The sequence below is a fragment of the Niallia taxi genome, assembly GCF_004005475.1.
Classification (GTDB): domain Bacteria; phylum Bacillota; class Bacilli; order Bacillales; family Cytobacillaceae; genus Niallia; species Niallia taxi.
Genome location: NZ_RZTZ01000014.1, coordinates 1 through 57,671, shown reverse-complemented (window position 1 = coordinate 57,671; position 57,671 = coordinate 1). Strand labels below are relative to the sequence as shown.

59 protein-coding genes, 2 pseudogenes and 1 riboswitch (1 of these 62 running past the window's edge) are annotated in these 57,671 nt (G+C 37.2%); of the genes and pseudogenes, 43 read left to right on the top strand and 18 right to left on the bottom strand.

All coding sequences use genetic code 11. The features are described from left to right. From EM808_RS23170 to EM808_RS23140, 7 genes are all read left to right on the top strand, one after another. On the top strand, window positions 1-599 hold the 3' portion of the coding sequence (locus EM808_RS23170; protein WP_127741273.1) for a HAMP domain-containing histidine kinase. The gene continues 766 nt to the left of window position 1, outside the view; 599 of the gene's 1,365 nt are visible here — the last part of the coding sequence; its start codon lies off the left edge, out of view; its stop codon occupies window positions 597-599. After that, complete coding sequence (locus tag EM808_RS23165; RefSeq protein ID WP_127741271.1) at window positions 596-1,300, top strand: PepSY domain-containing protein; 705 nt, start codon at window positions 596-598, stop codon at window positions 1,298-1,300. Before EM808_RS23170 ends, EM808_RS23165 begins: the two co-directional genes overlap by 4 nt. 100 nt (window positions 1,301-1,400) lie before the next feature. Next, the gene (locus EM808_RS23160; RefSeq protein ID WP_127741269.1) at window positions 1,401-1,958 is read left to right on the top strand and encodes a PepSY domain-containing protein; all 558 of its coding nucleotides are present in this window, start codon (window positions 1,401-1,403) and stop codon (window positions 1,956-1,958) included. Window positions 1,959-2,614: 656 nt separating this feature from the next. Next, window positions 2,615-3,133, top strand: coding sequence for a TlpA disulfide reductase family protein (locus EM808_RS23155; RefSeq protein ID WP_127741267.1), 519 nt, complete (start codon window positions 2,615-2,617; stop codon window positions 3,131-3,133). 184 nt (window positions 3,134-3,317) lie between these two features. Beyond that, window positions 3,318-3,449: an FbpB family small basic protein gene (locus tag EM808_RS23150; protein WP_127741265.1), complete on the top strand. Its 132-nt coding sequence runs from the start codon at window positions 3,318-3,320 to the stop codon at window positions 3,447-3,449. A 73-nt stretch (window positions 3,450-3,522) separates the two neighbouring features. Beyond that, window positions 3,523-3,666, top strand: a complete 144-nt coding sequence (locus tag EM808_RS23145; RefSeq protein WP_127741263.1) for an acid-soluble spore protein N — start codon at window positions 3,523-3,525, stop codon at window positions 3,664-3,666. A gap of 146 nt (window positions 3,667-3,812) precedes the next feature. Then, the gene (locus tag EM808_RS23140; protein WP_127741261.1) at window positions 3,813-6,143 is read left to right on the top strand and encodes an AAA family ATPase; all 2,331 of its coding nucleotides are present in this window, start codon (window positions 3,813-3,815) and stop codon (window positions 6,141-6,143) included. Window positions 6,144-6,405: 262 nt separating this feature from the next. On the opposite strand, the gene EM808_RS28760 is transcribed toward EM808_RS23140, so the two are convergent. After that, on the bottom strand, window positions 6,406-6,549 hold the full coding sequence (locus EM808_RS28760; RefSeq protein ID WP_164849757.1) for a hypothetical protein: 144 nt from the start codon (window positions 6,547-6,549) through the stop codon (window positions 6,406-6,408). 125 nt (window positions 6,550-6,674) lie between these two features. On the opposite strand from EM808_RS28760, the gene EM808_RS28755 reads away from it, so the two are divergent. From EM808_RS28755 to EM808_RS23125, 5 genes are all read left to right on the top strand, one after another. Next, window positions 6,675-6,812: a hypothetical protein gene (locus EM808_RS28755; protein WP_164849756.1), complete on the top strand. Its 138-nt coding sequence runs from the start codon at window positions 6,675-6,677 to the stop codon at window positions 6,810-6,812. Window positions 6,813-6,920: 108 nt separating this feature from the next. Further along, window positions 6,921-7,640: a hypothetical protein gene (locus EM808_RS23135; protein ID WP_127741259.1), complete on the top strand. Its 720-nt coding sequence runs from the start codon at window positions 6,921-6,923 to the stop codon at window positions 7,638-7,640. Between the two features lie 102 nt (window positions 7,641-7,742). Next, entirely contained in the window at window positions 7,743-7,913 is a 171-nt protein-coding gene (locus tag EM808_RS28750; protein ID WP_164849755.1) for a hypothetical protein, read from the top strand. Between the two features lie 95 nt (window positions 7,914-8,008). Beyond that, window positions 8,009-8,431: an acyl-CoA thioesterase gene (locus EM808_RS23130; protein ID WP_127741257.1), complete on the top strand. Its 423-nt coding sequence runs from the start codon at window positions 8,009-8,011 to the stop codon at window positions 8,429-8,431. Between the two features lie 27 nt (window positions 8,432-8,458). Continuing rightward, the gene (locus EM808_RS23125) at window positions 8,459-8,749 is read left to right on the top strand and encodes a hypothetical protein (RefSeq protein WP_127741255.1); all 291 of its coding nucleotides are present in this window, start codon (window positions 8,459-8,461) and stop codon (window positions 8,747-8,749) included. Window positions 8,750-8,765: 16 nt separating this feature from the next. Here the strand turns inward: EM808_RS23125 and EM808_RS23120 are convergent, their stop codons facing one another. The 4 genes from EM808_RS23120 to plsY form a co-directional block, all read right to left on the bottom strand. Beyond that, on the bottom strand, window positions 8,766-9,065 hold the full coding sequence (locus EM808_RS23120) for a HesB/YadR/YfhF family protein (protein WP_127741253.1): 300 nt from the start codon (window positions 9,063-9,065) through the stop codon (window positions 8,766-8,768). Between the two features lie 91 nt (window positions 9,066-9,156). Beyond that, the gene (locus EM808_RS23115; protein WP_127741251.1) at window positions 9,157-10,314 is read right to left on the bottom strand and encodes a CapA family protein; all 1,158 of its coding nucleotides are present in this window, start codon (window positions 10,312-10,314) and stop codon (window positions 9,157-9,159) included. A 132-nt stretch (window positions 10,315-10,446) separates the two neighbouring features. Then, window positions 10,447-11,121 carry a two-component system sensor histidine kinase NtrB gene (locus EM808_RS23110; protein ID WP_127741249.1) on the bottom strand — a complete coding sequence of 225 codons (675 nt, stop codon included), beginning with the start codon at window positions 11,119-11,121 and terminating at the stop codon, window positions 10,447-10,449. Between the two features lie 114 nt (window positions 11,122-11,235). Then, window positions 11,236-11,838, bottom strand: a complete 603-nt coding sequence (plsY, locus tag EM808_RS23105; protein ID WP_127741247.1) for a glycerol-3-phosphate 1-O-acyltransferase PlsY — start codon at window positions 11,836-11,838, stop codon at window positions 11,236-11,238. A gap of 158 nt (window positions 11,839-11,996) precedes the next feature. On the opposite strand from plsY, the gene EM808_RS23100 reads away from it, so the two are divergent. From EM808_RS23100 to EM808_RS23070, 7 genes are all read left to right on the top strand, one after another. Further along, window positions 11,997-13,427 (top strand): phospholipase D-like domain-containing protein, encoded by a 1,431-nt coding sequence (locus EM808_RS23100; RefSeq protein WP_127741245.1) that lies wholly within the window; start codon window positions 11,997-11,999, stop codon window positions 13,425-13,427. A gap of 125 nt (window positions 13,428-13,552) precedes the next feature. Then, the gene (locus EM808_RS23095) at window positions 13,553-14,704 is read left to right on the top strand and encodes an acyl-CoA dehydrogenase family protein (RefSeq protein ID WP_205685892.1); all 1,152 of its coding nucleotides are present in this window, start codon (window positions 13,553-13,555) and stop codon (window positions 14,702-14,704) included. A 486-nt stretch (window positions 14,705-15,190) separates the two neighbouring features. Further along, on the top strand, window positions 15,191-16,057 hold the full coding sequence (locus tag EM808_RS23090) for a carbon-nitrogen hydrolase family protein (protein WP_127741243.1): 867 nt from the start codon (window positions 15,191-15,193) through the stop codon (window positions 16,055-16,057). Between the two features lies 1 nt (window position 16,058). Further along, window positions 16,059-16,724 (top strand): GNAT family N-acetyltransferase, encoded by a 666-nt coding sequence (locus EM808_RS23085; RefSeq protein WP_127741241.1) that lies wholly within the window; start codon window positions 16,059-16,061, stop codon window positions 16,722-16,724. A gap of 164 nt (window positions 16,725-16,888) precedes the next feature. Then, window positions 16,889-17,713, top strand: a complete 825-nt coding sequence (locus EM808_RS23080; protein WP_127741239.1) for an aldo/keto reductase — start codon at window positions 16,889-16,891, stop codon at window positions 17,711-17,713. Between the two features lie 199 nt (window positions 17,714-17,912). Further along, complete coding sequence (locus EM808_RS23075; protein ID WP_127741237.1) at window positions 17,913-18,614, top strand: SGNH/GDSL hydrolase family protein; 702 nt, start codon at window positions 17,913-17,915, stop codon at window positions 18,612-18,614. Between the two features lie 140 nt (window positions 18,615-18,754). Next, window positions 18,755-19,336, top strand: a complete 582-nt coding sequence (locus EM808_RS23070) for a hypothetical protein (protein ID WP_127741235.1) — start codon at window positions 18,755-18,757, stop codon at window positions 19,334-19,336. Between the two features lie 375 nt (window positions 19,337-19,711). Here the strand turns inward: EM808_RS23070 and metC are convergent, their stop codons facing one another. The 3 genes from metC to EM808_RS23055 form a co-directional block, all read right to left on the bottom strand. Further along, complete coding sequence (gene metC, locus EM808_RS23065) at window positions 19,712-20,881, bottom strand: cystathionine beta-lyase (RefSeq protein ID WP_127741233.1); 1,170 nt, start codon at window positions 20,879-20,881, stop codon at window positions 19,712-19,714. Beyond that, window positions 20,878-21,987 carry a methionine biosynthesis PLP-dependent protein gene (locus EM808_RS23060; protein ID WP_127741231.1) on the bottom strand — a complete coding sequence of 370 codons (1,110 nt, stop codon included), beginning with the start codon at window positions 21,985-21,987 and terminating at the stop codon, window positions 20,878-20,880. The genes metC and EM808_RS23060 overlap by 4 nt, the downstream gene beginning before the upstream one ends. 178 nt (window positions 21,988-22,165) lie before the next feature. Continuing rightward, window positions 22,166-22,281, bottom strand: a riboswitch (SAM riboswitch). A gap of 92 nt (window positions 22,282-22,373) precedes the next feature. Continuing rightward, a complete protein-coding gene (locus tag EM808_RS23055; protein WP_127741229.1) occupies window positions 22,374-22,556 on the bottom strand; it encodes an H-type small acid-soluble spore protein in 183 nt (60 codons plus the stop codon). 236 nt (window positions 22,557-22,792) lie between these two features. On the opposite strand from EM808_RS23055, the gene EM808_RS29590 reads away from it, so the two are divergent. From EM808_RS29590 to odhB, 5 genes are all read left to right on the top strand, one after another. Further along, complete coding sequence (locus tag EM808_RS29590) at window positions 22,793-22,918, top strand: hypothetical protein (RefSeq protein ID WP_259347241.1); 126 nt, start codon at window positions 22,793-22,795, stop codon at window positions 22,916-22,918. A gap of 128 nt (window positions 22,919-23,046) precedes the next feature. Next, a complete protein-coding gene (locus EM808_RS23050) occupies window positions 23,047-23,739 on the top strand; it encodes a response regulator transcription factor (protein WP_127741227.1) in 693 nt (230 codons plus the stop codon). Further along, window positions 23,736-25,148: a HAMP domain-containing sensor histidine kinase gene (locus EM808_RS23045; RefSeq protein ID WP_127741225.1), complete on the top strand. Its 1,413-nt coding sequence runs from the start codon at window positions 23,736-23,738 to the stop codon at window positions 25,146-25,148. Before EM808_RS23050 ends, EM808_RS23045 begins: the two co-directional genes overlap by 4 nt. Window positions 25,149-25,504: 356 nt before the next feature. Continuing rightward, window positions 25,505-28,327, top strand: a complete 2,823-nt coding sequence (locus tag EM808_RS23040; protein WP_127741223.1) for a 2-oxoglutarate dehydrogenase E1 component — start codon at window positions 25,505-25,507, stop codon at window positions 28,325-28,327. Window positions 28,328-28,342: 15 nt separating this feature from the next. Beyond that, a complete protein-coding gene (gene odhB / locus EM808_RS23035) occupies window positions 28,343-29,599 on the top strand; it encodes a 2-oxoglutarate dehydrogenase complex dihydrolipoyllysine-residue succinyltransferase (RefSeq protein WP_127741221.1) in 1,257 nt (418 codons plus the stop codon). A gap of 41 nt (window positions 29,600-29,640) precedes the next feature. Here the strand turns inward: odhB and sda are convergent, their stop codons facing one another. After that, a complete protein-coding gene (sda, locus tag EM808_RS23030) occupies window positions 29,641-29,778 on the bottom strand; it encodes a sporulation histidine kinase inhibitor Sda (protein WP_127741219.1) in 138 nt (45 codons plus the stop codon). Between the two features lie 68 nt (window positions 29,779-29,846). On the opposite strand from sda, the gene EM808_RS29845 reads away from it, so the two are divergent. The 6 genes from EM808_RS29845 (at window position 29,847) to crcB (ending at window position 31,755) form a co-directional block, all read left to right on the top strand. Next, window positions 29,847-29,966, top strand: a complete 120-nt coding sequence (locus EM808_RS29845) for a YjbQ family protein (protein WP_127741217.1) — start codon at window positions 29,847-29,849, stop codon at window positions 29,964-29,966. A 27-nt stretch (window positions 29,967-29,993) separates the two neighbouring features. After that, complete coding sequence (locus EM808_RS23020) at window positions 29,994-30,401, top strand: gamma-glutamylcyclotransferase family protein (RefSeq protein WP_235856699.1); 408 nt, start codon at window positions 29,994-29,996, stop codon at window positions 30,399-30,401. Window positions 30,402-30,473: 72 nt separating this feature from the next. Then, the gene (locus tag EM808_RS23015; protein WP_127741213.1) at window positions 30,474-30,677 is read left to right on the top strand and encodes a hypothetical protein; all 204 of its coding nucleotides are present in this window, start codon (window positions 30,474-30,476) and stop codon (window positions 30,675-30,677) included. Window positions 30,678-30,752: 75 nt separating this feature from the next. Then, window positions 30,753-30,956 (top strand): DUF6501 family protein, encoded by a 204-nt coding sequence (locus EM808_RS23010; protein WP_127741211.1) that lies wholly within the window; start codon window positions 30,753-30,755, stop codon window positions 30,954-30,956. Window positions 30,957-31,019: 63 nt separating this feature from the next. Then, the gene (locus EM808_RS23005; RefSeq protein WP_164849753.1) at window positions 31,020-31,400 is read left to right on the top strand and encodes a fluoride efflux transporter FluC; all 381 of its coding nucleotides are present in this window, start codon (window positions 31,020-31,022) and stop codon (window positions 31,398-31,400) included. Then, the gene (gene crcB / locus EM808_RS23000) at window positions 31,393-31,755 is read left to right on the top strand and encodes a fluoride efflux transporter CrcB (RefSeq protein WP_127741207.1); all 363 of its coding nucleotides are present in this window, start codon (window positions 31,393-31,395) and stop codon (window positions 31,753-31,755) included. Before EM808_RS23005 ends, crcB begins: the two co-directional genes overlap by 8 nt. A 40-nt stretch (window positions 31,756-31,795) precedes the next feature. Here crcB and yidC read toward each other — a convergent pair whose 3' ends face one another. Both yidC and EM808_RS22990 read right to left on the bottom strand, forming a co-directional pair. Beyond that, window positions 31,796-32,599, bottom strand: coding sequence for a membrane protein insertase YidC (gene yidC, locus EM808_RS22995; RefSeq protein WP_127741205.1), 804 nt, complete (start codon window positions 32,597-32,599; stop codon window positions 31,796-31,798). A gap of 33 nt (window positions 32,600-32,632) precedes the next feature. Further along, entirely contained in the window at window positions 32,633-32,923 is a 291-nt protein-coding gene (locus tag EM808_RS22990) for a hypothetical protein (RefSeq protein ID WP_127741203.1), read from the bottom strand. Between the two features lie 360 nt (window positions 32,924-33,283). On the opposite strand from EM808_RS22990, the gene EM808_RS22985 reads away from it, so the two are divergent. Genes EM808_RS22985 through nadE form a run of 3 tightly spaced genes read left to right on the top strand, consistent with a single transcriptional unit; the run spans window position 33,284 to window position 36,156 of the window. Further along, a complete protein-coding gene (locus tag EM808_RS22985; protein WP_127741201.1) occupies window positions 33,284-33,829 on the top strand; it encodes a cysteine hydrolase family protein in 546 nt (181 codons plus the stop codon). A 32-nt stretch (window positions 33,830-33,861) separates the two neighbouring features. Further along, window positions 33,862-35,325, top strand: a complete 1,464-nt coding sequence (locus EM808_RS22980; RefSeq protein WP_127741199.1) for a nicotinate phosphoribosyltransferase — start codon at window positions 33,862-33,864, stop codon at window positions 35,323-35,325. 12 nt (window positions 35,326-35,337) lie between these two features. Further along, on the top strand, window positions 35,338-36,156 hold the full coding sequence (gene nadE, locus EM808_RS22975; RefSeq protein WP_127741197.1) for an ammonia-dependent NAD(+) synthetase: 819 nt from the start codon (window positions 35,338-35,340) through the stop codon (window positions 36,154-36,156). Window positions 36,157-36,764: 608 nt separating this feature from the next. On the opposite strand, the gene pflA is transcribed toward nadE, so the two are convergent. Both pflA and pflB read right to left on the bottom strand, forming a co-directional pair. Further along, on the bottom strand, window positions 36,765-37,499 hold the full coding sequence (pflA, locus tag EM808_RS22970; protein ID WP_127741195.1) for a pyruvate formate-lyase-activating protein: 735 nt from the start codon (window positions 37,497-37,499) through the stop codon (window positions 36,765-36,767). Window positions 37,500-37,618: 119 nt separating this feature from the next. Then, window positions 37,619-39,859 (bottom strand): formate C-acetyltransferase, encoded by a 2,241-nt coding sequence (gene pflB / locus EM808_RS22965; protein ID WP_127741193.1) that lies wholly within the window; start codon window positions 39,857-39,859, stop codon window positions 37,619-37,621. A gap of 511 nt (window positions 39,860-40,370) precedes the next feature. On the opposite strand from pflB, the gene mprF reads away from it, so the two are divergent. The 3 genes and pseudogenes from mprF to EM808_RS22945 all read left to right on the top strand — a co-directional run bounded on the left by mprF (window position 40,371) and on the right by EM808_RS22945 (window position 46,105). After that, the gene (gene mprF, locus EM808_RS22960; protein WP_127741191.1) at window positions 40,371-42,905 is read left to right on the top strand and encodes a bifunctional lysylphosphatidylglycerol flippase/synthetase MprF; all 2,535 of its coding nucleotides are present in this window, start codon (window positions 40,371-40,373) and stop codon (window positions 42,903-42,905) included. A 109-nt stretch (window positions 42,906-43,014) separates the two neighbouring features. Beyond that, window positions 43,015-44,631, top strand: a pseudogene (locus tag EM808_RS29690) (MutS-related protein). Between the two features lie 304 nt (window positions 44,632-44,935). Further along, window positions 44,936-46,105, top strand: coding sequence for a D-alanyl-D-alanine carboxypeptidase family protein (locus EM808_RS22945; RefSeq protein ID WP_235856696.1), 1,170 nt, complete (start codon window positions 44,936-44,938; stop codon window positions 46,103-46,105). 443 nt (window positions 46,106-46,548) lie between these two features. On the opposite strand, the gene EM808_RS22940 is transcribed toward EM808_RS22945, so the two are convergent. Further along, window positions 46,549-47,256, bottom strand: a complete 708-nt coding sequence (locus EM808_RS22940) for a restriction endonuclease (protein WP_127741185.1) — start codon at window positions 47,254-47,256, stop codon at window positions 46,549-46,551. A 156-nt stretch (window positions 47,257-47,412) separates the two neighbouring features. Further along, on the bottom strand, window positions 47,413-49,032 hold the full coding sequence (locus EM808_RS22935; protein ID WP_127741183.1) for an ABC-F family ATP-binding cassette domain-containing protein: 1,620 nt from the start codon (window positions 49,030-49,032) through the stop codon (window positions 47,413-47,415). 332 nt (window positions 49,033-49,364) lie between these two features. Between EM808_RS22935 and EM808_RS28745 the strand changes: the two genes are divergently transcribed. After that, the gene (locus tag EM808_RS28745; protein ID WP_164849752.1) at window positions 49,365-49,502 is read left to right on the top strand and encodes a hypothetical protein; all 138 of its coding nucleotides are present in this window, start codon (window positions 49,365-49,367) and stop codon (window positions 49,500-49,502) included. A 182-nt stretch (window positions 49,503-49,684) separates the two neighbouring features. On the opposite strand, the gene EM808_RS22930 is transcribed toward EM808_RS28745, so the two are convergent. Beyond that, window positions 49,685-50,416: a ZIP family metal transporter gene (locus EM808_RS22930; protein ID WP_127741181.1), complete on the bottom strand. Its 732-nt coding sequence runs from the start codon at window positions 50,414-50,416 to the stop codon at window positions 49,685-49,687. Between the two features lie 96 nt (window positions 50,417-50,512). Between EM808_RS22930 and EM808_RS22925 the strand changes: the two genes are divergently transcribed. The 4 genes and pseudogenes from EM808_RS22925 to EM808_RS29840 form a co-directional block, all read left to right on the top strand. After that, entirely contained in the window at window positions 50,513-51,697 is a 1,185-nt protein-coding gene (locus tag EM808_RS22925; RefSeq protein WP_127741179.1) for an MFS transporter, read from the top strand. Window positions 51,698-51,866: 169 nt separating this feature from the next. Next, window positions 51,867-52,136 carry a hypothetical protein gene (locus EM808_RS22920; RefSeq protein WP_127741177.1) on the top strand — a complete coding sequence of 90 codons (270 nt, stop codon included), beginning with the start codon at window positions 51,867-51,869 and terminating at the stop codon, window positions 52,134-52,136. 165 nt (window positions 52,137-52,301) lie between these two features. Further along, window positions 52,302-52,409 carry a YjcZ family sporulation protein gene (locus tag EM808_RS22915; RefSeq protein WP_127741175.1) on the top strand — a complete coding sequence of 36 codons (108 nt, stop codon included), beginning with the start codon at window positions 52,302-52,304 and terminating at the stop codon, window positions 52,407-52,409. 106 nt (window positions 52,410-52,515) lie between these two features. Beyond that, window positions 52,516-52,599, top strand: a pseudogene (locus tag EM808_RS29840) (YjcZ family sporulation protein); the annotation flags it as partial. A 99-nt stretch (window positions 52,600-52,698) separates the two neighbouring features. On the opposite strand, the gene EM808_RS22905 reads toward EM808_RS29840, so the two are convergent. Further along, a complete protein-coding gene (locus EM808_RS22905; RefSeq protein ID WP_127741171.1) occupies window positions 52,699-53,538 on the bottom strand; it encodes a P-loop NTPase family protein in 840 nt (279 codons plus the stop codon). A 246-nt stretch (window positions 53,539-53,784) separates the two neighbouring features. On the opposite strand from EM808_RS22905, the gene recQ reads away from it, so the two are divergent. Further along, entirely contained in the window at window positions 53,785-55,932 is a 2,148-nt protein-coding gene (recQ, locus tag EM808_RS22900) for a DNA helicase RecQ (RefSeq protein WP_127741169.1), read from the top strand. 33 nt (window positions 55,933-55,965) lie between these two features. Here recQ and EM808_RS22895 read toward each other — a convergent pair whose 3' ends face one another. Beyond that, on the bottom strand, window positions 55,966-57,156 hold the full coding sequence (locus EM808_RS22895) for an alanyl-tRNA editing protein (RefSeq protein ID WP_127741167.1): 1,191 nt from the start codon (window positions 57,154-57,156) through the stop codon (window positions 55,966-55,968). A gap of 187 nt (window positions 57,157-57,343) precedes the next feature. On the opposite strand from EM808_RS22895, the gene EM808_RS22890 reads away from it, so the two are divergent. Continuing rightward, window positions 57,344-57,529, top strand: a complete 186-nt coding sequence (locus EM808_RS22890) for a cold-inducible protein YdjO-related protein (protein WP_127741165.1) — start codon at window positions 57,344-57,346, stop codon at window positions 57,527-57,529. Window positions 57,530-57,671: the final 142 nt, after the last annotated feature.

Below are 57,671 nucleotides of genomic sequence, written 5' to 3'. Positions count from 1 at the left end.
TGAAGCGCTGGGGCAAAAATAAACCGGATGCATTAGAGGAAGGAATCGATGCAATCCTGTCAGAAGCAGTGCGAATGAAGGAAATGACAAATGATATGCTTGAATTGGCAAAGGCAGATGATCTCCTTGAGCTGCAAATGGAGGAAATAAATTTACGGGAGCTCTGCTGTCAGACGGCAAAGGATATGGAAATGGCGACTGGCCGTAAGGTTGAAGTTGATGTCGCTAGTAAAGAAGTGTTCATTACCGCTGACAGACAAAAAATGAAGCAGCTTCTGCTTATATTTATTGATAATGCATTTAAATACGGAGCGGATCATGTAAACATAACTGCTTATATAAACGCTAAAACAGTATTTTTGCAGGTAACCGATAATGGCTTTGGCATTGCCGATGATCACAAGGAATTTATATTTGATCGGTTTTTTCGGACTGATAAGGCGAGAAATCGAGAGACTGGCGGAGCTGGCCTTGGGCTTGCTATCGCAAAGCAAATAGTTGATGCACATAATGGGAAAATTGCAGTGCAAAGTGTTCTTGGTGAAGGCTCCACATTTATTTGCTCTTTCCCTGCAGATTTAAAGGCGGTGAGTAAATGATTGTAAACAAAAAACTGTTAATCACCGCCGCCTGTATATTGCTGTTTGTCCTACTAGCTGTCGGCGTTATTGCTGTCTATTTAAAAAATACTGATTCGATTACAGAAACAGAAGCGAAGGAATTTGCTGTGACTACTTATGGTGGAACAATAAACAGTATTTCAGAAAAGAAAGCGGAGGAAGGTGACATTTTTAATATTGTGTTTGAAAACAATACTGGCACATATCAAATGGAACTAATAAAGAAGACAGGCAAAATTTTATCACTTTCTTTGCAATCGTTAAAAAATAATGCTGCTATTAGCGGTCTTATGCAGGAAAACGAAGCGACCGCTCTTATTAAGGAACAAATAAACGGTGACTTATTAACAATAGAGGAAACTGTACAAAATAAAATACCTTATTACTCTTTTATCATTAAAACAGACTCTAGTGAACAGGCTTATTTGTTAAACCGGCAAACAGGAGATATTACCAAAGAAGCTTTAGGAAACAGTTCAGAATACATTTCTCAAGAAAAAGCCAAGGAAATTGCCTTAAAAGAAATACCGGGCAAAGTTGCGGAGATAGAGCTGGAAGAGGATGATGATTTTGGACTCGTCTATGAGCTTGAAATAGATACAGATCATAATAAAGAGGTAAAAATGTATATCAATGCCTATTCAGGTGTTATTGAATCTATAAACTGGGAGGAAGATTAATACACTCATTAGAATTTCTCATCAATTTCTCATATTTCTGCTCATATCTTATCATTTTCTCAGGATATGATGAAATTATAGAAAAGAAGGAGGAATTCACATGAATTTTATTAATAAAGCTTGGAATAAATTAAAGCAATCAAAATGGTTAACATACGGTATTGGTGCTGCGGTCATTGGTTTTGGCGGGGCAGCAGCATATGACTTAGTTGACGACAGAGATGTATATGCAAATGGCGGTATTGTTAAGAGCATTACACAAGCAGAACCAACTGTATCAAAGCAGGAAGCAGCTGATATTGCCGGTAAGGAAAGAAACACGATGGTGGAAGAAGTAGAGCAAGAATACACTCATAATGGAGACTCCGTTTACCAAGTAGAATTTGCTGACGATCAAGAGGATATTTATGTTGACGCAGAAAAAGGCACTGTAATAACAAAGGATATGCTGGCTGAAAAAATAAAAATAACAGAAGAAAAAGCTAAAGAAATAGCTTTAAAAGAAGCAAGTGGAGTAATAACTGAATTCGATCTAGATGAAGAGAATGCCCAATTTGTATATGAGCTTGAAGTAACCTCACAAAATGGCATAGAAACGGAAATGACCATATCAGCAGAAACAGGCAAAATCTTAACAAAAGAACAGGACAGATTTTAAGTGGAGCAGCCTTTATAAGGCTGCTTTTTAATTTTTATAACATTAAATGAGGCTGGGATAAAAGTATGTGAATATGTATAAAAACCGAACTATTTAATCATTCTATGATTAAATAGTTTGGTTTTCGTGTTTACTAGTTTTAATACAATGATTAGAAATTCTAGTGGAATGGAGCGGAGGGCACTCGACTCCTGCGGGAAATAGAGGAAAGGATGAGACCCCGCAGGCGAAGACGAGGAGGCTCATCTTCCTCCCCGCGGAAAGCGAGTGACTGTAGCGCAATGAAACGAACTAATTTTAAACCCCTATTCTATTTAGTCACGTGCTTCCTTTTTCAAATTTAGATGTAATTTTATTATTCGTGTTTAGAAAGGTTATCTTTTGTTTTGCCCCAGCCTCTTTTAATTTTTAAAACTTTAAATATGACAATATTCGCAACATTAAGTCAAGTGTATATATTTTTGTCTAGAAAAAGGTTAAAGTAAAGGAAGCAGGAACAAGGTTTAAGCTGATTCATTACTAGCATGCGTATTAAATAAGGTGTTTCTCTGCACTATTAATTCTACGCATTCAAAAACACTTCCAGAAAAAAACATTGTAAATAAAGTGAAATAGGAAAACTTAAAAATAATGATGATTAATTGAGGTGAACTCATATGAAAAAAACAACATTACTTTTAAGTATCCTGATTAGTTTCAGCATTATGTTTTTAGATATACCACAAACAGCTGCTAATAAGCTTGAAGCTAATATTGGCATTAATGTTGGTAACATAGCACCAGATTTTACATTGAAGAATCTGCAAGGAAAGGATGTACGCCTATCCAGTTTAAGAGGGAAAAAAGTAATCATTAATTTTTGGGCAACATGGTGTCCGCCATGTAAGCAGGAAATACCTGAAATAGAAAAGTTCTATCAAGAGAACAAGGGGACTGTTGAGGTATTGGCAGTAAATATTGATGGCGGCAAACCGCAAGCTGTTGCTGTTTTTACAAAGAAGATGAATGTTTCTTTTCCTGTCCTTTTGGATAATCCAGATGGCATTAATGAAGCATATAAAGTAATGACAATTCCAACCACTTTTTTTATTGATGAAAATGGTATTATTAGGAACAAATACTTCACTGTTATGTCATTAAATGTAATGAAAAAGTTAATAGAAAGTAAAGATTGATTGTAAGCGCTTTACAATTATAAGGACATCCCTTATAATGAAGGCGGAACAAAACAGCATATACGTCCATTATTTTCAGAAAAAAAAGATTTTTCTAACTTTTAAAAGAATTTCAGCAAATAAGTAATAATTTCTTGAAATTTTGGGAATTATGGAAATATAAAAGGATAAAGGAGATAAAATAATGAGAAAACCTCGTAAACGTTCCTTCCAGGAGCTAGTAACTGAAAATAAATTGCAATTGCTAAAGGACAGGGAAGCAATTGAAAAAATAGAGGAACGAATTGAAAAGAAGCATCTTAAAAAAGCAAGATAACCATTAGAGAAAATTTTGCCACACATCACCTCTTCCTTCCATGTGCAAACTTATAAGGAAGGAGGGGATAATGATGAGCAATCCAAAAAAAGACAGCAAGCACTTTGTACCTAGCCATATCGGAACAAAATCGAGAGGATTTGGCGGTAATAAAGGCAAAAAAATGCAAGATACATCAGGTCAGCATGCACAAGTAATTCAAACAAAAGGTGAATAAAAAAGGGCTTCCGCATTGTAGCGGAAGCTTTTCTTTGTTTCTGAACCTTGTGAAAAACAAGTTAAAATGATTAACGGATAAATGAAGATTATGGTACTATAAGAAGATGTAAATTAAACTTATATGTAAGTGAAGTGAAGAAGTAAATGGAGAAAAAAGTCGAAAATACTGTCAGTCAAACAATCGCTACTCTGGAAGAGGAATTTAAAAATACGGGAATCATTAAAAGTGAAAAAACGGTTTTATCTGTCATTCAAACATTAGACGAAACAGAGACGCCTGAAATGATTTCTAGATTATTGACAATTGCGGCGATTTCCAGATTAAACACAAATGAAAGGGATACAATTGCCAGTGCTTGGCTCAAAAAAGCGAAGGAATTGGATCCGCACAATAAGGAAGCGAATAAATACCTTTCCCAAAACGATTGGAAAAATTATGAAGATCTTTTAGAGATGTTGAACTTTCCTGCGATACGAGAAACGGATAACAGAACAGCGAAAAGAAAGATAGCTGAGCAATATATTAACAATTGCCGAATGTTTTTAAACATGGTAGATGATGAAAAGGACGAGATTATCTCAAACAGCACTGCTGCAGTGACATTTAATAATAAGCTGGCTGAAGATAAATATAAAGAAATCATCTCCTTACTTGACGAAGTTACACAAAAAACTTCGCAGCTACTTCAGTCTTCTGAGGAATATGAAGAATCAATCAGTGGTGTATTTCATACATCCATTTATTATGACAGTGTCAAAAAGCTGATTGAAGAACTGAATGAATTGAAAACTGCTTGGCTCGCCATTTTTGTAGAGGAAGAGTCAGATGAAATGAAGGAAGAAACTATTTCCGCACTTGAACAGCTTCAGCAAATGATTGGACTGGAAAAGGTTAAAAATCGCGTAAAGGACTTCTACCAGTTCCTGAAATATCAGAATTCAAGAAAGAAGTTAGGCTTTACTATCCAGGATGAATTAAGTCTAAATATGATTTTCACCGGAAACCCAGGGACAGGAAAAACTACATTGGCACGGTTAATGGCTAAAATATATTATGAGTTAGGTGTCCTTCCAAGTCAGGAGGTAGTGGAAACAGACCGCTCTCAGCTTGTGGGAGGTTATATGGGCCAAACGGAGGAAAATGTCCGTAATGTTGTGAAGCAATCACTTGGCGGGGTGTTATTTATTGATGAAGCGTATAGCTTAAATCGCGATGGCCAAGGAAGTGATTATGGACAAACAGCAATTGATACATTGGTTTCTTTAATGACAAGCTCTGAATTTGGCGGGAAATTTGCTGTGATCCTAGCAGGCTATCCAGAGGAAATGAGACAGTTTTTAGATGGAAATCATGGTCTTAGCAGCCGTTTTCCAACATCCAATTTGATTCATTTACCTAATTACACGGCAGAAGAGTTAGTAGAGATTGGGGAAAAAATTGCCAATGACAATGATTATGTTATTAGTGAGGAAGGCAAGCAACAATTAGAGCTGCGTCTTGAAAAAGAGCAGGTCGATGAAAGCTTTGGTAATGCGAGAGCGGTTAAAAACATTGTACTAGATGCGATATTTAACAAAGGCTCTCAAGCACATTCAAACAAGCAATTCTTGACATACACTTTGCTTGAAGGTAATGATTTTGCAGCAGCAGAGGAAGAGTCATCTGAAAATCCAGCAGATGAGCTTGATGCAATGATTGGGTTAACGAAGGTAAAAGACGAAATGAACAAGATTATTTCCTTTGTTAAAGTACAGCAACTTAGAAGAACAAATTCTAAAAAGAATTTACCAATACAGCTTCATGCTGTCTTTACCGGCAACCCAGGGACAGGAAAGACAACTGTAGCAAAATTATATGCGCAGTTTTTAAAGGATTGCGGAATTTTAAAAAGAGGGCATCTTGTTGTTGCAAGCAGAGCTGATTTTATCGCTGGATTTGTCGGACAAACTGCGATTAAGACGAAAAAGAAAATTAGAGAAGCACTTGGCGGCGTTTTGTTTATTGATGAGGCCTATTCATTACTATCTGGATCTAACCAGGATTTCGGCAAAGAAGCAATCGATACACTTGTTATGGAAATGACAAGACATAATGAAAATCTAGTCGTTGTTTTAGCGGGTTATCCTGATGAAACAAAAGCATTGCTCGCAAGCAACCCTGGGCTAACCTCTCGTTTTAAGAAATTTATTCATTTTGAGGATTATAATAAGGATGAATTAATCGAAATAATGGAGTCATATGCAGCTAAATTCGATTATCATCTTGATAAAGCTGCGAAGTTTGCTTTGCAGACGAGATTAACAACATTCCAAACGAATGGTAATGGACGGTTTGCGACAAATTTAGTAGATGAATCTGTGCAAATGCAAGCATTACGCATTATGGAAGCAACAGATGACCAAATTGATTATTCATTGCTTACAGAAGAAGATGTGATGCAAGCTTTGAACTTTTTCACTAACCAGCAATCATAAATTAGTGAGGCGGCTTATATTAAGCCGCTTTTTTGTATATAAAAAAGGACTATCCATAATAGGATAGTCAAAATCAGCAGTTTTTATCTCAGGTGTGTAGTTTATGTGAAAAACTGCAGACTTCATTGTACTTTTATTCTGGGGGAAATACAAAGGTAATTAAAACCATCTCTTAAAAGGATGGATTTTTAGTAGAAAACTAAACTTACGGGACTAAGTTATGGAGGGAGGATAAGGGCTTCAAACTTTATAGAGAAAAAGTTTATTTTTGCTCCAATAAATCACCAAAAAAAAGAATTTCATCCACAATTATGCTTTTCATTTCATGATCCTGACATTTTTTGCATTCTGTAACTAATAAATATATATGGTTTATAAATAGGAGCATTTCCTCATCATTAATCATTCCAAAAACTCCTTTTGAATAATATGTACTAAAAAGAGAGAAGTACCATATAATAAATTGTTTTTTATTTCCATTAAGTGGGTAATTATAATTATAACAAATCCAATGACTAGGAGTAAAGTATTATGGGACTGATTGAAAAGCTACAGAAGAAAATAATTGAAACAGATTGGACAGTGTTAATTGAGGAGGAAGAAATGGAGGTACAAGAAGGGGCAGACGATAAACAAAATGATAATAAAGACGACCTTGCTAGCTCCTAAAGTCAAAACATCTCCAGAAATCTTTTTTGTGTTTTCTTATATCTAGTATAAATGATAAAATATGGAATATGCTATTTTAGTTTATACGTAGAGAAGGAGAATTCAGAATTGATAGAAAGATTGACAGCATTGCTTATCTGTGCCTGTTTATTAGGAGCATGCACAAGTGAAACAGAAGAAAAAGAATCAACTAATATAAACGTTTCAGAAATGGAGCACAGCATACTAACTGATGATGAAGTGAAGGAAATCGCAGAGAGATCTTATCAGCTGCTGCAATTGGCAAATAAATATGCTGAGCAAAATCAAGGCTTGAATACAAAGCCGTTTTTGCAGGAGTTACAGCCTTATTTCACGAAGGATTTTATAAAAAATCTTGAGATATCATTATTTACAGTTCCAATTGGGGGAGATTTCCCTGCAGATTTTAACTATAAGCAGCATTTTGTCATTAAACAGCAAACAAGTGATAGGGTGACGGTAGAAACCGCACAAGCATCCTATCTTAACACAGCACTGTTTATTACAGTAGAAGCTAAAAAAGAAAATGGTAATTGGAAGATAGATAACTATCATTATGAGAAGCCTGCAAATTTTACCGATAAAGACAAGCAACATACCTTAATTACGAAAGAAACAGCCGAGATTATAGTGAAGGAATATTTGCATGGAGATGAGAAAGAGATAGATTCAATTACTGCTGGTAAGGGGAATACATACTACATTAATGCGTTTGTAAAGATGAATACTCGACAAAAGATTGGCACTTCCATAAAAATGGATAGTACCTCTGGAGAAATACAGAGTTTAATGCAAGTAAATTCATAATAATTATTCTTTAAAAGATGGGCAGACTGACAGCTCTGTTTCCGATATAATATGCTTAATAAACATATACATGTATACATGATTAGTTATATGGAGGGGAATATGACTGATTTAGAGATAGAATATGAAATGCTTCAATGGGAGTTAAAAAAACTAGCTATAAAAATGGAGAATACACCAATCCTGGCAAAAGGGTATAAGGAAATGCTGCGAAAAGAGATCGATTTAACGAAAATGCTGCAGGACCTTATGAATAGAATGATTAATGAATAGGACAATTCGTGCTAACAGCCGGTTTTCTTGATTAGTTGTTAGCTTAGTCATAAAATGAAGGAGAAGGAATTAAAGTAAAGGAAGTGCAGGAAGCATTGGAATATGTACATAAACTAGAGCTTAAAATTGATTATGCTGATACGGACATGATGGCGGTAGTGTATCATGCTAATTACTTGAAGTTTTTTGAACGCGGGAGAACAGCATTGATTGAGGATATTGGCTACAGCTATGTTGCAATGGAGGAAGAGGGCTATTTTGCGCCTGTTTATGATGTGCAGGCAACGTATAAAAAGCCATTGCGGTATGGCGACAAAGCCTATGTTAAAACATGGGTTGATGCTAATGATGGTATCAAGACAGTATATGGCTACCGAATTGAAAACGGAGATGGTGACCTTTGTGTTGAGGGCTCGACGACCCATATAATTGTCAGTAAGGAAAATTTCAGGCCTAAATCATTCAAAAAAACATTTCCTGAATGGTTTCAAAAGTATGAAGAACTTAAAAGAAAATAAACCTTTATAAGGAGAGATAGAAAAAATATGGCATTTGGCATCAAACGAAAAGAATTAGCTCAGTGGAAAAAACAAATTGATGATGGACAAATTGCCTTTTTGACACATTATTGGCTAGATGACCGTTTCCCAGACTGTAAGACTGTCACAAAGGTTGGCTGTGCTGATTTACATAAGCTTGAGCAATGGGGCGCCAAATATGGTCTGAAGAAAGAATGGATTCATACCAGGAAGGATGGATACTCTCACTTTGATCTTCTCGGACAAACACAAACGTCCATACTTGAGAAGGAAGGGATAGATATTCATCTCCAATAAGAAAAGCAGGCTGTTATTAAGCCTGCTTTTCTGTGTAATGATATTCCGGTTCCTGTGCTGCATCATTAAAGTCAGCTAACAAATCATTATCATCAAAATACCAAAGATCCTTTTCCTCGATATAATAACGAATTCCATCCTTCTCCGTACTAACACCTGAATTTACAGGTTTTTCGTTAGAAATGCCAAGAGAGAAGCCTTGTTGCACAGTACTGCAGCCTCCGTATCTTGCGAAAAATCGGACATAGTCACCTTCGTTAAGAAGCAGTTCGTTTTTATACCATTCTGACGCTTTATCACTTATTACTATTTTCATTTCAGCACCTCTTTTATGAGATTAAATTAATCCTCACTATTATTATAAAGGATAAATCGTGAGGATGCACATAATTAAACTATCCTAACTCTTACTTTGGATGCACACCTTTTAACATATGTGTCATAATTTCCTGATAGTTTTGCTTGCTGTCAGGCAGTCCAAGCTTGCCAGCATCCTCTAACGGAACCATTTTGTAGCCCTTGTCATTTTTACTGTACACATACGTTGGATAAAAGGAGGGTACTTCCATTTTTTTTGTGGTTTTTCCTCCAAGCTCTGTTTTACTTACTTTAACTGTTACCATCCCGCCAATATCACGATAATCGTCAGCCTGTCCTGACAAAAAGTTTCCAAGTGAATATACAACTAAGGATTTTTCACCATTTTTGTCATATAACCATTCCATTGGCTGCAACACATGAGGATGTCCACCGAAAATAATGTCGACACCTTCATCAACAAGGAATTGGGCAAGATTTTTCTGTTCTTGATTTGGATTGCGCTCATATTCAATGCCCCAGTGAATCCCCATTACGATAAAGTCAGCTTGCTTTTTCGCTATTGCTATCTCTTTTTTCATTTTTTCCTTATCGATGAGATTAACGATATATGCTTCATTTTTAGGAACAGAAATACCATTTAATCCATAGGTGTAGGAAAGATAAGCAATTTTAATGCCGTTAGATTCAAGGACACGAAGCTTTTGCTGGTCTTCTTCACTTGCAAATGTCCCAACATAAGGAAGGTTAATTTTGTTTAAGTATTCTAGTGACTGCTTTTGAGCGCTGACGCCTCTATCTAAAGAATGATTATTAGCTGTTGTCACGATATCAACGCCAGCATCAACTAGCGCATCTGCGACTTCATGTGGGCTGTTGAAAGATGGATAGCTTGATAATCCGATTTTTTCACCTGCTACAATCGTTTCTTGATTTGCCAATAGAACGTCAGGCTTTTCAAGTGCTTCTTTAACTTCTGCAAGCATTGGTTTAAAGTCAAAGCCGTCATCAACTTTTGCCTCATTATATACCCGATCATGAATCAAGATATCCCCGACAGCCCCAAGTGTTGCTTCACGGCCAATAGATTTAGTGCCAACATCATTTTGCTTCATTGGCAGATTGCTGCTCGTATACCCCTCTTTTTTATTGTCAGCATTGTCAGGATTAAGCTTGTAAAAAGCAAAGGCTGCAATGGAAGCGCCAATAAAAGCAAGCAAAATATAAAGCTGAACGTTTTTTTTCATTATTTTTCCTGCCTTTAACTGAGTCATCCTAATAATTTATAGTTTGCTACTATAGGATAACAAAAAAACAGGACTGATTTCGACTAATTTCGCAAAATGGAAAAATAATGAAATTTTTGAAAAGTAAAATTATTAATAGCCTAGAGGTAGCTTGACAATAAATTCTGTTCCTTCACCTAGGATGGAATGGACTTTAATACAGCCTTGAGCTTCCTCAATAATTGACTTACAGATGCTTAAACCGATTCCAGTGCCATGCTTTTTTGTTGTGAAAAAAGGAGTGAACAGCTTATCTAATGCTTCTGCACTGATACCACAGCCATTATCCTTAATAGAGATTATCCCGAAGTTATCATCCTTGGACACAGTAATGGTTATTGAGCCGTTTTCTGAACATGCTTCCACAGCGTTTTTGAGGAGGTTTACGAGCACTTGTGAAAGCTGTATTTTTGGCAATAAGGCCTTGAAGGAGGACATAAAGTTTGCTTGAAGCTGGATGCCTTTCACTTGAATTGCTTGTTCATACGAAAGCATTGCTTTGTTTACAGCAGCCTTGATGTCAATTGTTTCTAAAGTTTGATAGGAAAGGGGAGTGTTGTCATAAACCATGTTATTAAGGAGCTGATTTGCCCTGTCTAATTCTTCAATGGCTACTTCAGAATAAAGCGTTCTTTTTGGTGCAGGTAAATCTGGGTTTGCAAGAAGCTGAAGGAGGCCGCGCACTGCAGTTATTGGGTTTTTAATTTCATGTGCAAAACCAACTGCTGTTTTTTCCGGGTATTGTAGTTTTTCTTGATTCTCTATCATTTATTTCAACCGTCCTTTATTTGAATTACTGTTTGTTAGTAACTTTATGACGAAATAAATCTAGATATGTCAAAAAAACAAAAAAAACCATCAGATTTGATGGTTTTTCACTTCTTACAGCCAAGTTATCTTAGGTTCTGTTTTGTTTAATATACGTTTAATATTAGCACGATGTCTGTATACGACGAAAATAGTCAGAATGGCGAGAATGGCAATTAACAGCTTGTCGTCCCAGAGGATGATAGAGTATACCAAACCAGCAAATCCTGCAATCATGGAAGATAGAGAAACGTATTTAGACAAATATAAACTTAAGAAAAAGACGACCATAATAATCAAAAACATTAATGGCTCATGTCCTAAAAGGATACCTGCAGATGTTGCAACAGCTTTTCCACCTTTAAAGCCTGCGAATATTGGATACATATGGCCGATTACGGCAACAACACCAAAGATAAGCGGGTTAACATTAACTTGAATATCAGTAAAAAGGCTAAGTAATAGGGGAAGGCAAGTTGCCAAAGTTCCTTTTAAAATGTCTGAGAATGTCACGACAAATCCGGCTTTTTTCCCTAAAACTCTAAATGAGTTTGTGCCACCGAGATTTCCGCTTCCATGCTCTCTTATATCGATTTTATAAAAAGCCTTCCCAATAATTAAACCGGAAGGAATGGATCCTATCAGGTAGGCTAAAATAATTAAAATGGCAATGATCAATGCTAACTCTCCTTCGTTCTATGTATATGGTTATTGTACCACGTATTTGTAAATTCTCACTCTTTTTTCATAAAAAATCTTAGTGAACCTTGTTTATGGCAATAGTTTTCAGGGTATAAACCTTTGATATAATTTTGGAACAGCCTGGGGGATAGGAAATGAGAAAAAAAAGAAAGAAACTAATTATAAGTATATTTATTGTGTTTTTCTCTATTTACATAAGCGTTCTTTTGTATCATACACTTAAACCATTACCGCAAGGAATTTCTTATGAAGGACCAATACATCGTGTCGAGGATAAAGACATTGAATTTCTGGAGGATACAACCTATAAGGATGAAGATGGCAACCAAAAGCTCCATCAGGAAATTCTTGCACGTATGCTTAAAGAAATAGATGAGGCAGAGCGATTTATTGTAATAGATATGTTTCTATTTAACAGTGATACAAATGATGACCAAACATATCCGAAAATCGCTAAAGCAGTGACAGACAAGCTCGTTGAGAAAAAACAAAAAAATCCGGCGATGAAGCTGATTTTTATAACGGATCCTGTCAATACAACCTATCATTCCTATCCAACACCAGAGCTTACTAGACTAAAAAATAGTGGGGCAAAGGTTGTGGAAACAAATATGGAAGGCTTCCGGGACTCCAACCCACTTTATTCAACACTTTGGCGTATGTCATTTAAATGGTTTGGTCACGGAGATAACGGTCATATACCGAATATGCTTGCTGATAGTGCACCAGATGTAACAGTTAGGTCATATTTGGATTTACTGAATGTAAAAGCGAACCATCGTAAGGTGCTAATTACAGAAAACACAGCTATCGTTTCGACAGGAAATATGCATGATGCAAGTGGATACCATTCTAATATTGCCTATGTTGTGAAGGGAAATTTAATAAATGATTTACTCGAAACAGAGGAAAGTGTTTATCGACTGATGGACAAGACATCATTCCCTGCAGTCAAACCTACCGAGGAGAAAGGGGATATTCAATTACAGCTTCTTACAGAAGGGAAAATTGCCAAACAGGTGATAAACGGAATTCACAGCACAAAAAAAGGCGATACCATTTGGATCGGAATGTTATATTTGGCAGATCGCCCTGTAATGGATGAATTGATAGACGCCGCTGCTCGAAAGGTACAAATAAACTTAATCCTTGATCCAAACCAAAATTCATTTGGTAATAAGAAGGCTGGTCTTCCCAATATACCGACTGCGGCAGAGTTAATGAAAAAAGGAAATGAGCAGATTGCAATACGTTGGTATAACACAGGTAAGGAGCAGTACCACTCAAAACTGATGCTGATTGAAAGCGAGAAATACAATATTATTATTGCAGGCTCTGCCAACTATACAAGAAGAAATCTTCATGACTTGAATTTAGAAACAAATCTCAAAATAGCTGCTTCTTCTGATTCGCAAATAATGAAGGAAACAAAAAGCTATTTTGAAAAATTGTGGACAAATAAAGATGGGGAATATACAAAAGATTACAGCACAGAGTCTGAACTTCCTGCATTCCGTTATTTACTATACCGCCTTCAGCGTATCCTATGGTTTACTACTTATTAACTGCCCGGTTCTTGAATGGGCAGTTTCATATACAAGTAAGTAGGAGTCCTTTATAATTGGAGGAAGATAGTTAGCCGGAAAGGTTAATACATAATACAGAAACTTAGTGTGGGAGCTGAAAAAGCATGGTTGCGAATTTTTCACAAATGAACAATCTTTCTGAAAGGCTTATGGCAATGGGGAAATTGGCAAAGGGCTTTTCAGAAAGAGCACGGGAAGTAGATGAAAATGGATCTTTCCCATATGAAAACATAAAGGAATTACAGGAATTCGGCTATACAGCTTTAACTATTCCAGCAGCATATGATGGGAAGGAAATATCTATCTATGAAATGGTAAGACTGCAGGAGGCAATTGCCATAGGCGATGGATCAACTGCGTTGTCCATTGGCTGGCATATGGGTGTTGTCCGCAATATGTTCGAAAACAAGTGGGATGCTGCACTGCTTGACGAGTTGTATACAAATATCAAAAACGGCGCCCTTGTAAACAGTGCCGCAACAGAACCGCAAACAGGGAGCCCTACAAGAGGAGGAAGACCGCAAACCACAGCTGAAAAAAAGGGAGATTCCTGGGTGATTAATGGGAGGAAATCCTTTACGTCCATGTCACCGATGCTGGATTATTTTGTTGTTAGTGCTTCCATTAAAGATACAGATGAGGTAGGGAATTTTCTGATTAAACGAAATAATCCAGGCTTGAAAATTAAAGAAACTTGGGACAGTATCGCTTTGCGAGGAACTGGAAGCCATGATGTGTTTTTTGAGGAAGCAGTTATCGAAGGCAAATATATGGTGGAAAAGCTAGGCGGTCCAAGAAAGGTCAACCCGTGGCTGCTTCACATTCCTGCGTGCTATCTTGGAATCGCCGGAGCGGCACAAAAGGAAGCAATAAGATTTGCGAAGAGCCACTCACCAAACAGCATTACAGGTACGATAAGTGAACTTCCGGCCGTAAGGACAAAAATCGGTGAAATCGAATTGAAAATGTTTACCGCAAAGCATTTCCTTTACTCTGTTAGTCAAAAATGGGATGCAGCAAAAGAGGATGAGCAGCACTTATTAGTACCAGAGCTAAGTGCTGCCAAACATTTTGTCACAAACACGGCAATAGAGGTAGTCGATTTGGCTATGCGTATTGTTGGTGCAAGAAGCCTTTCTGCAAGCAGTCCATTGCAGCGCTATTACAGAGATGTAAGGGCAGGATTGCATAATCCACCAATGGATGACATGACAATATCCCAATTAGCAGACAAAGCGTTGAAGGAAAATGAATAATTAATAAAAAGTCCAAAAGCTATGCTTTTGGACATAAAAAATGAAACAAGATCAGGCGGCATGGTTCTCTGGTCTTTTTTTTCTGCGTATGGACATAATTTGTTGTTTCAGCATTAACTCCCATTTACCTGGTCCATTTAAATAGCGCTTCACACTAAAAACGATCGTTTCCTCTAATAAAATCAGAAAAACCAATCCTACAAACAAGTAAATGATAGTAAGCCCTCCTTGTTATCACATAAGTTTTGTTATTTTTTAAATTATCTGTAATATATATCCATTATATCATGGATCTGTATAATTTTATTGAATATATGCTGTCTGTAGCTAAGGATTTTCCTTCTTTATGTAACAAATAATAAAAAATGAACTAAAATATAAAAAACTGATACAAATCTATTGAAAACCAACAAAAAATGACGCATAATCAATTCTTGTAACTTTCTAATTTAGATAAAAAATTTATTTGCTAAAGGGAGATGGAAGATGAAAATAAGAGTTTCTGCCGTGCAGTATAAACTGCAAAACATTAAGTCATTTGAAGAATTTGCTAAGCAGTGTGAGCATTACGTCCGAACGGCACAGGAATTTGGAGCAGAGTTTGTTTTATTTCCTGAATTTTTTACAACACAGCTGTTGTCAATGGGAGATGGACAAAATCCGTTAACAATTAATGAGTTGCCTGGATTTACAGAACAGTATCAAACTCTGTTCCGCACATTCGCTGTTCAAACTGGAATGCACATAATCGGTGGAACTCACGTTATCCGCAGGGATGACAAATTATTTAATGTCGCCCATTTATTTTATCCTGATGGAAGAATAGAGGAGCAAGCAAAGCTTCATATTACACCGACAGAGGTCGAGGAATGGAATATGGAGAAGGGCGATAGCTTCCGGATTTTTGAAACCGATAAAGGCAAAATTGCGATTTTGACCTGTTATGATATAGAATTCCCTGAAATTGTGCGGATGGCAAAGGCAAAAGGGGCAGATGTTATATTTTGTCCGTCCTGTACAGATGACCGCCATGGCTTCCATCGTGTTCGCTACACATGCCATGCAAGAGCAATTGAAAACCAAGTGTATGTAGTTGTGACAGGTACGGTTGGCTCCTTGACGAATGTTGATTTTATGCGTGCCAATTTCGGTCAGGCTGCGATTATTACTCCGAATGACATCCCGTTTCCACCAAAAGGAATCATGGCAGAGGGCGAGCTAAATGATGATATGATAATTACCTCTGATCTCGATCTTTCACTTCTTTATGAGGTGAGAGCAAAGGGCTCTGTCACAACTTGGAGAGACAGACGAACAGATATTTATACAGATTGGGAAACAATAGAAGGCTGATATGTACTATAGCAGCAATTTTTATATATTTGACGATAAAAAACCTAGAGAATGCAAAGTCCGTAATTACCAAAAAGAGGACTTTGCAGAGTTAATAAACATTCAAGCTGAATGCTTTCCTCCTCCATTTCCAACAGAGCTTTGGTGGTCAAAGGACCAGCTGGAAAACCATGTGACCATTTTTCCAGAAGGGGCGATTTGTGTAGAAGTTGAAGGGAAATTAGCAGGCTCGCTCACTTATCTTTGTATAGCCTATAACGAAGAGGAACATGAACATACATGGAGTGAAATCACAGCTGACGGATATATAACAACACATAGTAAGGATGGGAACGCACTTTATGTTGTTGATAATAGTATTCGCCCTGCATATCGCTCGCTCGGATTAGGAAAAATTATGATGCAAGCCATGTACCAGATTGTCATTGATAAGAAGCTAGATCGCCTTATAGGTGGCGGCAGAATGCCTGGATACCGTAAATACGCTGACGAGCTTTCCCCAGAAGAATATGTTAGTCAAGTTGTAGCTGGAGAAAAAAAGGATCCTGTTATTACTTTTTTAATGAGCTGTGGCAGAATGCCTGTATGTGTTCTGAATGACTATTTAGAAGATGAAGATTCCTTGAATCATGCTGTGCTGATGGAATGGAAAAACCCGTTTAAATAAATGCAGTTTAATCCCTTGTATAGGAAAGTATACAGGGGATTTATTATGGAAATAAATAAGCGGAATGATAATTTGCTAAGTATTTTTTTCGTAAAGCAAAATACTTTATTCCCATTTGTTAATGTGAGAGAATAGCAACATACATAATAAGGAGGGAATTGTTCATGAATCTACAGTCAACAGTCAAACTAAATAATGGTGTGGAAATGCCTAAATTCGGTTTAGGTGTTTTTAAAGTGCAGGAAGGTCAAGAAGTAATTGATTCTGTTAAAGCAGCCATTAAAGCTGGCTACATAAGCATTGATACAGCAGCCGTTTATAAGAATGAAGAAGGTGTTGGCCAAGGTATAAAAGAGTCGGGTGTCGACAGAGAGAAGCTTTTCATTACTACAAAAGTTTGGAATGCAGATCAAGGGTATGATTCCACTTTGGCGGCATTTGAGACAAGCATTCAAAAGCTTGGTCTTGACTATATTGACCTGTATTTGATTCACTGGCCGGTTAGCGGAAAATATAAAGAAACTTGGAAGGCTCTTGAGAAGCTATACAAAGATGGAAAAGTAAAAGCAATTGGTGTCAGCAATTTCCATAAGCATCATCTTGAGGATTTGCTGTCAGAAGCGGAAATTGTTCCAACGGTAAACCAAATTGAGCTTCATCCATTGCTTAGTCAAGAAGAGCTTCGTAATTTCTGTAAGGAAAAAGGCATTGTCGTAGAGGCTTGGTCTCCATTAGCACAAGGAAAGCTGCTTGATAACCCTGTTCTTACTGAAATTGCCGCAAAATACAATAAATCAACGGCACAAATCATCTTAAGATGGGATCTTCAAAATGACATTGTTACAATTCCAAAGTCAATTAAAGAACATCGTATCATTGAAAATGCAGATATCTTCGATTTTGAGCTTACTGCAGAGGATTTAGAAAAAATCAATGGACTGAACAAAAATGAGCGTGTAGGTGCAGATCCAGATAACTTTAACTTCTAATGAAAAAACAAGGAGGTCAAAGCATATAGCTTCGACCCCTTGTTTTTTATTTTTGAAATTGATTATAAAAACTAATTTTCCAAAAATTAGGCAAATGCATTTAGCTCCATATGCAGGAAATGGATATAATAAACAGTATAATGTTGAATCAAGCCTCAAGCAAAAGGCAGCAGGGATGGACAGAAAGCAGGGGTGAATAATGAAAATCATCTGTTTTGGCGACAGTCTGACTAGAGGTGTTTCCTTTGTTAAAGGAAGACCGCGAATACTAAAGGATAACTACCCAACTATCCTAAGTAAATTATTTACGGGGAATACTTTCTCTGTGGAGGGTGTAGAGGTACTGAATAAAGGTGTTTTTAATGATAACTCCGACCTTTTAATGAAACGCCTCGATAAGGATGTGCTAATGGAAGAGCCGGACTATGTTTTGATCAGTGTGGGAGGTAATGATTGTAACTTTGTTTGGGACGAGGTTGCTGAGTTTCCTGAAGTAGAGCATACGCCGATTGTACCAATAGCCAAGTATACGGATAACGTCAAAACAATTGTAGAGAAAGTACGAGAACGAAATATCATACCAGTAATATTAACATTACCACCATTAGCACCAGTTCAGTACTACCAGTTTCTTGCAGACAAGTATGGAAATTCGATTAGTCATTGGATTAGTTTGTGTGGAGGTATTGAACATTGGCATGGTCTTTATAACAGACAGCTTCAAAGAATTGCGGACCAGCTGAATGTTTTAACAATTGACGTCAGGTCATGTCTGAGACAAGCAGGCAATATTCATGACTTTATAAGTGATGACGGCATCCATTTGAACGCTTCCGGCTATGAAAAAATGGGGACAGCAGTGTTTCAGGAATTGAACAAGCTTATTGTACCTTATGCCTAAAACAGTAGGAGGATCTGTTAAGCAGAGCTTAAAGTAAATGTTAGCAAAAATAGTTGGCATATAGCTTTCTTTTGTTATACTAGAAGGAGAGTTCTTTTGAAAAAAGCATGAAGTCATAAAAATCTAGCGAGGAAAAAGTAATGGGCAATATGTATGAAAGAATCATTGAGGTTTTGGAGGAAAATGGTCCAATACCAATCAACACTATTTATGAAAAGATGGTGTCTTCAGCTAAAAATTCAGCAGTAACTGATAAGGAAATACAGCTTTCTTCTGTTAAGTCAGTAATTAGCCGTAAAAAGGACTTGTTTTCTGTCCATAATAATATAGTTTCGATTAACCCTGAAAAAGAAATCAGCCAAATTACATTGGATGTAAAAAGAGGAAATCGTTCCTACAGGCTTAAAATTGATTTTCTTTTTGAAATTTATCATTTACAGTCTTGGAGCTTTTTCTCAGATAATCAAGGGTTTACGCCTAAGAAGATACTTTTTCCTTATTTCTCCTACACAGATATGAAAAAAGACCTTTATAAATTAAAAATCTGGGACTGGGAAAGTGATGAAGGGGTATATGGGAGAGAAAGTCTTTATACCATACAGCTTAAAACGACGAACAGCAGTTATGTACACAGCTATACGGAGATGAAGGCAAAAGAGTGGAAGAAAATAACGAAGGTTATATCTCGATATTTAGACATAGACGCATTATTCATAGATTGAAACGACGATCTCCTTATCTGTCAGGAGGTCGTTTTTGTTTATAAGTAAATAGAGATGGTAGCCATAAGCCGTTTTTAAAGAATTTAAGTCACTTAAATTTGCCTCTATGCTACGAAATTCACTTTTCCTGTCAGACTGCTGTGGCTCCTTAAATGTTGTATGCAAATGACCTTTTATCATTGTTCATGGTATGTTCAGAAATAAAACAATTACATGAACAGAATTGCCTAATTGGAAATTTCCATCACAAATAAGGAGAAGGAAAGCCAACCATGCGTAATGGCTGTTATTCTGTGAGATTTCACAGCAAGGATTTCTTTTTGTTTAGTCTGTAAATAAAAAAAATTCAGGACATTTAAGCCCTGAATTTTTTCATTAAATATAATGAAGCTCAGCCGTTTTCTTTAATGCCGCTTCAAAGTCTGCAATTAAATCTTGAGGATTTTCCAAGCCAACAGACAGACGAAGAAGTGCATCACTGATGCCTCTTTCTTGGCGGGCAATTGGATCCATCGCTGCATGAGACATTTTCGCCGGATAAGAAAGAATAGATTCAACAGCTCCTAAGCTAACTGCAAATACAGGCAGCTCTACATTTTTTACAAACGTACGCATCGCTTCCTCACTATGCAGCTCGAAGGAAAATACAGCTCCAGGGCTTGTTGCCTGCTCCTGCTGAATATCGAATTGCGGGTGATCACTGAAGCCTGGATAATACACCTTTTTAATTGCCGGATGATTATTGAGATATGTAGCAATTTCTGCAGCAGCCTCACTGGAATGCTTCATACGTACACTCAATGTTTTTAAGCCTCTCATTAACAGCCAGCAATCCTGCACTCCAAGCACGGCACCAAAGGAATTTTGAATATAACCGAGCTGTTTCGCAAGCTCTTCATCCTTAACGACAGCAAGACCGGCGATCACGTCACTGTGGCCTGACAAGAACTTTGTGGCACTGTGTAGGACAATATCAGCACCGATTGACAAGGGCTTTTGCAGGGCCGGTGTCAAGAATGTATTATCGACAAATGTCCAAGCATCATTTTGTTTCGCTAAGTCGCTGACTGCTTTAATATCCGTTACCTTCATGAGCGGGTTGGAAGGAGTTTCAATATAGAATACCTTCGTATTTGGCTTAACAGCAGCTTCGACTGCAGCAAGATCTGTCATGTCAACAAATGTATGCTCGATGCCGAAACGGTTAAGCACTGTCGTTACCATACGGTATGTGCCACCATATACATCCTCTGATATTAAGACGTGATCCCCTTGAGAAAGGAGAAGGAAGGCGCTGGAGATAGCCGCCATTCCTGAAGCAAATGCAAAACCTTTAAAACCATCCTCTAAATCTGCAATGATTTCCTCAAGAGCCTCCCTTGTCGGGTTTTGACTTCTTGCATAGTCATATTTTCCAAAGCTATCAATCTCTTGCTGATGGAAAGTAGAGGCATGCTGGATTGGCACACTTACTGCACCTGTTGCCGGATCGAATTTATATTTGTTGTGAAGCAACTTCGTTTCAAAGGAATATTGTTCGCTCATTTTGTTACCTCCTTGGCAATCGTAAAGGCTTTATCCAAGTCTTTAATTAAATCATCAACATTTTCAATACCGACTGAAAAACGAAGCAGACGGTTGCATACACCAGTTTCGAGTCGGATTTTCTCCGGAATATCTGCATGTGTTTGGGTAGCAGGGTATGTTATGAAGCTTTCCACACCGCCCAAGCTTTCTGCAAATGATATTAATGTAAGATTTTGTAGGAATGGATTAACCCATGCTTCATCTTGTACTCTAAAAGAGATCATTCCGCCTCTGCCTGGATACAATACATCGAGGACTGCATCATGACCTTTAAGGAAGGATTGAAGTGCTTTCGCATTTTCTTCATGCTTCTCCATTCTAAGTGCTAATGTTTTCATTCCGCGCATTAACAGCCAAGAATCAAATGGGCTCAACACAGCGCCAGCAGCATTATGATGCAGAGCAAGCTCCTGACAGATTTCTTCGCCTTTTGCGACAATCAGACCTGCAAGAACATCATTGTGGCCGCCAAGATATTTTGTGGCACTATGTATGACGATGTCTGCTCCAAGCCTAATTGGCTGTTGGATAAGAGGAGTATAAAACGTGTTATCAACGATCAACAGAATATCATGCTGCTTTGCAAGCTTTGCAGCCTTTTCGATATCTGCTGTTTCCATAAGAGGGTTAGTAGGTGTTTCTATGAAAATAGCTTTCGTATTTTCCGTAATTGCTGCAGCAATATCCTCCATGCTAGATGTATTTACATAACAACATCGAAGGCCCCACTTTTTAAAGCCTTGTTCAAGCAAACGGTATGTGCCGCCGTAAAGGTCTTTAGATATTATCCATTCATCTCCGCTTTGAAATAAAGAAAGGATTGTTTGAATAGCTGCCATGCCTGAACTGCAAGCGAAACCGCGGTCGCCTTCCTCGAGGTCAGCAATCGCCTTTTCTAAAACCTCTCTTGTTGGGTTTCCTGTACGAGTATAATCATATCCAGTGGATTCGCCTATTCCAGTATGTCTATAAGCCGTTGAAAAATAAACCGGCGGGTTAACCGTTCCTGTTGCTTTTTCACTTCTGTTGCCTATTTGGGCTAATTTAGTCTCTACATCATACATATTGATACACTCCTTCTTGTTCCTGACTATTCAAAATATAGAAGTTATTTAAAATAGTTTGATATTATCTAAAAGTATTATTCTACTAAGAATAGGGGAGTGGGTATGGTTATTTGAAAAATAAAAAGTCCTCTTCCTAAAAATAAGAAGAAGACATGAATTTTCATTATGGCCATTCTTCTTATCTTTCAAGCATAACGCTTGATGGAATTAGCACCTTTTCAGTCTTGTGAAAACAAGCTGAAGGTTGCTGAGGTTTCTTCGGGCCATTCCCTCTACCTCTCTTGATAAGAAAATACTATGTAATTGAAATTAAATTTACTATACCTTTCCAATAATTGCAACTATTATTTTGCTTTTTCTATATTTTTAGAATAAAAAGTCGGTTACTGCTCTTCAATAAGCTGTAGAACATCGACCTCAAGCTCTTGTTCTGGATTGTTTTTCGTATATATTCTTGCCGTTTTAGAATCCTCATTGACATTTTGAATGAAAATCTGTTCACCATTATAACTTACATGAACAATTTCGCCAGCATTCATGATTTCAATAGCTCTTCCAACATTCATTTATTTTCCTCCTTGTTTGGCCATTATTTTTCGAATGGAATGCACCCTGCAAGTCCCTATTTATAGCTTCCGTCATTTTTAAAAAAAATATTCGGCTGAAAACGCGTTCTCATGTATTTTTAATGTTTTTCTCATTCGCTTTTTTGAATAGGGGTGTAATTTAACAACAAGAGAAACAAATGCAACTTGGAAATAGGGTTATTCAATCCTACATTAAAGATAAAGGGAGGAAAAAAGTGATGGTATTTCGATATGCGATGATTATTTTTTCATCCTTGACAGCTGCTTCATTGTTTGGAGTACAAATTGTTGGTATAACACATGCTATAAAAGACACATTTATGAATAGAAGAAATAAATAATATAATGATTAAAGCAGCGGGGTGGAAAACATCCCGCTCCTTCTTTGTATACAAATGATAACACTGTTTGAGATGAGTCAGTCCATGGTAAACTAGAAGTATGTTTATTTAGAATGTGGGTGATATAAATGAAGAGAATCCTTATTATAGAAGATGAAAAAAATCTTGCTCGGTTTATTGAGCTGGAATTGAATTATGAAGGCTATCAAACAGAGGTTTGTGCAGACGGCAGAAGCGGTCTAAATAAAGCGATTACCGAACAGTGGGACGTTATCCTCCTAGATCTCATGCTACCAGAGTTAAACGGGATGGAGGTGTGCAGAAGAATCCGGCAAGTGAAAAACACACCGATATTGATGATAACTGCAAGAGACAATGTTCTTGACAGGGTTTCAGGATTAGATAGCGGTGCAGACGATTATTTAGTGAAGCCATTTGCTATTGAAGAGCTGCTTGCAAGACTTAGAGCGCTATTCAGAAGAATTGAAAACATCTCGAGCGAACAAACAGAACCAGTGCAAAAGCTGACAGTGCTTACATATAAAGATATTGTACTGGAATTGGAATCCCATATTGCCAGAAAAGGCAAGGAGGTTATTGCACTGACGAAAAGAGAGTATGACCTTCTCAGTATGTTTATGAGCAATATAAATATCGTGCTGACAAGGGATGTGCTTTTAAATAAAATATGGGGCTATGAGTCTGAAGTGGAGACAAATGTTATTGATGTATATGTTCGTTACTTAAGGAATAAACTTGATCCGTCAGGACAGGAACAATACATTGAAACAGTCAGAGGAATAGGGTATGTGATGAGATGAATATCGTAAGAAGACTATCCTTGCTTCCATGGAAATGGAAACTGACACTAGGTCTATCATTAAGTATTTTCCTAACATACAGCATCTTTACTTTTTTTGAATTTCATACTGTATCGACTTGGTTGATGAACCAGGAGGAAAACGACGTCAGGCAAACGATGAATGAATTTGTGGCATATTTGAAATCTGACGATAAAACGATAAGTGAAACAGAAATCAAAAACAGCTTGGCTACATTAGAGCAATTAAACACAAAAAATCAGCTGATTCGCGTTATTGATGAAGACGGCAATGTACTGATTTCTCATTTGAACGGAGATTTTCCGATTCTTGAACCGGATATTGTTAAGGAAGAAAAAGAGCTTAAGTATGTTTCTGTTGGGGAAGAGCAGTCATTAGTTTACAGTTACCCTATAAAAAGCAAAGACTTCTCAGGAGAAATTGAAATCATTAGACTGCTTGATTCGTATAAGCTAGTTATGAAGCATTTAGCGTTTGCGATGATGCTGTTTGCGATTGCGGCCATTTTGATTAGTGCATTAATCGGCTACTTGATGTCAAGAGAGCTTTTAAAGCCTTTAAGTATCATGACAAACACAATGAAAAAAATAAAAAGTGCTGGCTTTAAAGAAAGGATGCCTGTGTATCCGCAAAAGGACGAAATTTCAGAGCTTACCACGATTTTTAATCATATGATGGATCGAATTGAATTATCCTTTCAAGCACAAAAGCAATTTGTCGAAGATGCCTCCCATGAGCTAAGAACGCCAATTTCCATTCTGGAAGGTCATCTTTCCATGCTGAATAGATGGGGGAAGCATAATCCTGAAATACTCGAGGAATCATTGAAGGCTTCCCTTGATGAAACAGAGAAATTAAAAAAACTAGTGCTCACATTGCTTGATTTAACTAGATTAGATCATAACAGGATTGACCAGGACAATTTATCACCGGAAAAGGTTAATACCATCATTGAAGGAGCTGTTAAGGATTTTCAAATGCTTCACAGTGACTTTAAGTTCCAGGTCCAATTACAATCAAGTCAGCTTAATGGTATTGCAGAGCAGCATTTTCAACAAGTACTTACGATTCTACTAGACAACGCCATTAAATACTCTGGAGCAAGTAAAGAGATTTCTATTTCAACATCTAAAAGAGACAAGTTATTTATTCTGCAAATAAGTGACAAAGGTATCGGCATACCAGATGAAGAAATTGACAAGGTATTTGACCGTTTTTACAGGGTGGATAAAGCCCGCAGCAGAGGCCAAGGCGGAACTGGTCTCGGATTGGCAATAGCCAAAAAAATCGTGGATTATTATCAAGGCAGTATACAATTAGACAGCAGGATTGGAGAAGGTACAACCGTAACCATATCATTGCCTGAAAATGGTACTGTCACTAAATAAGAAGAAAAGAAACATAGATGTTGTGCTGCTCATTAAATGGGCAGCCTTTTTTTCATTTTTCAGAAGAAAACAAAGATGATAAAACGATGAAAAATAATTAAATAACTTATAAACATTATCCCAGATTCCTGGCATATTTATTTATTATAAAAGGTTTTTTAGCACAGTAAAAAGAGTTGTGAAAAAAATTTACAATATTTTTACTATTAAAATGGGGAAATCTTTTGTAACGGGTGCAATACCGTGTTAAAATACAAATGTAAACGTTTTATTTTTATCAGATAAACGCCTTAAAGTGTAAAAGGCGAGCATATGGGGAATATAGTTGTTACTAAATATGGTGGAGGGAAATTTTCATGGGAAAGCCATCTAGTGGTAAAGGCTCCTATCAGCCAGCGTTTTATGGACCCAATCTCGGGGTTGCAATGGAGCTGTACGACAAATACTTAGAAAATCCTGATTCTGTTGATGAGGAAATGCGAGATTTTTTCGCAACATGGGGTTCACCAATCGAACAGGAAGATACAGTAAGTAAACCAGCACTATCTTCCGGAAGTAATTTAGAAGTTGAAAAGGTTATTGCAGCAGTTACATTAGTGAACAAAATCAGGGCGTATGGCCATTTAGCTGCAGATATTTATCCATTGGGTGATGTACATAGGCAAGAGGAACTTTTCGAGTTGTCTCGCTATCAGCTTACTAAAGAGGACTTAGAAAAAATGGATGCATCACTGCTATGCCAGGATGTGCCAAGCACTGTAAGAAATGGCTTTGAAGTTGTGCAATATTTAAAGGATGTTTATATGAATAAAATTGCCTTTGAATTTTATCATGTGAACGATATAAATGAAAAGAACTGGCTCCAAAAAAAGGTGGAATCAGGAAGTCTTAAGCCTGCCTGCAATAAAGAACTGAAGAAAAAACTGCTAAAAAGAGTGGTAGAGGTTGAGGAATTCGAAAATTTCTTACATAAAACATATGTCGGCCAAAAGCGATTCTCGATTGAAGGCCTTGATACGATGGTTCCGTTGCTTGATGAGATTATATCTCAGTCTGTTGTTAACGGTGCAAAAAACGTTCATATTGGGATGGCTCACAGAGGAAGGCTAAATGTGTTGGCACATGTGCTTGAAAAGCCGTATGAGATGATTTTTGCTGAATTTCAGCATGCCCCAAATAAAAAGCTTGTTCCTTCAGAAGGATCAATTGGTATAAGCTTTGGCTGGACAGGTGATGTGAAATATCACTTAGGACTGAACAGACAAATCAAAAAGAGCAGCACATCGAATGTACGCCTTACATTGGCAAATAATCCAAGCCATCTGGAGTTTGTCGGCGCTGTTGTGGAAGGATTTACACGCGCATCACAAGATGACAGAACAGCCCCAGGCTTTCCAGAAGAGAACCATCAATCTGCACAAGCTATCCTCATTCATGGGGACGCGGCATTTCCAGGGCAAGGAATTGTTGCAGAAACACTGAATTTGACTGGGCTTAAAGGATACCGAACAGGTGGTACGATTCACATAATCGCAAATAATACGATTGGATTTACAACAGAATCAAGAGATTCAAGATCGACAAGGTATGCAAGTGACCTTGCCAAAGGTTTTGAAATTCCAATCATTCATGTAAATGCAGACGATCCGGAAGCAGTAATCAAAGCTGCAAAGCTGGCATGTGAGTACAGAGCTGCCTTTAACAAGGATTTCTTGATTGATTTAATCGGCTATAGAAGATATGGCCATAATGAAATGGATGAGCCGATGACAACAAATCCATTGATGTACAAAATAATCAAAGAGCATCCTACTATTACAGCGAGCTACTTTAATGTATTACAGGAACAAGGTGTATTGTCAGAAATTGAATTCCAAGGCTATAAAAAGGACGTTATTGCTAAATTAAAGCAAGCGTATGATAAAGTGCCTACAAAGGAAGAAATGGACGAGGAAGCACTTCCACCGAATTCGGTTGAAAGAGATCTGCCGATGATTGATACAACTATTTCAGAAAAGCGACTGAAGGAAATTAATTCAGAATTAATCTCATTTCCTGAAAATTTCCGTGTGTTTGACAAACTAAGTAAAATCTTAAAACGACGTGAAGCAGCGATAGAGGAAGGGAAGATTGATTGGGGCTTGGCTGAGACTTTAGCTTATGCGAGCATCCTGCAGGATGGCACGCCAATTCGCTTGTCTGGTCAGGACTCAGAACGAGGAACCTTTGCACATAGAAATATTGTGCTTCATGATAATGAATCAGATAAGGTTTATTCACCGCTTCATTTGTTGTCAACTGCACAAGCGTCCTTTGCGGTACATAACAGTCCGCTGTCAGAAGGTGCCGTTCTTGGTTTTGAATATGGTTATAATGTGTTTGCTCCTGAAACACTCGTTCTTTGGGAAGCACAATTCGGCGATTTTGCTAATGCTGCACAAGTTATATTTGATCAATTCATTTCAGCTGGAAGAGCAAAATGGGGACAAAAGTCCGGATTAGTAATGTTGCTTCCACATGCTTATGAAGGCCAAGGACCAGAGCATTCGAGCGGACGAATGGAAAGATTTTTGACCTCTGCTGCGGAAAATAACTGGACTGTTGCCAATTTAACATCATCTGCACAATATTTTCATATTTTGCGCAGACAGGCAGCCATCTTAAATAAAGAAGAAGTAAGACCACTAGTAATCATGACACCTAAAAGCTTGTTAAGAAATGCAGATGTGGCATCAAGTGTAAGTGCATTCAGCAGCGACACGTTTCAACCAGTAGTAGAGGAAGAGCTTACTGGCAAAAATCCACAGGCTGTGAAACGAATTTTGCTGTCAACTGGAAAGATAGCAATCGACCTTCATCAAGGTATTACGCAGCTGGAGGATTCTGATTGGGTGCATAGTGTACGTATCGAGGAACTTTATCCGTTCCCAGCGAATAAATTGAAAGAAATTTTAATAAAATATCCTAATTTACAAGAAATTAGATGGGTGCAAGAGGAGCCTCAAAATATGGGTGCATGGAGCTTCATGGAGCCAAGAGTGAAGAAGCTGTTACCTGATACTGTCACATTCGATTATATCGGACGACGAAGAAGATCAAGTCCTGCAGAAGGGGACCCAATTGTTCATCGCAAAAATCAAGCAAGAATCATTAATAAAGCATTGACATGGACTGAATAGAGGGGGATTTTTAAGATGGGTGAGATTAAAATACCAGAACTAGCAGAATCAATTACAGAAGGTACCGTAGCACAATGGCTGAAAAAGACAGGTGAATATGTAGAAAAAGGTGACTATATAGTAGAACTGGAAACAGACAAGGTAAACGTTGAAATCATTTCTGAAGAAAGTGGTATTTTACAGGAACTGAAGGCTAATGAAGGCGATACAGTTCAGGTTGGAGAAATTATCGCTATCGTTTCTGAGGGTGGTGCCAATACTAAGCCAGCAGAAACACTGCCTAAAGCGGCTGTCCAAGAAGCGCCTGTAGTTACGGAAGCTCCTCCTGCAAAAGAGGAACCAAGCCCGATTAAGCCGGAAGCAAAAGGATATCCAATCGCTTCCCCATCTGCAAGAAAACTAGCAAGAGAAAAAGGGATTGATTTATCGCAAGTTCCATCAAATGATCCGTTAGGAAGATTGCGTGCCCATGATGTAATAGAGCATGACAGAAGAAAAGAACAGCCTGCACCATCTGCACCAAAAGAGAAGGAGAATAAACAGCCTCAAGCAGCAGAAGCAAAGCCAGGCAAGCCGACAGAGCGTGTTAGAATGACGCGCAGAAGACAAACAATTGCCTCAAGGCTTGTAGAAGTGCAGCAAAACACGGCAATGCTTACAACCTTTAACGAGGTGGATATGAGCAATATTATGAAACTAAGAAATAAACGCAAGGATCAATTTCATAAAGAAAATGATGTGAAGCTTGGATTCATGTCCTTCTTTACAAAAGCAGTTGTTGCTTGCTTGAAGAAAGCACCGCTGTTAAACGCTGAAATACAGGGAGACGAAATTGTCCTTAAAAAATTCTATGATATAGGCATAGCGGTTTCTACAGATGATGGTTTGGTTGTACCAGTTCTTCGTGATGCGGATCGCAAGAATTTTGCCGAAATAGAAAGTGATATTATGACGTTTGCAGATAAAGCACGTAATAATAAATTGTCTTTATCAGATTTGCAAGGAGGAACATTCACTATTACTAATGGCGGTGTATTCGGTTCGCTATTGTCAACACCTATCTTGAACGGTCCTCAAGTCGGAATTCTTGGTATGCATAAAATCCAAATGCGTCCTGTTGCCATTGACAATGAGAAAATGGAAAACAGGCCAATGATGTATTTAGCTCTTTCCTATGATCATCGTATCATTGACGGCAAGGAAGCAGTAACCTTCCTAGCAAGAGTTAAAGCATTATTAGAAGATCCTGAATCATTACTTTTTGAAGCTTAATAGAAAGAGGATGCTAAGCAGTTAGCATCCTCTTTATTGTTCTATTCAGTCCCAATACTCGGATTGAGACCACGCTTGTCCATTTCCTGTTTCAGCATTATTATCCATTCCTCTTCATTTCCGGCTTTCAATGCATCTCGATAAGAAAAAATCAGCTGTTCATTGCTCATAATTTTCATTTTGCATCCTCCTTAAATAAATGGATTGAATATTCTTACAATGTCCATACTAACGCAAAGCTTAGGCAATGAAAAGCAAAAGGCTAGGGTTGGATAATTTTAACTCGTGTACATGGCAGGGCATTTATTTTTGCGAATTTGATGGACCAAGAGACAGAAGCTATACGATAAAGCTGATAACAGGATAATCAAAAGGAGCTGTGCCACTATTGAATGTGCTAGTTTTTGTTTATGGAACGTTAAGAAAGCAGCAAATCAATCACCATATGATGAAAAACTATCCCTGTATGCAAGAAGATGTGTGGGTGTATGGCAAGCTATACGATGCAGGTGCAGGCTATCCCTTCTTAGCGTTAAATAAGGGGAGTGAGAAGGTGCGCGGGGAAGTATTTGAAGTCCCTCAAGCGGAACTTTATCTGCTGGATGAGTTTGAGGATTATATACCTGATGAACCTAACAGCAGCTTATATATGCGAGTGGAGGTCGATGTTTATGACAATAACGACCATTCCACTAAAGCATTTACCTATGTTTGCAATAAGGAAGAGATGCTACTGCACGAAATTGAAGGCCATGATTGGGTGAATTTTATAGGAAAACCCGGAACAAATGAAAAAATATAGGCTTATGTATGTTTAACGGACAATTCGCCAGTGGTATATATCTATCAGAAGACATCATAGAAAGAAGGTCATATGATGAACATACAGGCGAAAAATCAACTTTATACAATTAATGACAAAGAAAAAACATATACGGCAATGGAATTCAAAAGAATGGACTGGATTAATAAACAGTGCTATATAACATTTCAACAGGCATCGACAGGACAGTGGTATACCTTTGAACGAAGCAGCATATTTCTGCAAATGCATAACGAAAGAAATTTAGTGTCTTGAGGCAAGGATAGGTTGCGTTAAAGGGCATCCTGGCTATATACTAAAGTAGTATATAAGTGAAAGGGGCTTTAACCATTGATACATGAAATATGGAATGACAAGAACACAGTTAAAAAAGTGAAGTGCATACATACAGATGCCAGCAAATATATTGTTAATAGAGTGCTGACAGTCGGCGAAACATATGAAGTCAAAAATGAAACAGAAGAATTTTATTTCATTGTTGATAATTCTGGAAAAGTCGGCGGATTTTATAAGGATTATTTTCAAGATCTATAAGAATGGCTGGGAGAAAGCAGAAAATGTTTTCTCCTTTTTACATGGAAAGAAGGGAAAAGGAAATTGATTTATTTTTATATTGGCATCGGCGGGATTATCGGAAGTATTGCCAGATTTCTATGCAGTCTAGGGCAGGGTGCTTTTCCTTATCATACCTTAGCAATAAATATTGCAGGTTCTTTTTTCCTTGGCTGGTTTACGAAGTATATTGCAGAAAGAAAGAAACTCTCCCCATTAATTTCAACGGCTATCGGTACAGGTATTGTTGGCTCATTCACAACCTTGTCAACGTTCAGTCTTGATACACTAACCCTATTCCAACAGGGGGAGGTAATTCATGCGTTTATTTATATGGCAGTGAGCGGGCTGTTAGGACCAGCAGCCGCTTTTTTAGGAATTATACTTGGAACAAAGCTTGCTGAAAGAGGACATAATCATGGTTGAGATGATAGGTACAGTTGCCGTCGGCGGATTTTTGGGAGCAATTAGCCGCTATTGGTTGATGCAATATATTAAAACAAAGATAAAGTCAGCTATGCCAATTGCTACACTTGTTATTAATTTGTCAGGTTCTTTTCTATTAGGATTGACAGCAGGATTTCAAGTGAATGAAACGCTCCATCTCTTGTTTGCTGTTGGTTTTTTGGGAGCATATACCACCTTTTCCACATTGGCAGTCGAGGCTGCAGAGCTGTGGAAAGGCAAAATCAGGAGGATCTTCTATTGGTATTTGTTTTGTTCTTTTGGCGGTGGGCTTCTTTTTGCATGGTTAGGATATATGGCTGCAAATATTGGATAAAAAAAAACAGACGAAGGATATCTCGTCTGTTTTTTTTTGCTTATTGTTTGTCTTTTTTTGTAACTGCAGCAGCATCTTTAACTGCTGGCGGATATAATTTGCGTCCAAGCATGGATTGCAATATAAGGAAAATACCACCGACTGTCCAGTATAGCGGAAGAGCAGCAGGAGCATTAAGTGATACCATTACAATCATAATTGGTGAAATTAATCCCATGAATTTCATTTGCTTTTGTTGTTCAGCAGTCATCGTGTTTTGTGTCACGCGGAACTGTAAATAATAAACAATACCAGCAATGGCCGTTAAGATAAGGTCGGAATGACCAAGATTAAACCATAAGAATGTATGGCTGGCAATTTCCTGTGAGCCTCTTATTGCATAATAGAAGCCCATAAGAATTGGCATTTGGATAATCATTGGCAGACAGCCCATTGACAATGGATTAACTCCATGTGTTTTATATAGGTCCATCATTTCACGCTGCAGGTTTTGCTGTTCTTTTTGGTCTTTCGTCGTTTTTAGCTTTTTTTGAATGCGATCCATTTCCGGCTTGATTAGTTCCATCTTCACTTTCATCGTCTGCTGTTTTTTATACTGACGCAGCATTAGCGGCATTAACAAAAGGCGAATGATAAGTGTAATCAGGATAATTGCAAGTCCGAAGCTGCCATTAAATAGCATTGCTGTCCCATGTATCAAGGATGCAAATGGCTCGACGACCGTATTATGGAACCAACCTCCGCTGCTTCCACTTCCGCTACCTGTCGTTGAACATGCGCTAAGCATGATGGCAGTTAATATTGTCATAAGTACTAAAACTAGTTTTTTTGCTGATTTCGTCATTGTGACTCCTCCTATTTCGTTGAAAGATTTAGTCTATATCAGGAGGAGAAACGGTTTTTCTGGATCATCAGCAGTGCTTTCCATTCTTTTACGAATATTTTTACATATCCATTGCAGAATGGGCGTATTGTATTTTTGAACATTAAAATTTACCGTCGTGATGACTCTTTGCAAATAAAGGCCATCTGATGCGATAAATTCATCATTCACAGTGATTTGCAGGTTAATATCCCAAAAGTACTTAACCATTAATCCTATCATTACAGTAATATAGATGGTTTGATAGCTTGGAATGTTTGTCAAATCAATTAAGAATTCAAACATTTATACACCTCAGGTTCGTTATCAACACTAAAATTATATCGAAAATAAGCCTAAAGTGCAATCTTGTTCTATTGGTAATACCTTGTGACAATTCCATTTTCTTTTTAACTGGACCATTAATATATTGCCTCTATTTAAAGCTCCCGCTAAAAATATTTATCTCGCAGCAAAATCTTTCTTTAATAATTGTCATATTTAGGTGTATGATAGAGATAAAAGTACTTTTACACTTACAAAATGGCCTAAAGATCCACGTACAGTTCCTTACATGTTTCAAGGAAAATAAGCTTAGTTTATGGTAAAATGGCAGGAAGTTCGGTATAATGTGTTCACATATTTTAGCGTATCCTAAAGGAGGCTATTCTAGTGAAAGCTCTAATAAATATTGATTATACGTTCGATTTTATTGAAGGCGCACTGCCTTGCGGTGATCCAGGAATTAAAATAGAAGAGGCTATTACGCAAATTACCCGGCAATTTATCGAAGAGGGTCATTTTACTGTGTTTGCCATCGATTTACATACTGAAAAGGATGCATATCATCCTGAAACAGAATTGTTTCCGCCCCATAATATAAAAGGGACAGAAGGCAGGAATCTTTATGGTGCCTTGAAAGAAGTTTATGAGCAATTCAAGGTGCACAACAATGTTTATTGGATGGATAAAACAAGATACAGTGCTTTTGCCGGTACAGATCTTGAAATAAAGCTCAATGAGAGAAACATAAAGGATATTCATCTTGTAGGTGTTTGTACAGATATATGTGTGCTCCACACGGCTGTAGACGCCTATAATAAGGGATATAATCTTTATATCCATGAAAAGGCAACAGCATCCTTTAATGAAGCAGGCCATATATGGGCGCTAAATCATTTTAAAAGCACACTTGGTGCAGCCATTTTGTAAGGTGAATTGGTTAAAACCGCAGGAGGAAAAGCATGAGTTTTAATTACCGTGACGACAGCTTGATGCTGCATACAGATTTATATCAAATTAATATGGCAGAAACATATTGGGAGGATGGAGTTTCAGAAAGAAATGCTGTGTTTGAAGTATACTTTCGTAAGCTTCCTTTCAATAATGGCTATGCTGTGTTTGCAGGCTTGGAAAGAATAATACAGTACCTAAAAGGGTTACATTTCACTGAAAGTGATCTTGAGTATTTGCGAGAAGAAGGTTTTAAAGAGGACTTTTTAGAGTATTTAAAGGACTTCCGTTTTACAGGTAATATCCGTTCTGTTGAAGAAGGGGAAGTAGTATTTGCGAATGAACCGTTAGTAAGGGTGGAGGCACCGCTGGCACAAGCCCAAATTATTGAAACGGCATTGCTTAATATTGTGAATTATCAAACATTGATTGCTACAAAAGCTTCGCGTATCAAGCATGCGATTGGTGAAGGTGTCGTAATGGAATTTGGAAGCAGACGAGCTCAAGAGATGGATGCAGCCCTTTGGGGAACTAGAGCAGCGTTTATCGGCGGGTTTAGCTCAACATCTAATGTTAGAGCAGGCAAGCTGTTCGGTATTCCAGTATCAGGCACACACGCGCACAGCATGATTCAGGCATATCATGATGAGTATACTGCTTTTCATAAATATGCTAGACGCCATAAGGATTGTGTTTTCTTAGTTGATACATATGATACATTGCGTTCAGGTGTTCCAAATGCCATTAAAGTGGCGAAGGAACTAGGCGACTCAATCAATTTTATTGGTATTAGACTCGATAGCGGAGACCTAGCATACTTATCAAAAGCAGCAAGGAAAATGCTCGATGAAGCTGGTTTTACTGAGACAAAAATTGTCGCAAGTAATGACCTTGATGAGTATACGATTATAAACTTAAAGGCTCAGGGTGCTCAAATAGATGTTTGGGGAATTGGCACAAAGCTTATTACTGCTTTTGATCAGCCGGCATTGGGAGGAGTATACAAGCTTGTTTCAATTGAAGATGAAGCGGGTAATATGCAAGATACAATCAAAATTAGCGGAAACCCAGAAAAGGTGACAACACCTGGCATTAAAAGGGTATACCGTATTATCAATAGCATGAACCATAAATCTGAAGGTGATTATATTTGCCTGGAAACAGAGCATCCGGAGGAAGAGGAACGATTAAAAATGTTCCATCCAACACATACTTATATCAGCAAATTTGTTACAAACTTTCATGCGAAAGACATCCATCAGGACATTTTTAAAAATGGAGAACTAATTTATAAATCACCGACTATTTATGAAGCGCAAAAATTTGCCGAGGAAAATTTGGATGTGCTTTGGGATGAATACAAGCGTTCCCTTAACCCGGAGGAATATCCAGTTGATTTAAGCCCATTATGCTGGGAAAACAAAATGAGCCACCTGGAAATGGTGAAAAGTAAAGTTAAAAATACGCAAAAATAGGAGGAATATGGCATGAGCTTACAAAAGGAAATAATTGCAGCACTTCATGTAAAACCTGAAATAGATGCAAAGGAAGAAATCAGCCTGCGCGTTAACTTTTTAAAGGAATATGTTAAAAAGGCGAAAGCAAAAGGTTTTGTGTTGGGAATAAGCGGCGGACAGGATTCGTCACTTGCAGGTAGATTAGCACAATTGGCTGTTGAAGAGCTTCGCAGTGAGGGTCATGACGCTACATTTGTTGCAGTAAGGCTGCCATATGGTGTCCAAGCCGATGAAGAGGATGCAAAAAAAGCACTTCAATTTATTAAAGCAGATAAAGAGCTTGTATTTAATGTGAAAGAACCTGTTGACGAATTTAAAAAAGTGTATGATGACATGGAGGATACGCCATTATCTGATTATCACAAAGGGAATATTAAGGCTCGCGCACGAATGATTGCCCAATATGCGATTGGCGGACAGTCAAATCTGCTCGTAATTGGAACAGACCATGCAGCAGAAGCAGTGACAGGTTTCTTTACGAAATATGGAGACGGCGGAGCAGATGTACTTCCATTAACAGGTCTATCTAAACGACAAGGTAAACAGCTTTTAAAAGAGCTAGGCGCAGAGGAAAGAATTTACTTAAAGGTTCCTACTGCTGATTTGTTAGATGAAAAACCAGGTCAGGCTGATGAAACAGAGCTTGGCATTTCATATGATCAGCTTGATGATTATTTGGAAGGCAAGGAAGTGCCGAAAGAGGCAGCGGAAAAAATCGAGGCACGTTACTTAATTACAGAGCATAAACGACAAGTCCCAGCATCGATGTTCGATAATTGGTGGAAATAAAGCAAATAAAACCTTTCATACGTGAAAAATGGTATTTCAAAAAACACCCTTCAAGTGAACACTTAAAATAAGTGTTCACTTGGAGGGTATTTTTATGGGGAAAACTATATTCAGGCGAAACAAAATAGGCTGTAATAAAGGGGAAAGTATTATAACGAAGAACGTAACTAACAAAATGTGCCAAAATTAATTAGCAGCATAGCAGCCTAATAATGTTTTTTATTTGTATCTGACTTAGCTAGGCCAGTCTAAAATGAAGAAAGGTTTTTTATACAAAAAAAGAAATTGTTACATACGCACAGGCATGTCCTTTGAAATTACATAATATAGCATAGAAAGTAAAACTTGCTTCAACTTTAATTAGTGAAGCACAAAAATGAGGTAAAGGAATAGGGAGGGTAAATTTATGACAATTTTTGGTGTTAAATTAAACGTTATGGTGCTGAATTTTCCAATCAACTTTAAGTATAATGTAAGCGTAGGAAATAAGCATCATCACCATGACAAAGACAAAGACAAAGATTAAGGTTTCTCATGAGCAGTTATAAGAGAAAGAAAGCCTCAGGCGGATGCCTGGGGCTTTCTTTTGTGGTTAAAGGATAATCATTTCATTTGCTAGTATTTACAAGCATACTGTAAGCATAACTCACAGATTCTTCACTTGGAGGATCAATCCCTACTAATGGATAATCCAATCCTAATGCCTCCCATTTATAGACACCAAGTTTATGGTACGGTAGAATCTCTACTTTTTCCACATTTGACAAGGTAGAAATGAACTCCCCAAGTGTTCGCAAATCATCTGTATTATCATTAATAGTCGGTACAAGAACATGGCGAATCCAAACAGGTACCCGTTTTTCTGATAAAAAGGTTGCGAAAGCTAGAATATGATCATTGCCCATACCAGTTAAATTTATATGTTTTTTACGGTTGATATGTTTTAAATCTAATAAAATTAAATCTGTGTAGGAAAGCAGCTCTAATAACTGTTCTTGAAAATGGGATGCTGTTGAATAGCAGCCGCCAGATGTATCAATAGTCGTATGAACCCCAATTTGTTTACATGCTTTAAACAATTCTATAAGAAATGGCAGCTGCAGCAGCGGTTCACCGCCACTGACTGTTATTCCTCCGCCTGAAGCATTTATAAAAGGGAGGTATGCAGTTAAGTCCTCTATAATTTCTTGTACTTCCATTTCCTTTCCACCATGCAGTTCCCAAGTGTCCGCATTATGGCAAAATTGACAGCGCAGCAGACAGCCTTGTGTAAAAACAACATATCGAATCCCAGGTCCATCGACAGTACCAAATGTTTCAATGGAATGAATTCTCCCCTTCATGTTGATACACCTCCTGTATAACAGTTGAAATCACGATACATATAAGGTAGAGGGAAGAGCAGCTACCTGCTCTCCCTATTTTTAGTAAACCTTGCAAAAATAGCAGTACGCTTGTTATATTACATAGATTCATGGAAAGTTCGATTGATAACATCTAACTGCTGTTCACGGGTAAGCTTAATAAAGTTAACAGCATAGCCTGAAACTCTGATTGTCAATTGTGGATACAGCTCAGGATGCTCCATCGCATCAAGAAGTGTTTCCCTATTAAATACATTAACATTTAAGTGGTGACCAGCTTTTATTCCATATCCATCTAGTATGGAGACAAGATTAGCTGACCGATCTTCCTCTTCCTTGCCAAGTGCCTTAGGTACAATAGAGAAGGTGTTAGATATACCATCCAAGGAAGAATCATATGGAAGCTTCGCTACAGATGAAAGTGATGCAAGCGTTCCTTTTGTGTCCCGTCCATGCATTGGGTTTGCTCCAGGGGCAAACGGCTCTCCTGCACGGCGTCCATCAGGTGTGTTTCCAGTCTTTTTACCGTAGACTACATTGGAAGTGATTGTAAGAATAGACATTGTATGCATGGAATTACGATATGTGGCATGCTTACGCAGCTTTTTCATGAAGCCTTCCACAAGGGATACGGCAATACTGTCTACTCTATCATCATTATTTCCGTATTTAGGGAATTCGCCATCTATTTCAAAGTCAGTAGCAATTCCAAACTCATCTCTGATTACTTTAACTTTTGCATATTTAATTGCACTCAAGGAGTCAGCAACAACGCTTAAACCAGCGATTCCAGTTGCCATTGTTCGCAGTATTTCGGAATCATGCAAAGCCATTTCAATTCTTTCATAGCTGTATTTATCATGCATATAATGGATAACGTTTAATGTATTGATATATAGACCTGCCAGCCATTCCATCATTAAATCAAATTTTTCCATTACTTCACTGTAATCTAAATACTCAGAAGTAACTGGTGCATAAGCCGGACCGACTTGCTCTTTTAATTTTTCATCCTTGCCGCCATTTATTGCATAAAGCAGACATTTTGCAAGATTTGCGCGTGCTCCGAAGAACTGCATTTGCTTTCCTATTTCCATCGCGGAAACACAGCAAGCAATTCCGTAATCATCGCCCCAATGCGGCTTCATAATGTCATCATTTTCATATTGTATGGAACTTGTTTGAATAGACATTTGGGCACAGAACTTTTTGAAGTTTTCCGGAAGCTGTGTGGACCAAAGCACTGTCAAGTTCGGTTCAGGAGCTGGTCCTAGATTGTCGAGTGTATGCAGAAACCGGAATGAGTTTTTTGTCACCAATGGTCTGCCGTCATTCGCCATGCCTCCGATTGATTCTGTCACCCATGTCGGATCGCCGCTGAATAGTTCATTATAGTCAGGTGTACGAGCAAATTTCACAAGTCTCAGCTTCATGATGAAGTGATCAACAATTTCCTGAACTTGCTGTTCTGTAAGCAAACCGAGCTCTAAATCTCTTTCAATATAAATATCTAAGAAGGTGGACACTCGACCAAGGCTCATCGCCGCGCCATTTTGCTCTTTAATTGCAGCAAGATATGCCAAGTAAAGCCATTGAAATGCTTCTTGAGTATTTACAGCAGGCTTTGACAGGTCAAATCCATAGCTTGCCCCAAGCTCCTTCAGCTCCTGCAAAGCACGGATCTGCTCAGACAATTCTTCTCTTAGACGCATTGTTTCTTCTGACATAATGGAGCTTGTTGCTCTTTTATCCTTTTGCTTGTCTCCAATCAAAAAGTCTAAACCGTAAAGTGCTACCCTGCGATAGTCTCCAATAATCCGGCCCCGGCCGTATGCGTCTGGAAGCCCGGTAATGATTGCCGCTTTCCTTGCAAGCCGCATTTCATCTGTATAAGCATCAAATACCCCTGCATTATGTGTTTTGCGATGCTTCGTAAAGAATTCCTCAAGATGCTCATCTGCTTTATAGCCATATGATTCACATGCCTGTACAGCCATTCTGATACCACCATTAGGCTGAAAGGACCTTTTGAACGGCTCATCTGTTTGGACGCCGACGATTTTTTCCTTTGTTTTGTCAAGGTAGCCAGGTCCATGTGACGTAATTGTAGAAGGGATATCTGTGTCAAGGTTATACACACCGCCCCTTTCCCGTTCTTTTTTCGAAAGCTCAAGAACTTGTTCCCATAGCTGTGTTGTTTCTACAGTAGGTCCACTTAAAAAATCAGCGCTTCCATAAAACGGTTTGAAGTTCTTTAAAATGAAGTCGCGAACATTTACTTCCTTTTCCCATGTGCCGCCTTTAAATCCATTCCAATAATTTGTTTCGAGCTTTTCCATTACAATTCACCTCGTTTTTTTATATAACAGATAGAAAAGATGTTCCTAAAAACAATATAACAGATTTTAATGTGATTTATTTCACATAATTATGTATAAGTTAAGGCAATTCTGTGAATAAAGTGTGAACTCCCTTTATATCAGGTGTTGAAAGGGAGAAAGGAACGAAAAATTTGTAGTGAAAGGCAAAAGGAGAAGGGTATAACAAGTGGTTGTTTGTCAAACTGTTATATAATAGTTTAATAAAAATGGCTAGTCTGTATTTATAAAAAATACAACCGATTAGTTTTTTGTCAAAAGAGCATAATAAATTTATTAATGGTAAAAGCATGTAAAAAAGTTAATTTTTATTTTCCGCTTTGCGAATTTTAAGATATGATAAGAGAGAATATATTTTTTTACTCCTTTCAATATTAGCTCCTATTTAGAGTGTTTTAATGAAAATGGTACATACTGTAGGTTTGCTTTATTATGTTTTATGAAACGGAAAAAATCATCTTGAGGTGTTTTAATGTCATTTATTACAAAAGACCGGATAATGCTGCTGCTGAAAATACTTTTCCCGGTAACTTTGCTTTTGCTTGTATCCATGGAATTCCGGGACATGTTCGTTACAATCGACTTCGGACTATTGCTGAAATACATGGAAAAATTGAGTTATGGAACGCTTGCACTCATTATCATTTTGGGTTTTGTAGCACTATCTCCAATGTTTATGTACGATTATTACTTAAGTAAATATTTAAGCTTAGAAATACCAATGACCCGACTTACAAAGTATTCGCTTATTAGCAATTCCTTTTCAAATCTGCTTGGGTTCGGAGGGTTAATTGGAATTGCTTTAAGATCCTATTTTTATAAGGAATATGAATCGGATAACAAAAAGCTGTTAAAAGGAATCGCTTTTATTACCATGTTCTATTTGACAGGTGTGAGCTTCCTTACTTGGGTGATTTTGTACGACAGCTGGAGGATGCCGTTGATTCAAAATCATCACTGGCTTATGGTCACAACATTAGTTGTGTCTGCCATACTTCCGATTCTTATTATCAGTTATAAAATAAAAAAAACCAATTTACATAAGATTATTAAATCTCGTAAATTAGGGTTATCCTTACTAGTTACGTCTATTTTAGAATGGAGTTTCATCTATTTTTATTTGTATTGGCTCGCGTGCCTAGTGGACCTTCCTGTGTCAGGATGGGATTTCCTAAAGATTTTCCTTATTGCAGTAGGAGCAGGAATAGTAAGTATGATTCCAGGGGGAATAGGTGCATTTGATTTAGTATTTTTATGGGGATTCGAATACTTAGGAGTATCCACAGAAAAACTGCTTGTTGTACTTCTTTTATATAGAATAGGCTATTACTTTATCCCGTTCTTTACGGGGTTAATTTTGCTAATTCAAGATTTATGGAAGAAATGGAATAGATATTGGAGCAATATTCCAAGGGTGGCTGTACAGAATGTAAGTCATTTCTTTTTAACCATTCTAGTGTTTCTATCCGGAATTCTTCTGTTAATTTCAGGGGCGGTTCCAGGGATATTAGAAAGGCTTCAATTTACGGAACGAATTATAAGTCTGCCTGTCATGAATTTCTCCCATCACATTTCTGTTGGGACAGGTCTTGTGCTGCTTGGACTAGCAAGAGGTATCGAATACAGAGAGAAACGGACATACCATCTTACTTTATTCGTTTTGGCAATTGCGGCTGTCACGACGTTTCTAAAAGGCTTGGATTATGAGGAAGCAATTATTATTATAGTTGTTTTAATTTTACTTTTGCTGTCACGAGGAAAATTCTATCGAGAGAGCTTTGTGCTTACATGGGGCAAAATTATTTTTGATATTGTTGTTATTTCCTTCTTTACTTTTGGATATCTGCTACTTGGGTATTTAAATATGCCAACTAGTATCGCAAGTGTGCCGAGGTTTATGCGGCCATATGTTATAGACGATGCAAAAAGTCTTTTCTTAAGTGCTTGTGTTGCACTTTTTATCGCCCTAATTATCATTCTTATTGGTTATTGGATCAAGAAACCAAAAAGCTTACAGAAATTGTCTTCAAAAGAGGCGGAGACAGAAATACTTTCCCATCTGGAAAAGTATAATGGAACAACATTAGCTCATCTAATCTTTCTGCATGATAAGTATATTTTTTGGAACAAAGATAAGGACGTTTTATTTATTTACGAGACATATGCAGATAAGCTCGTTGTTTTAGGAGATCCTGTCGGGGAAGAAAAAAGCTTTGTAAAGGCTGTTGAGGAGCTTTATGAAAGTGCTGATATTTACGGTTATACACCAGTTTTTTATCAGACAAGCCGGAATATGCTGCCGATTCTCCATGCTAATGGCTATGACTTCTTCAAGCTCGGAGAAGAAGGACATGTGGAACTAGCTGAATTTTCATTGTCAGGCAAAAAAATGAAAAATTATCGAGCATTAAAAAATAAATTTGATAAAGAAGGCTATACCGTTGAAGTATCTTATCCAAAACATGACCCACAGCTTTTAAACGAGCTGGAAAACATCAGCTACAGATGGCTTGGAGGCAGAAAGGAAAAAGGCTTTTCATTAGGATTTTTTGATAAGGATTATTTAAATACTTCCAGGCTTGTATATGTCAAGGATCCGAATGGGAAGATTATTTCCTTTCTGTCACTTATGCCTTCCTACCAGTTGAGAGAAATGGTGTCTATTGATTTAATGAGAAGCTTGCCAGGTTCACCATCTGGATCTATGGACTACTTATATTTACACACATTTGAATATTTGAAGGAAGCTGAAGTTGTCAGCTGTAATTTAGGGATGGCTCCATTGTCCAATCTTAGCCTATCTCGCTTTTCATTTATGAGTGAAAAGATTGCAGATCAGATTTTCAAGCATGGACATGTTTTTTATCATTTTCAAGGCTTAAAGAATTTTAAAAACAAGTATTGTGACACATGGGAGCCTAAGTATTTAGGCTATAGAAGAAAATCTTCCCTGCCATTCACATCAGCACAAGTTACAATGCTTGTTGCAAAAAGCAAAAGGAACTGAATGTCGATTCAGTTCCTTTTTTTATTTTCAAAATATAACTTAAATGGAAATGATATGTATTTTAAGATATGATATTTTAGTAAACAAATAATAGAGAGAGGAGAAAAGCATGATTTACCTTGTCATAATAATCATTATTACTGCTATATCTGTTCTTATTAATATGTATTTTTCTCATAAACGTAGAAAACAAATTTTGACTTTATGGGATCATAACAAAAAATTAGATCATAGAGAAAATTACCATGAAACATTTAAATTTTTCTATGAAAATATAAAAGAAAGCAATGATGATGCTGGTATTGATGATATAACCTGGAATGACTTAAACATGACGAAAATATTTAATAATATCAACTATGCCTTTACATCAATTGGAGAAGAGATGCTCTATTTCAGATTGAAAGCAGCTCACAAACAGCATGTAATGGACGAGAAGATGATCGAGAAAATAAGCAGTGACAGTCCATTTAGGGTTAAGTTATCGTTGATTTTAGCAGCATTGGGCAAAGCGCCATATACTAATTCCTCTAAGCATATGTTTGAAAATCCTGATGTTAAAATAAATAAACTATTTTTGGTACTTAGTATACTTCCTTTAGTGGGACTCGGTCTGATTGGAGTATCCCTTCATGCTGGTTTAAGCTTATTTTTCACTAGCGCATTAGTGAATTCCTTTTTGTTTTACATGAATCGTTCAAAAAACGAGGCAGAGTTTGAAAGCTTGTCTTATTGCATACATATCATTCTCACATCAAGAAAAATAGCAAAGCTAAATAAGGACACAGACTTCTTAAAGAAAACTAACAATTTAAGAAAAGCTCCGTTTATAAGTGTGTTACTGTTAAAAGATGATACGACTGGAACCAATATAATCCTCCATATACTGACAGTATTAAAAGCAATATTTTTACTTGAATATCTCATTTTTCACTATATTATTCATTTATTACATCATAATAAAGATTTATACGAGCTTGCTTGGAAGAAAACAGCGGAACTAGATTTTTTCTACTCAATCGCAATATGGAGAAAAACATTACCATACTATTGTGTACCAACATTTAATGGTGAAGGCTCATTCGTTATTCATGAAGCCTATCACCCATTACTGCAAAATCCTGTTGGAAATGATTTTACCTTTCATAAAAATTGTCTCCTTACTGGATCAAATGCTTCAGGTAAATCGACTTTTATGAAAACAATCGCGCTAAATATCGTTTTCTCTCAAGCTCTAAATACAAGTACGAGTAAACAAATAAATTTAACAAGAGGGCCAGTATATTCCACTATGGCAATGGCTGATGATATTGAGAAAGGCCAAAGCTATTTTTTAAGTGAAATTATAGCGCTGAAAAGAATTTTTGATACTGTAAATACAGACAAATAATCATTCTTCTATTTGTTTATAGACGAAATTTTTAAAGGAACCAATACAGTAGAGAGAATTGCTGCTGCTGAATCTGTCTTGAATTATTTAAATGATTGTAAGCAAACGAGAGTAATGGCAGCAACGCATGATATTGAACTAACAGAAATGCTTGCGAGTAAATATACTAATTATCATTTTAGAGAATATATTAGCAATGACGAAATTTATTTTGATTATTTAATAAAAGATGGTGCCTCTAACACAAGAAATGCAATTGAACTATTACGGATTACTAATTTTCCAAAAAAAGTATATGATGATGCACTGAAAAAAATAGCAGAACAGAGCAAATAAAAGATTGTTAAAGTGGATTTGGACAAAAGGATTGGAGTGTAGGTTAAAACTGAACTATTTTATCGATGATCGATTAATAGTTCAGTTTTTTTGTATTTCGATCTTTATACGAAGTGAGTGTTCTGCATTTGTGTTTAAATACATTACTTTTTTGTCTAAGACTTTATTTCACAATTTGGACATAAAATTATTTAAGAATAGAAATAACGGATGATTGAAACATATGATCGCTGTGCAATCAGGGGGATAATCTGGTAAAATAGTCATTGGTTTATAAGAAGATAGAAAATTAGGTGATTAACAAATGAAGATATTAACTGCCGTTCTCTTTTTGCTGTTGATGCTCGTTCCTGCAGCAGCACAGGCAGCAGATAAAGACAAAGAGGAAGACAGGCTTGGTTTAAAAGGAGAGTCAGCACTTTTGCTTGATGCGAAGACAGGCGCAATTATTTATGAAAAAAACGGCTATCAAAAAATGTACCCAGCAAGCCTTACGAAGATAGCAACTGCTATTTACGCAATCGAGAAGGGTTCATTAGATGATGTGGTTTCAGTTAGTGAGCATGCTGCCGAGGAAGAGGGCACAAGTGTTTATCTGGAAAGCGGAGAGAAGGTCACACTAGAAAAGCTGCTAAATGGTATGCTTATCAATTCAGGAAATGATGCTGCAGATGCAGTAGCAGAATATTTGGACGGAAGTGCTGCGCAATTTGAACAAAATTTCAATGAGTATTTAAAAAATGAAATTAAAGTGAATGGGACACATTTTACAAATCCAAGTGGCCTATATGATGAAAATCATTATACAACAGCATATGACATGGCACTAATCACAAAGTATGCGTTAAAAAATAAAGAGTTTCAGTCTATCTTCGGAACAAAGGAGTTAAACTGGGAGGGCTTATCATGGGATACAACACTCGTCACGCACCATCTCATGTTAAAGGGTGAGCTGCCTTATGACGGTGTAAACGGCGGGAAAACAGGTTATGTGGATCAGTCTAAACAAACACTTGCCACATCTGCAGAGAAAAATGGTCTGCAGCTGATTGCAATTGTTTTAAAAGGAGACTGGAAAAAAGACGTTTATGAAGATACTGCAGCAATGTTTGATTATGGGTTCAATGGCTTTGAAAACGAATTTATGCCGCCTGGCAAGAAGTTCAGTACGGGTGGTAAAGAATTTCAGACTGTTAAGACAGAGCTTTTAACTGTGCCAATTGATAACCGTAATCCTGTTATTACCTCTTCTGGCCAACTGCAGGTGCAGTCAAAAGCAGGGGACACTATTCAAACCATTCAGCTGAAGGAGAATACCCCACAAGAAATACAGCCAGTAAATGAAACCAAAACAGCTGTGGATGAATCTAACAACTGGAATGTTGCTGTGAAAACGACTATTGGCATGATTGTACTGCTTATTGTTGTGGTAGCTGTTTATATGAATAAAAGAAGGCGGAGACACGCTGAGTAATGTCAGTTGCAAAGGGATATAGTCTAACTTTAAGAATATGGTAGATGCTTTTGTAGGTAATTTGTATTAGGTTTTGGGTTGCGGTACACCGAGAGTAAATTCCTCAAATTATTATATGAAGAAAATAAGGGCTGCGAAAAAATAACCTATGTAAATTTGAGACAATGGAGCATGGAGTTGTTTAATAAAGTATGGATTTAAAAGCAGTTCGTTTCATTGCGCTGAGGTCACTCGCTTTCCGCGGGGAGGAAGATGAGCCTCCTCGGCTTTTCCTCTATTTCCCTTAGTAGTCGAGTGACCTCCGCTCCATTCCACTAAGATTTCTAATTATTGTTTTAAGCAGAAAAACATAAAAAACCAAACTATTATTAACCTATAGCGATTAAATAGTTCGGTTTGGAATGAGACTTAAATACTTATGTCATACCAGTCTTTTAAAGATGTCAGCTCCTTATTTTGGCAGCTGCTTCATCTCTCCAGCGGAGTATTTTGTTTTCTACCCAATGTTTATCCCTACAAGTGATTTTGAATTTACTTGCTTCTGCTAAAGCGGCATTGGTATAGGTTGATGTTGTGATAAATTCTGCAAGTATGCAATTATGATTCCTCTTGGCAGTGTTTAGTTCACGTATTTCCTTAACTGTTATTTGTTTGCCTTTTTGATAATGTTTAATTTGAATGGCGATGTCCGTTTTATGATGTTTATTAAATATTATTAAATCAACTCCACCATCTGCACCATTGGATGTTTCACGAGGATTAGTGCTTTTTGCTTTATAATACAGGTAACATAACCGTTCGAAATCTCTCCATGTTAATTCATTAAATGGTAGCGTCAATATTTCACTGTCTTTGTGTAATAGTGAATGAGTTCGCGTATTATTAGTGTCTTTTTTAGCAGAAGCTGTGGTTTGTTTTGTTTTATCTTTGCTTGATGTATTTTTCCTAGTATTTTGTTTTTTCTTATTAGGAATAAGGCTGCTAACAAATAAGCCTATGAAGATACCAAAGAATAGCGAGGAAAAAAGATAAATTATAGTATTCTCGAAAATAGGTGAAATACTAACAATTGACTCGCGAACTTGCCATAAGCCAAAAACAATCAATAGAGCAACAAAAGATCCCAGTTTTTGTTTGTTTTTTTCTTTCATTTATTTTAAACTCCTTTAAGATCATTTAACAAGATTTGTAGGGGAAATAAGAAAATAATACCACAATTTTTCAATCTAAAGGATACATGATAAAAATTGAAAGTGGATAAATGAAAAATGGTTCCTGCCAAAGCAGGAACCATTTTTATTAATCAATTATTTATACATGTCAGCTACTTGCTTTTGCAGCTTTGTATCTTCCAAGTACTCATCATATGTTACTTGTTTGTCAACTAAACCGCTTGGTGTAATTTCGAAAATGCGGTTTGCGATTGTTGATACAAACTGATGGTCATGTGATGCGAACAGCAGGGAGCCTTTAAAGTTAATTAGGCCATTGTTTAGTGCTGTGATGGATTCAAGATCCAAGTGGTTTGTCGGTTCGTCCATGAGTAGAACGTTTGAGCCGCTAAGCATCATTTTAGATAGCATGCAGCGCACTTTTTCTCCACCGGAAAGAACTTCAGGTTTTTTCAAGACTTCTTCACCTGAGAATAGCATTCTGCCTAGGAAGCCTCGTAAGAAGCTTTCTGTTTGGTCATTTGGTGAATATTGACGAAGCCAATCAACAAGCGTTTGCTCATTACGTGAGAAATACTCCGAGTTTTCAGCAGGGAAGTAACTTTGTGAAGTAGTAATACCCCATTTAAATGATCCGCTGTCTGGCCCGATTTCTCCCATAAGAATACGGAAAAGCGTTGTTTTAGCTAACTCATTTTTTCCAACTAAAGCAATTTTATCATCCTTGTTCATGATAAAGCTGATATTATCAAGAACCTTTACGCCATCAATCGTTTTTGTAAGATTTTCGACACGCAATAAATCGTTACCGATTTCTCTTTCAGGCGTAAATGCTACATATGGATACTTTCTAGAAGATGGCTTAATATCATCTAGAGAAATTTTATCAAGTAATTTCTTTCTTGATGTCGCCTGCTTTGATTTTGACGCATTGGCACTAAAGCGGGCAATAAAGTTTTGTAGCTCTTTAATTTTTTCTTCTTTTTTCTTGTTTGCATCATTTGCCATTCTTGATGCTAATTGGCTTGATTCATACCAGAAATCATAGTTACCAACATAGATTTGAATTTTGCTGTAATCTAAATCAGCAATATGTGTACATACCTTGTTCAAGAAATGTCTGTCATGGGAAACAACAATTACAGTGTTCTCAAAGTTAATCAAGAACTCCTCAAGCCATTGAATTGCCCCAATGTCAAGGTGGTTAGTAGGCTCATCGAGTAATAGAACATCTGGTTGCCCAAATAGTGCTTGTGCAAGAAGTACCTTAACTTTTTCAGAACCGCTGATGTCTGCCATCTTTTTAGAGTGCAGATCCTCATTAATTCCTAAGCCCTTTAAAAGGATTGCAGCCTCTGATTCAGCTTCCCAACCATTCAATTCTGCAAACTCACCCTCAAGCTCAGCAGCCTTCATACCATCTTCATCAGAGAAATTTTCTTTCATGTAAATGGCATCTTTTTCTTTCATTACTTCATACAGTCTTGTATGACCCATAATAACTACTTGAAGCACTTCATGCTCTTCGTATTCAAAATGGTTCTGTTTCAAGATTGCAAGTCGTTCGCCTGGACCAAGTGACACGTGTCCAGATTGAGCTTCAAGCTCACCGGAAAGGATTTTTAGGAAAGTTGATTTGCCGGCACCATTAGCCCCAATCAAACCATAGCAGTTTCCTGGTGTGAATTTAATATTAACATCTTCAAATAATTTACGATCGCCATATCGAAGACCAACATTGCTAACTGTTATCATTTATATTTTTTCCTCCAAAATACAATATCCATAAAATTATACCATTATTGACATGTAAGAGCTAATTTTTATTGAAATTCTTATCCAATTCATATAAGTTCAACTCAGTGTCTTTTTTTGTAGAGTTTTTTATTGGAGTTTTTTTCTAAAAAAAAAGGGAATTGTTCTATTATAATAGAATATGATTTGTAAGCGTTAAAATGACTAAAAGGAGTTTTGCGGGCTTGTAATCGGGAATACGTAAATATCTATAAAATTTTATTAAACGTTCATAATTTTTTCATATATTTTCAGTACAATACATATAACAGGACATAAAGGAGTAGATATAAATGGCTAGAAAACAGCTTGTTGATTTAGTAAATAAAATGAAAAAATCAGGCATTAAAATAAGCTTCACTAAACCTAGATCACATTTAATCGTTCCAATCCGACAATCGACTAAATTAACATCCTCAACAACACATTAATAAACAATAAGAAAACATGTTCCATTGTAGATTTCGCTATTGCCATCCTTAAGATAGCAATAGGGCGATACTTAATGTGAAACATGTTTTTTTAATGAACTAATAATATGTATTTGCTACTGCATAGCTTGCATGTGTTAACTCCATGTCAACCATATTACTATTAGCATCTAAACATTAACTCAACCGGATAAGGAAGTAAGCGCAAGTGCTATCATTAGACCAGCACAACTAATGAAGCCTACAACTGGACCGCCTTTTTGATATGCTTCTGGAAGCATAGTGGAGCATACCATTGCAATTAATCCTCCTGCCCCAAATGCTTCTATACTTGCGATAACTATCTCCGAGGCATGTGCTAAAAAGGAGTAGCCGATTAAACTGCTTAGTGCGGAAATTAGGACTACGCTTGACCAAAGCAGAAAAATTCTTCTCTTTTGATAGCCGTCCTTCTTTAAGCCGACGGTGGAGGAAAGCGCCTCAGGAAAGTTGCTTATAAAGATTGCGACGATAAATAGTATGTCCACATGATTGCTTGCGATTAAGCTTAACCCGATAATTAATGATTCGGGAATAGCATCCATCAATGTACCAATGAAAATAGCGATACCAGAATGTGCTGCAGTATTACCGCTTGATCTTTTTCTGTTTGTGCCGCCTTTTTTGTAAAGTATTAGTTCCATTATGGTGAACAGTAATGCTCCGCCAAGAAAAGCAATAGCCGTCCTTTTTATCCCACTCTTTTCCATTGACTCCATTAGCAGGTCAAATGATGAAGCTCCTATTAGCACTCCTGTTCCGAGTGCCATAAGATAGGCGTTTACTTTAACAGGTATATTATATATAAGGCCGATAATACTTCCGAACATTAAAGACAAACTTGCAACAGCACCCCAAATTGCAGCTTCTAACATAGATATAAGCTCCTTATTGGTTTTTTTTCTGTAAATTTATTTTGCTGATTTCAGCAACTGATATATAATGGAAAAAGCAAAGGAGACAATATTTAAATGAAAACACAAAAACAACTTTATATCCTGCAATGCTTTTATTTTTTTGCCTTTTTTGGAAGTGGCAGCATCGCACCGCTGCTAAGTGTTTATTTAAACAAATCAATCGGTTTATCTGGCTTCGAAATTGGAATTATTATGTCGATAGGACCGGTAGTGACAATATTTTTTCAACCCTTTTGGGGAATACTTTCTGATAAAACAAATTCACCAACAGCCATTCTTAAATTATGTGCATTTTTTGCCGGATTATGCGGTTTAGGGTATTTGTTTATCGACCAGTTTGTCTGGATTTTTGTGATTGCAACAATGATTGCTGTTTTTCAAAGCGCGATTGTTCCGATATCTGACAGTATTACAATTAAATATACAAGTGAACACAGATTAGATTATGGTAATGTCAGAATGTACGGAGCGCTTGGATTTGGGATTGCTGTTTTTATAATGGGAAGATTGTCTGAAGTAGCACCAAGCATCATCTTCCTTTCCTTTTTCGCCGCATTGCTGATTTGTTCCTTTGCAACTGCGATGATACCGAAGGAGAAGGCTGCTGCTAACGGAAATCCATTAAAAGGGGCAAGTAAGCTTTTCATACATAAAAAATACATGCTGTTTTTGATTGTTACCTTCATGATTTTTAGTCCCAATTTAGCGAATAATACTTTCTTTGGTCTATTTGTGGAAGGTAGCGGTGGCACCTATACAGGGATTGGCATAGCGTTTTTAATTGCTGTATTGTCAGAGGTGCCATTCATGAAAATTGCAGGTGCCTGGATTAGAAAATTTGGTTTGCTTGAAATTACATTATTTTCTGGCATCATTTCGCTAGTCAGATGGATTTTTTATTTTACGGAGCCAAATTTAACGCTCATTTATGCAACAGCTTTTCTGCAAGGTTTTGGCGTTGGTTTGTTTATACCTGCTGGTCTACAGTACATAAGAAAAATCGCTCCTGCTCATTTGATTGCAACGTCCATAACCTTTTATTCTGCCATCGGAAATGGACTTGGCAATTGGTTTAATACTTTTATTGGGGGCATAATTTTCGATCATTACAGTATTTTTTATGTGTATTTGTTTTTTAGTTTGTTGACCGTTATCGGACTTGGATTAAATGTTTTCTTGCTTCGTTTGGAAAAGCAAGAGGCGCTTATAAATAGCAAGTTAAATGAAAACCCATTATAAAAACGTGGAGAAACCGCCACTTCTTACGAAATGAATCTTAAGAAGTGGCGGTTTTTTGCGCTTTTAAAATGAAAATTCTAATTTTCCGCTCCTATCATAGGGAGGCTGTCCATACTTTTTGTTAGCTTGGACATAAGATATAAGGAAATAAGTGGAGGTGGAAAGCACAATGAACAATTATTATAACCAATGTTCAAAAGGTATTGGGAAATGTGTTCGCATTCGTACACATAATGGCACTGTGCATACTGGAATCATTGATCGTGTTACTTCAAATAAGGTTTTTATTAGACCTTTGGGTGGCAGAAGAGGGTATGGCGGGTTCGGTTTAGGTTATTACAGAGGCTATGGTCCAGGCTGGGGCTGGGGTTGGGGTGCAGCCGCTGTTGGTTTTTCTTTCGGATTAATTGCAGCACTTGCATTTATACCGTTCTTTTAAGTCAAAAACAGGCGATTTCTTTCATGGAAAGAAGTTGCCTGTTGCGCTTCTACATATTACAAAACAAATGATTTGCGCTAGAAAAAAATAAAAAAATGAAATTCGCCCATTCAAGACAACCTGTAACTACATAATATGCTTATGTGCATGAGGGAGGTGGATTAAATGAGTGGTGAACATACAGCAGGATTTGGTGGAGGCTTTGCTCTCCTTGTAGTGCTATTCATTTTATTAATCATTGTAGGATCTAGTTATGTTGGTTTTGGTTATTAATTAATATAAAAAAAGAAGGAGTGTTTTATAAATGGCATACGGATTTGGTGGATACGGTTATGGAAGTTCTTGCGGTTGCGGAGGATACAGCTACGCAGCACCTGTTAGCGGTGGATATGGTCATGGCGGATTTGTATTGATTGTTGTACTATTCATTCTATTAATTATTGTTGGAGCAGCTTGGCTGTAATATTTTAAATACACGGAGGCATAAGCATTTCGCTTATGCCTTTTCATTTGCATACAAAGGTCCTATGCAAATAATATCAGTGTTAACATAGATATTTCATTATATAATTTGTAAAGAAGTTAGCATTTTGACAATATCGTTACTTTGTAGGCTATAAGATGAGTTATTTAAAATAAACTTTTGGATAGAAAGGCTTTCATAAATTTCTAACTCTAGTTTTTTTCTAGCTTGGAGAACCTGGATTGTTCCATCAATCCCATGCAACAGATGTTTTTTTCCAAAGCCTTGCTTTGTGTAATAATCAATAAATCCTGTTGCCCAATCTACAGGTCTTTCATTATATGCTTTTAGAAAAGAGCCTTTCACATCCTCTTGGCTTACATAAAATAACACTGGGTTTAATTTATAAATAATCTCCTCTAAGTGAGCAATATGCCTTGTTAATCTTTCCTGTGCTTCAGCCCATTTGACCATCCCGATTGTTAACGGATTTTGCAAAAATGAGCATTCGAAAACATAAATTTTATCATTCCGCCATGCTGTTTCTGCAAAATCAGCCCATTTCTTAACAGCTAATTCTGCATACTGTTCAAAAGGCAGTTCGTATATGTCATGTTTGAAGATGGAGGAAAAGTCCATGTCAGTGAATAAGCTATTGTCTTGAAGCATTAATTTCCTGTAAGGCAAAAGGAAGAGACCGCTGTTATACTCTACACAGGAATGAAGAATTTCTTTGTTAACGAAATTATTTTCAAGTAAGCCCCATTCTGAAGGTGAAAAGCAAGCAACCCCATCATAATCAGCAGGGTGGTCGAGGTTTCCTTCAAGAAACAATTCACTTTTTATAGGATAGTTTTGCAAGATTTCATGAATAGCTGATGCAGTAGTTGATTTACCACTGCCAGGCAGCCCTTCTATAATAATCAGTTTTGTATTCATATCTTCAGCCCTTTTCTATTAATAGTACTACCAAAGGGTAACATTTGAGGCAACATCCAAAATGATCACTCCACCGCATTCACCTCAATAACTTAATAGAAGGATATTCTCTAGAGGAAAGAAAATTCCTTCTAGAAGCTGTTCTTTTGTTTGAAGATATACATTAATTTGTCGACTTATTACATACAAAAAAAATGTTACAATGGAAGTAACGAAGTTTTGCTTTTAATAGGAGGATTAATATAAATGTTTGAAAAAGCATTATCGGTATTAAAGGAGTATTTTGGATATGATACCTTTAGACTAGGGCAAGAGGAAATGATACGGCAAATTCTGCAAGGAGATAACGTAGCTTGTATTATGCCGACAGGTGGAGGGAAATCAATCTGCTATCAAGTACCAGCGATGATATTCCCAGGTGTGACGCTTGTTGTTTCACCGCTTATCTCCTTGATGAAGGATCAGGTCGATTCTCTAACAGAAGCAGGTATTCCTGCAACCTTTCTGAACAGTACATTGGATTCTTATGAATCTTCCCAAAGAATGGGAGATTTGAAGAGAGGGAAATATAAAATTTTATATGTTGCCCCAGAAAGATTAGATGGGGAATTTTTCATTGATTTGTTGAATGACCTCGAGATTCAATTCATAGCAATAGATGAAGCCCACTGTATTTCCCAATGGGGACATGATTTTCGTCCAAGCTATTCAAGATTAGGGCAATTAATCAGAAGACTTGAGAAACGGCCGATTGTGGCGGCACTAACTGCTACGGCAACCCCTGTTGTTAAAGAGGACATTTGTGCCCAACTAGAAATTCCTGTTGAAAATACAGTCATAACGGGGTTTGAACGTGATAATTTATCCTTTTCTGTCGTCAAAGGGGAAGATAGACATCGTTATATTGAAGGATTTCTAAAAAACAATAAAGAAGAATCAGGAATTATTTATGCTGCGACAAGACAGGATGTCGAAAGGCTTTATGACCGTTTAACGAATAAAGGTTTTCTCGTGGCTAAATATCATGGTGGAATGAGTGACAAAGCAAGAGAGGAACAACAACAAAAATTTATTAATGACGATTATCAATTGATGATAGCTACAACAGCCTTTGGTATGGGGATTGATAAAAGTAATATTCGGTTCGTCATTCATTATCAGCTCCCGAAAAATATGGAAGGCTACTATCAGGAAGCTGGCCGTGCCGGCAGGGATGGACTTCCAAGTGAATGTATTCTGTTGTATTCTGCACAGGATATCCGTATTCAGCGGTTTCTCATTGACCAAACTACACATGATTTCGCTAAACAGGAGCAGGATTTGGCCAAGCTGCAGGCAATGATTAATTTTTGTCATACAGAGGATTGTCTTCAAAAATATATTCTTCACTATTTTGGGGAGCAAACAGAGCAGAAATGTGGAAGATGCAGTAACTGTAAGGATGAAAGACATGTTGTTGATGTGACAGTAGATGCCCAAAAAGTACTTTCCTGTATGATGCGTATGGGCGAAAGATTTGGAAAAACAATGGTAGCCCAAGTGTTGACAGGCTCAAAAAACAAAAAGATAATCGACTTTTCCTTAGATAAAGTAAAAACATATGGAATTATGAAGGAACAGTCGGCTAAAGACGTTAGTGATTTCATAGAATTTCTTATATCGGAAAATTATATTGCTGTCAGCAGTGGCTCCATGCCAATTTTGAAGGTGGCACCAACAGGGAAGGAAGTGCTGCTTCAGCGGAAACAGGTTCTGAGAAAGGAGCAGGCTATAGCCAAGGTTATTGTAGAAGATAATGATTTGTTCCAGCGTTTAAGAATGATGCGGAAAAGCCTTGCAGACAGTGAGGGAGTTCCTCCGTTTGTTATTTTCTCTGATCAGACGCTTAAGCTCATTTCCAGTCAAAAGCCAGGAAACGAAGAAGAGCTTTCTAATATAAAAGGGATAGGGGATAATAAGCTACAAAAATATGGCGGAATCATTCTTGAGACACTGCAGTCATATAAACAGGAGAATCCTGAAGACTGGGAAAACAAACAGGAGGTCACAAGTACAGATACGAGCATGCTGCCTAAGAAAAAACAGAAAACAGAAAACTCTCACTTAGTTTCTCTGGAGTTATTGCAAGCTGGCTTGGATATAAAAGAAATTGCAGAAAAAAGGGCTATGACTCCTATTACTATCGAAAATCATTTGCTGAGATGTGATGAAGAAGGAGAAGTAATGGATTGGAGTCAATTTCTATCTGTGGATGAACAGCAGCAAATAGAAGAGGTGTTAGAGCAGGGTGGAACGGATAAGCTTAAGCCTATTAAGGAACAGCTTCCGGCACATATCAGTTATTTTCAAATAAAAATAGCACTCGTGCTATTTGCAAGAAAACAAAAGATATAACAAAAGGAGAAGCAGCTTTGCTTCTCCTTTGTTTTACTTTGCTTGTAAAATTTGTTCTACTTGAACAATTATTTTTTGATATGCCTGATCAAAATCGGCAGAAGTGTCAAAGGTTGCTTGGGCCTGTGTATTATTTCCGCCACCTTTGCCGTTTGTACCGGCCAAGATTTCCTTCATAAGCGCTCCACAGGAAAAAGAAAGGCTGCCATTATGTTGTATTAATATTTTCTTATCCAATGCAGAAGCAAAGACAATAGTATAATCATTGTCTTTCATAATAGTCTTGGCAAGCAGCTGCAAATCCTTAAGAGATTTATCTTCAAAAGTTGCAGAAATTACAGAGCTGTCCGTACTGCTAGTTAACCTTTCAGCTAAAAAGTTTGCGTTTTCCTGTTTGATTACTTCAAGTTCATTATTAACGAATTTCTTTTCTTTTTCTAATTTTTCAATGCGATCTGCAAGCATATCCTTATTTGTGCGGAACTTGTCGCTGAGCCCGTTTAATATAATTTGTGATGACTGATAATCCCTGATTGCACGGTGCCCGCACAAAAAGAATAGTCTTGTTTGACCGCGATGATTTTCTGTTTTTATTAGTTTAATCAAACCAAGTTCACCTGTATGAGAAACATGTGTTCCAGCACAGGCAGAGTAATCAAATTGATCGATTTCAACAATTCTAAGGTTGCCAGTCACAGAAGGAAGCTTTCTTAATGGAATGGAGGAAGCTTCCTCCTGTGATACAAAATATGTTTTGATTTCTTTGTTTGCAAATATGTACTTGCTGCAAAGTGCTTCTATTTCTAGTAGGTCTGTTTGGGTTAGCTTTTCTATTTCAATGTCGATTGTTGTGTAGTCATTGCCTAAGTGGAAGCTAACTGTTGCAATGTTTTCCCATTCATGCAGCACGGCAGAAAGTAAATGCTGGCCAGTATGCTGCTGCATATGATCGTATCGTTTCTCCCAATCCAGCCTGCATTCAGCTATTTGTCCAACAATTTGTTGTTCTACTTGGTGAAGAATTGTGCCATCTTCTTGCTTTTGCACGTCTAATACCCTTACACCATTGATTGTGCCTGTATCCGCAGGTTGTCCGCCACCCTCAGGATAAAATCCGGTATTTTCCAACAGGACATATTCCTTGCCGTTATTATGTATTGTTTTTATAACATTTGTTGTCCATGAAGACGTGTAAGGGGAAGTATAATACAGTTGGTTCGCCATCGTGCATTCTCCTCAATTGGTAATTTATTTTGAAATCATCATATCATATTTGTCTGAATTTATCGCACTATGTCAAATGTTTGGCCCCGAAAAATTTACTGGTAGGCGTGTAAATTCCTCAAATTTGTTTAATTACCTATAAAATACAGCTTTTTTGTACATAATAAACAAAAAAGGGGGCTACAACATGTTTTTTAACAGAAAAGGAATGGAAGATAAGCCTGAGGAAGTATTATTAAACATGGAAGTATATGCATGTAATTCATGCAATGGCTGGATGCGTAAGGATTTTGCAACAGAGGATTTAAAATGTCCACTATGTGGCAATGAAACATCAATGGAAATGAGAGAATTACCGCAAATTAATAATTAATAAAAAAGACCCCGGTTTGATATTATCCCCTTTAGGTAGACAGTGTAAAAAGCCCACAAGAATAATTGTGGATGGTACACTCTACTTGGAGGGGATTTTATTATGGCAAAAAAAGGGCAAACATTTCAATCATACTCTTCAG

Bases quoted from the DNA above. Each gene is read 5' to 3' on its own strand.
- EM808_RS23120 (WP_127741253.1), bottom strand. From the start codon at position 9,065: ATGAAAATAGTAATAAGTGATAAAGCGTCAGAATGGTATAAAAACGAA.
- crcB (WP_127741207.1), top strand. From the start codon at position 31,393: ATGGTTGAGATGATAGGTACAGTTGCCGTCGGCGGATTTTTGGGAGCA.
- EM808_RS28755 (WP_164849756.1), top strand. From the start codon at position 6,675: ATGGGACTGATTGAAAAGCTACAGAAGAAAATAATTGAAACAGATTGG.
- EM808_RS23165 (WP_127741271.1), top strand. From the start codon at position 596: ATGATTGTAAACAAAAAACTGTTAATCACCGCCGCCTGTATATTGCTG.
- EM808_RS28750 (WP_164849755.1), top strand. From the start codon at position 7,743: ATGACTGATTTAGAGATAGAATATGAAATGCTTCAATGGGAGTTAAAA.
- EM808_RS23095 (WP_205685892.1), top strand. From the start codon at position 13,553: ATGGTTGCGAATTTTTCACAAATGAACAATCTTTCTGAAAGGCTTATG.
- EM808_RS23040 (WP_127741223.1), top strand. From the start codon at position 25,505: ATGGGAAAGCCATCTAGTGGTAAAGGCTCCTATCAGCCAGCGTTTTAT.
- EM808_RS28745 (WP_164849752.1), top strand. From the start codon at position 49,365: ATGGCTAGAAAACAGCTTGTTGATTTAGTAAATAAAATGAAAAAATCA.
- EM808_RS22990 (WP_127741203.1), bottom strand. From the start codon at position 32,923: ATGTTTGAATTCTTAATTGATTTGACAAACATTCCAAGCTATCAAACC.
- EM808_RS23125 (WP_127741255.1), top strand. From the start codon at position 8,459: ATGGCATTTGGCATCAAACGAAAAGAATTAGCTCAGTGGAAAAAACAA.
- odhB (WP_127741221.1), top strand. From the start codon at position 28,343: ATGGGTGAGATTAAAATACCAGAACTAGCAGAATCAATTACAGAAGGT.
- EM808_RS23060 (WP_127741231.1), bottom strand. From the start codon at position 21,987: ATGTATGATGTAGAGACTAAATTAGCCCAAATAGGCAACAGAAGTGAA.
- EM808_RS23115 (WP_127741251.1), bottom strand. From the start codon at position 10,314: ATGAAAAAAAACGTTCAGCTTTATATTTTGCTTGCTTTTATTGGCGCT.
- EM808_RS23145 (WP_127741263.1), top strand. From the start codon at position 3,523: ATGAGCAATCCAAAAAAAGACAGCAAGCACTTTGTACCTAGCCATATC.
- EM808_RS22905 (WP_127741171.1), bottom strand. From the start codon at position 53,538: ATGAATACAAAACTGATTATTATAGAAGGGCTGCCTGGCAGTGGTAAA.
- EM808_RS22920 (WP_127741177.1), top strand. From the start codon at position 51,867: ATGAACAATTATTATAACCAATGTTCAAAAGGTATTGGGAAATGTGTT.
- EM808_RS23150 (WP_127741265.1), top strand. From the start codon at position 3,318: ATGAGAAAACCTCGTAAACGTTCCTTCCAGGAGCTAGTAACTGAAAAT.
- EM808_RS23080 (WP_127741239.1), top strand. From the start codon at position 16,889: ATGAATCTACAGTCAACAGTCAAACTAAATAATGGTGTGGAAATGCCT.
- EM808_RS22945 (WP_235856696.1), top strand. From the start codon at position 44,936: ATGAAGATATTAACTGCCGTTCTCTTTTTGCTGTTGATGCTCGTTCCT.
- nadE (WP_127741197.1), top strand. From the start codon at position 35,338: ATGAGCTTACAAAAGGAAATAATTGCAGCACTTCATGTAAAACCTGAA.
- EM808_RS22940 (WP_127741185.1), bottom strand. From the start codon at position 47,256: ATGAAAGAAAAAAACAAACAAAAACTGGGATCTTTTGTTGCTCTATTG.
- mprF (WP_127741191.1), top strand. From the start codon at position 40,371: ATGTCATTTATTACAAAAGACCGGATAATGCTGCTGCTGAAAATACTT.
- metC (WP_127741233.1), bottom strand. From the start codon at position 20,881: ATGAGCGAACAATATTCCTTTGAAACGAAGTTGCTTCACAACAAATAT.
- pflB (WP_127741193.1), bottom strand. From the start codon at position 39,859: ATGGAAAAGCTCGAAACAAATTATTGGAATGGATTTAAAGGCGGCACA.
- EM808_RS23050 (WP_127741227.1), top strand. From the start codon at position 23,047: ATGAAGAGAATCCTTATTATAGAAGATGAAAAAAATCTTGCTCGGTTT.
- EM808_RS23075 (WP_127741237.1), top strand. From the start codon at position 17,913: ATGAAAATCATCTGTTTTGGCGACAGTCTGACTAGAGGTGTTTCCTTT.
- yidC (WP_127741205.1), bottom strand. From the start codon at position 32,599: ATGACGAAATCAGCAAAAAAACTAGTTTTAGTACTTATGACAATATTA.
- EM808_RS29845 (WP_127741217.1), top strand. From the start codon at position 29,847: ATGAAAAGCAAAAGGCTAGGGTTGGATAATTTTAACTCGTGTACATGG.
- EM808_RS23070 (WP_127741235.1), top strand. From the start codon at position 18,755: ATGGGCAATATGTATGAAAGAATCATTGAGGTTTTGGAGGAAAATGGT.
- EM808_RS22925 (WP_127741179.1), top strand. From the start codon at position 50,513: ATGAAAACACAAAAACAACTTTATATCCTGCAATGCTTTTATTTTTTT.
- EM808_RS23015 (WP_127741213.1), top strand. From the start codon at position 30,474: ATGATGAACATACAGGCGAAAAATCAACTTTATACAATTAATGACAAA.
- EM808_RS22890 (WP_127741165.1), top strand. From the start codon at position 57,344: ATGTTTTTTAACAGAAAAGGAATGGAAGATAAGCCTGAGGAAGTATTA.
- sda (WP_127741219.1), bottom strand. From the start codon at position 29,778: ATGAAAATTATGAGCAATGAACAGCTGATTTTTTCTTATCGAGATGCA.
- EM808_RS22895 (WP_127741167.1), bottom strand. From the start codon at position 57,156: ATGGCGAACCAACTGTATTATACTTCCCCTTACACGTCTTCATGGACA.
- EM808_RS23085 (WP_127741241.1), top strand. From the start codon at position 16,059: ATGTACTATAGCAGCAATTTTTATATATTTGACGATAAAAAACCTAGA.
- recQ (WP_127741169.1), top strand. From the start codon at position 53,785: ATGTTTGAAAAAGCATTATCGGTATTAAAGGAGTATTTTGGATATGAT.
- EM808_RS23155 (WP_127741267.1), top strand. From the start codon at position 2,615: ATGAAAAAAACAACATTACTTTTAAGTATCCTGATTAGTTTCAGCATT.
- EM808_RS23045 (WP_127741225.1), top strand. From the start codon at position 23,736: ATGAATATCGTAAGAAGACTATCCTTGCTTCCATGGAAATGGAAACTG.
- EM808_RS23055 (WP_127741229.1), bottom strand. From the start codon at position 22,556: ATGAATGTTGGAAGAGCTATTGAAATCATGAATGCTGGCGAAATTGTT.
- EM808_RS28760 (WP_164849757.1), bottom strand. From the start codon at position 6,549: ATGATTAATGATGAGGAAATGCTCCTATTTATAAACCATATATATTTA.
- EM808_RS22935 (WP_127741183.1), bottom strand. From the start codon at position 49,032: ATGATAACAGTTAGCAATGTTGGTCTTCGATATGGCGATCGTAAATTA.
- EM808_RS23110 (WP_127741249.1), bottom strand. From the start codon at position 11,121: ATGATAGAGAATCAAGAAAAACTACAATACCCGGAAAAAACAGCAGTT.
- EM808_RS23090 (WP_127741243.1), top strand. From the start codon at position 15,191: ATGAAAATAAGAGTTTCTGCCGTGCAGTATAAACTGCAAAACATTAAG.
- EM808_RS22980 (WP_127741199.1), top strand. From the start codon at position 33,862: ATGAGTTTTAATTACCGTGACGACAGCTTGATGCTGCATACAGATTTA.
- pflA (WP_127741195.1), bottom strand. From the start codon at position 37,499: ATGAAGGGGAGAATTCATTCCATTGAAACATTTGGTACTGTCGATGGA.
- EM808_RS23160 (WP_127741269.1), top strand. From the start codon at position 1,401: ATGAATTTTATTAATAAAGCTTGGAATAAATTAAAGCAATCAAAATGG.
- EM808_RS23100 (WP_127741245.1), top strand. From the start codon at position 11,997: ATGAGAAAAAAAAGAAAGAAACTAATTATAAGTATATTTATTGTGTTT.
- EM808_RS22930 (WP_127741181.1), bottom strand. From the start codon at position 50,416: ATGTTAGAAGCTGCAATTTGGGGTGCTGTTGCAAGTTTGTCTTTAATG.
- EM808_RS22915 (WP_127741175.1), top strand. From the start codon at position 52,302: ATGAGTGGTGAACATACAGCAGGATTTGGTGGAGGCTTTGCTCTCCTT.
- EM808_RS23140 (WP_127741261.1), top strand. From the start codon at position 3,813: ATGGAGAAAAAAGTCGAAAATACTGTCAGTCAAACAATCGCTACTCTG.